This window comes from Enterobacter sp. Lyrl_3 (assembly GCF_051948675.1).
Lineage (GTDB): Bacteria > Pseudomonadota > Gammaproteobacteria > Enterobacterales > Enterobacteriaceae > Enterobacter > Enterobacter cloacae.
In genome coordinates, this window is record NZ_JAYJLI010000016.1 from 1 (window position 1) to 54,800 (window position 54,800).

60 protein-coding genes, 2 tRNA genes, 1 pseudogene and 1 riboswitch (1 of these 64 running past the window's edge) are annotated in these 54,800 nt (G+C 57.7%); of the genes and pseudogenes, 32 read left to right on the plus strand and 31 right to left on the minus strand.

Features of this window, described 5'->3' with window-relative positions:
• Positions 1-7: 7 nt before the first annotated feature.
• Complete coding sequence (rutR, locus tag VF709_RS20455) at positions 8-646, minus strand: HTH-type transcriptional regulator RutR (RefSeq protein ID WP_013097192.1); 639 nt, start codon at positions 644-646, stop codon at positions 8-10.
• A 242-nt stretch (positions 647-888) separates the two neighbouring features.
• Between rutR and rutA the strand changes: the two genes are divergently transcribed.
• Genes rutA through rutG form a run of 7 tightly spaced genes read left to right on the plus strand, consistent with a single transcriptional unit; the run spans position 889 to position 6,329 of the window.
• Positions 889-1,980, plus strand: a complete 1,092-nt coding sequence (gene rutA / locus VF709_RS20460; RefSeq protein ID WP_013097193.1) for a pyrimidine utilization protein A — start codon at positions 889-891, stop codon at positions 1,978-1,980.
• Complete coding sequence (gene rutB, locus VF709_RS20465; protein WP_013097194.1) at positions 1,980-2,669, plus strand: pyrimidine utilization protein B; 690 nt, start codon at positions 1,980-1,982, stop codon at positions 2,667-2,669. The genes rutA and rutB overlap by 1 nt, the downstream gene beginning before the upstream one ends.
• 11 nt (positions 2,670-2,680) lie before the next feature.
• Complete coding sequence (gene rutC, locus VF709_RS20470) at positions 2,681-3,067, plus strand: pyrimidine utilization protein C (RefSeq protein ID WP_013097195.1); 387 nt, start codon at positions 2,681-2,683, stop codon at positions 3,065-3,067.
• A 7-nt stretch (positions 3,068-3,074) separates the two neighbouring features.
• Entirely contained in the window at positions 3,075-3,875 is an 801-nt protein-coding gene (gene rutD, locus VF709_RS20475; protein ID WP_048972204.1) for a pyrimidine utilization protein D, read from the plus strand.
• Between the two features lie 9 nt (positions 3,876-3,884).
• A complete protein-coding gene (locus tag VF709_RS20480; protein ID WP_149896620.1) occupies positions 3,885-4,475 on the plus strand; it encodes a malonic semialdehyde reductase in 591 nt (196 codons plus the stop codon).
• A 9-nt stretch (positions 4,476-4,484) separates the two neighbouring features.
• Complete coding sequence (rutF, locus tag VF709_RS20485; RefSeq protein ID WP_013097198.1) at positions 4,485-4,979, plus strand: NADH-dependent FMN reductase RutF; 495 nt, start codon at positions 4,485-4,487, stop codon at positions 4,977-4,979.
• A gap of 21 nt (positions 4,980-5,000) precedes the next feature.
• Entirely contained in the window at positions 5,001-6,329 is a 1,329-nt protein-coding gene (gene rutG, locus VF709_RS20490; RefSeq protein ID WP_013097199.1) for a pyrimidine utilization transport protein G, read from the plus strand.
• A gap of 35 nt (positions 6,330-6,364) precedes the next feature.
• Here rutG and VF709_RS20495 read toward each other — a convergent pair whose 3' ends face one another.
• Both VF709_RS20495 and VF709_RS20500 read right to left on the minus strand, forming a co-directional pair.
• Complete coding sequence (locus tag VF709_RS20495; protein ID WP_149896619.1) at positions 6,365-7,258, minus strand: DMT family transporter; 894 nt, start codon at positions 7,256-7,258, stop codon at positions 6,365-6,367.
• 120 nt (positions 7,259-7,378) lie between these two features.
• On the minus strand, positions 7,379-7,549 hold the full coding sequence (locus VF709_RS20500) for a general stress protein (protein WP_013097201.1): 171 nt from the start codon (positions 7,547-7,549) through the stop codon (positions 7,379-7,381).
• Between the two features lie 391 nt (positions 7,550-7,940).
• Between VF709_RS20500 and wrbA the strand changes: the two genes are divergently transcribed.
• Both wrbA and VF709_RS20510 read left to right on the plus strand, forming a co-directional pair.
• On the plus strand, positions 7,941-8,537 hold the full coding sequence (wrbA, locus tag VF709_RS20505; RefSeq protein WP_013097202.1) for an NAD(P)H:quinone oxidoreductase: 597 nt from the start codon (positions 7,941-7,943) through the stop codon (positions 8,535-8,537).
• A gap of 18 nt (positions 8,538-8,555) precedes the next feature.
• Positions 8,556-8,783 carry a YccJ family protein gene (locus VF709_RS20510; protein WP_008499832.1) on the plus strand — a complete coding sequence of 76 codons (228 nt, stop codon included), beginning with the start codon at positions 8,556-8,558 and terminating at the stop codon, positions 8,781-8,783.
• A gap of 32 nt (positions 8,784-8,815) precedes the next feature.
• Here the strand turns inward: VF709_RS20510 and agp are convergent, their stop codons facing one another.
• Positions 8,816-10,057: a bifunctional glucose-1-phosphatase/inositol phosphatase gene (gene agp / locus VF709_RS20515; protein WP_013097203.1), complete on the minus strand. Its 1,242-nt coding sequence runs from the start codon at positions 10,055-10,057 to the stop codon at positions 8,816-8,818.
• Between the two features lie 152 nt (positions 10,058-10,209).
• Here agp and VF709_RS20520 point away from each other — a divergent pair, with 152 nt between their 5' ends.
• Positions 10,210-10,653, plus strand: coding sequence for a winged helix-turn-helix transcriptional regulator (locus tag VF709_RS20520; RefSeq protein ID WP_013097204.1), 444 nt, complete (start codon positions 10,210-10,212; stop codon positions 10,651-10,653).
• Positions 10,654-10,778: 125 nt separating this feature from the next.
• On the plus strand, positions 10,779-11,573 hold the full coding sequence (locus VF709_RS20525; protein WP_013097205.1) for an SDR family NAD(P)-dependent oxidoreductase: 795 nt from the start codon (positions 10,779-10,781) through the stop codon (positions 11,571-11,573).
• A 1-nt stretch (position 11,574) separates the two neighbouring features.
• Here the strand turns inward: VF709_RS20525 and VF709_RS20530 are convergent, their stop codons facing one another.
• Positions 11,575-11,934, minus strand: a complete 360-nt coding sequence (locus VF709_RS20530; RefSeq protein ID WP_013097206.1) for a winged helix-turn-helix transcriptional regulator — start codon at positions 11,932-11,934, stop codon at positions 11,575-11,577.
• A 100-nt stretch (positions 11,935-12,034) separates the two neighbouring features.
• Here VF709_RS20530 and VF709_RS20535 point away from each other — a divergent pair, with 100 nt between their 5' ends.
• Positions 12,035-12,784, plus strand: coding sequence for an SDR family oxidoreductase (locus tag VF709_RS20535; protein ID WP_013097207.1), 750 nt, complete (start codon positions 12,035-12,037; stop codon positions 12,782-12,784).
• A 1-nt stretch (position 12,785) separates the two neighbouring features.
• Here VF709_RS20535 and VF709_RS20540 read toward each other — a convergent pair whose 3' ends face one another.
• On the minus strand, positions 12,786-13,289 hold the full coding sequence (locus VF709_RS20540; protein ID WP_023620983.1) for a DedA family protein: 504 nt from the start codon (positions 13,287-13,289) through the stop codon (positions 12,786-12,788).
• A gap of 156 nt (positions 13,290-13,445) precedes the next feature.
• A riboswitch (M-box (ykoK) riboswitch) is annotated at positions 13,446-13,615 on the plus strand.
• A gap of 59 nt (positions 13,616-13,674) precedes the next feature.
• Between VF709_RS20540 and VF709_RS20545 the strand changes: the two genes are divergently transcribed.
• On the plus strand, positions 13,675-14,676 hold the full coding sequence (locus VF709_RS20545) for a magnesium transporter (RefSeq protein ID WP_040021574.1): 1,002 nt from the start codon (positions 13,675-13,677) through the stop codon (positions 14,674-14,676).
• A 42-nt stretch (positions 14,677-14,718) separates the two neighbouring features.
• On the opposite strand, the gene VF709_RS20550 is transcribed toward VF709_RS20545, so the two are convergent.
• Entirely contained in the window at positions 14,719-15,795 is a 1,077-nt protein-coding gene (locus VF709_RS20550) for a LacI family DNA-binding transcriptional regulator (protein WP_038419069.1), read from the minus strand.
• A 269-nt stretch (positions 15,796-16,064) separates the two neighbouring features.
• Between VF709_RS20550 and VF709_RS20555 the strand changes: the two genes are divergently transcribed.
• Entirely contained in the window at positions 16,065-17,330 is a 1,266-nt protein-coding gene (locus tag VF709_RS20555) for a maltoporin (RefSeq protein WP_013097211.1), read from the plus strand.
• A gap of 102 nt (positions 17,331-17,432) precedes the next feature.
• Here VF709_RS20555 and VF709_RS20560 read toward each other — a convergent pair whose 3' ends face one another.
• The 6 genes from VF709_RS20560 to VF709_RS20585 form a co-directional block, all read right to left on the minus strand.
• Positions 17,433-17,675, minus strand: coding sequence for a PTS transporter subunit EIIB (locus tag VF709_RS20560; RefSeq protein ID WP_013097212.1), 243 nt, complete (start codon positions 17,673-17,675; stop codon positions 17,433-17,435).
• A 130-nt stretch (positions 17,676-17,805) separates the two neighbouring features.
• The gene (locus VF709_RS20565; RefSeq protein ID WP_440232233.1) at positions 17,806-19,863 is read right to left on the minus strand and encodes a beta-galactosidase; all 2,058 of its coding nucleotides are present in this window, start codon (positions 19,861-19,863) and stop codon (positions 17,806-17,808) included.
• A 29-nt stretch (positions 19,864-19,892) separates the two neighbouring features.
• Complete coding sequence (locus VF709_RS20570) at positions 19,893-21,095, minus strand: glycoside hydrolase family 53 protein (RefSeq protein ID WP_062856385.1); 1,203 nt, start codon at positions 21,093-21,095, stop codon at positions 19,893-19,895.
• A gap of 2 nt (positions 21,096-21,097) precedes the next feature.
• Positions 21,098-21,949, minus strand: coding sequence for a sugar ABC transporter permease (locus VF709_RS20575; protein ID WP_057072088.1), 852 nt, complete (start codon positions 21,947-21,949; stop codon positions 21,098-21,100).
• An 11-nt stretch (positions 21,950-21,960) separates the two neighbouring features.
• Positions 21,961-23,265, minus strand: a complete 1,305-nt coding sequence (locus VF709_RS20580; RefSeq protein ID WP_095427238.1) for a carbohydrate ABC transporter permease — start codon at positions 23,263-23,265, stop codon at positions 21,961-21,963.
• 57 nt (positions 23,266-23,322) lie between these two features.
• The gene (locus VF709_RS20585) at positions 23,323-24,537 is read right to left on the minus strand and encodes an extracellular solute-binding protein (protein WP_149896617.1); all 1,215 of its coding nucleotides are present in this window, start codon (positions 24,535-24,537) and stop codon (positions 23,323-23,325) included.
• Positions 24,538-24,858: 321 nt separating this feature from the next.
• Between VF709_RS20585 and VF709_RS20590 the strand changes: the two genes are divergently transcribed.
• Positions 24,859-25,974, plus strand: coding sequence for an ABC transporter ATP-binding protein (locus VF709_RS20590; RefSeq protein WP_149896616.1), 1,116 nt, complete (start codon positions 24,859-24,861; stop codon positions 25,972-25,974).
• Here VF709_RS20590 and hpxK read toward each other — a convergent pair.
• The 8 genes from hpxK to VF709_RS20630 form a co-directional block, all read right to left on the minus strand.
• Positions 25,971-27,209, minus strand: coding sequence for an allantoate amidohydrolase (gene hpxK, locus VF709_RS20595; RefSeq protein ID WP_149896615.1), 1,239 nt, complete (start codon positions 27,207-27,209; stop codon positions 25,971-25,973). The two genes, VF709_RS20590 and hpxK, sit on opposite strands and share 4 nt — an antisense overlap.
• Complete coding sequence (locus VF709_RS20600) at positions 27,206-28,447, minus strand: pyridoxal-phosphate-dependent aminotransferase family protein (RefSeq protein WP_038419062.1); 1,242 nt, start codon at positions 28,445-28,447, stop codon at positions 27,206-27,208. Before VF709_RS20600 ends, hpxK begins: the two co-directional genes overlap by 4 nt.
• A gap of 13 nt (positions 28,448-28,460) precedes the next feature.
• Positions 28,461-29,198, minus strand: a complete 738-nt coding sequence (locus tag VF709_RS20605) for an amino acid ABC transporter ATP-binding protein (RefSeq protein ID WP_013097221.1) — start codon at positions 29,196-29,198, stop codon at positions 28,461-28,463.
• Positions 29,179-29,835 (minus strand): amino acid ABC transporter permease, encoded by a 657-nt coding sequence (locus tag VF709_RS20610; protein WP_038985602.1) that lies wholly within the window; start codon positions 29,833-29,835, stop codon positions 29,179-29,181. The genes VF709_RS20605 and VF709_RS20610 overlap by 20 nt, the downstream gene beginning before the upstream one ends.
• Complete coding sequence (locus VF709_RS20615) at positions 29,835-30,500, minus strand: amino acid ABC transporter permease (protein WP_040021584.1); 666 nt, start codon at positions 30,498-30,500, stop codon at positions 29,835-29,837. Before VF709_RS20615 ends, VF709_RS20610 begins: the two co-directional genes overlap by 1 nt.
• A 4-nt stretch (positions 30,501-30,504) precedes the next feature.
• Complete coding sequence (locus VF709_RS20620; protein ID WP_020689666.1) at positions 30,505-31,287, minus strand: transporter substrate-binding domain-containing protein; 783 nt, start codon at positions 31,285-31,287, stop codon at positions 30,505-30,507.
• 192 nt (positions 31,288-31,479) lie between these two features.
• Positions 31,480-32,319 carry a MurR/RpiR family transcriptional regulator HpxU gene (hpxU, locus tag VF709_RS20625; protein WP_440232238.1) on the minus strand — a complete coding sequence of 280 codons (840 nt, stop codon included), beginning with the start codon at positions 32,317-32,319 and terminating at the stop codon, positions 31,480-31,482.
• Entirely contained in the window at positions 32,306-32,467 is a 162-nt protein-coding gene (locus VF709_RS20630; RefSeq protein WP_187170972.1) for a hypothetical protein, read from the minus strand. Before VF709_RS20630 ends, hpxU begins: the two co-directional genes overlap by 14 nt.
• Here VF709_RS20630 and hpxW point away from each other — a divergent pair.
• From hpxW to hpxZ, 4 genes are read left to right on the plus strand one after another with little or no spacing between them, the layout of a single operon-like run.
• Positions 32,466-34,049 (plus strand): oxamate amidohydrolase, encoded by a 1,584-nt coding sequence (gene hpxW, locus VF709_RS20635; protein ID WP_149896613.1) that lies wholly within the window; start codon positions 32,466-32,468, stop codon positions 34,047-34,049. The two genes, VF709_RS20630 and hpxW, sit on opposite strands and share 2 nt — an antisense overlap.
• Before the next feature lie 10 nt (positions 34,050-34,059).
• Positions 34,060-34,248: an oxalurate catabolism protein HpxX gene (gene hpxX / locus VF709_RS20640; RefSeq protein ID WP_023620993.1), complete on the plus strand. Its 189-nt coding sequence runs from the start codon at positions 34,060-34,062 to the stop codon at positions 34,246-34,248.
• Positions 34,245-35,642, plus strand: a complete 1,398-nt coding sequence (locus tag VF709_RS20645; protein ID WP_149896612.1) for an AtzE family amidohydrolase — start codon at positions 34,245-34,247, stop codon at positions 35,640-35,642. Before hpxX ends, VF709_RS20645 begins: the two co-directional genes overlap by 4 nt.
• A complete protein-coding gene (gene hpxZ, locus VF709_RS20650; RefSeq protein ID WP_149896611.1) occupies positions 35,639-36,025 on the plus strand; it encodes an oxalurate catabolism protein HpxZ in 387 nt (128 codons plus the stop codon). The genes VF709_RS20645 and hpxZ overlap by 4 nt, the downstream gene beginning before the upstream one ends.
• Positions 36,026-36,140: 115 nt before the next feature.
• Here hpxZ and puuE read toward each other — a convergent pair whose 3' ends face one another.
• The 3 genes and pseudogenes from puuE to VF709_RS20665 form a co-directional block, all read right to left on the minus strand.
• The gene (puuE, locus tag VF709_RS20655) at positions 36,141-37,040 is read right to left on the minus strand and encodes an allantoinase PuuE (protein ID WP_227160187.1); all 900 of its coding nucleotides are present in this window, start codon (positions 37,038-37,040) and stop codon (positions 36,141-36,143) included.
• Positions 36,958-37,834 (minus strand): annotated as a pseudogene (gene hpxA, locus VF709_RS20660) (allantoin racemase). Before hpxA ends, puuE begins: the two are co-directional and overlap by 83 nt.
• Positions 37,834-38,550 carry a GntR family transcriptional regulator gene (locus tag VF709_RS20665; protein WP_013097231.1) on the minus strand — a complete coding sequence of 239 codons (717 nt, stop codon included), beginning with the start codon at positions 38,548-38,550 and terminating at the stop codon, positions 37,834-37,836. Before VF709_RS20665 ends, hpxA begins: the two are co-directional and overlap by 1 nt.
• A gap of 144 nt (positions 38,551-38,694) precedes the next feature.
• Here VF709_RS20665 and VF709_RS20670 point away from each other — a divergent pair, with 144 nt between their 5' ends.
• Positions 38,695-40,203, plus strand: a complete 1,509-nt coding sequence (locus VF709_RS20670) for an NCS1 family nucleobase:cation symporter-1 (RefSeq protein WP_045902780.1) — start codon at positions 38,695-38,697, stop codon at positions 40,201-40,203.
• Entirely contained in the window at positions 40,203-41,519 is a 1,317-nt protein-coding gene (gene guaD, locus VF709_RS20675; protein ID WP_187170971.1) for a guanine deaminase, read from the plus strand. Before VF709_RS20670 ends, guaD begins: the two co-directional genes overlap by 1 nt.
• Here the strand turns inward: guaD and uraH are convergent.
• Complete coding sequence (gene uraH, locus VF709_RS20680) at positions 41,499-41,822, minus strand: hydroxyisourate hydrolase (RefSeq protein ID WP_013097234.1); 324 nt, start codon at positions 41,820-41,822, stop codon at positions 41,499-41,501. The two genes, guaD and uraH, sit on opposite strands and share 21 nt — an antisense overlap.
• Positions 41,819-42,319, minus strand: a complete 501-nt coding sequence (gene uraD, locus VF709_RS20685) for a 2-oxo-4-hydroxy-4-carboxy-5-ureidoimidazoline decarboxylase (protein WP_047351976.1) — start codon at positions 42,317-42,319, stop codon at positions 41,819-41,821. The genes uraH and uraD overlap by 4 nt, the downstream gene beginning before the upstream one ends.
• A gap of 240 nt (positions 42,320-42,559) precedes the next feature.
• Here uraD and hpxO point away from each other — a divergent pair, with 240 nt between their 5' ends.
• From hpxO to VF709_RS20700, 3 genes are read left to right on the plus strand one after another with little or no spacing between them, the layout of a single operon-like run.
• Complete coding sequence (gene hpxO, locus VF709_RS20690; RefSeq protein WP_020689677.1) at positions 42,560-43,714, plus strand: FAD-dependent urate hydroxylase HpxO; 1,155 nt, start codon at positions 42,560-42,562, stop codon at positions 43,712-43,714.
• Between the two features lie 17 nt (positions 43,715-43,731).
• Positions 43,732-44,766, plus strand: a complete 1,035-nt coding sequence (hpxD, locus tag VF709_RS20695; protein WP_038985564.1) for a molybdenum cofactor-independent xanthine hydroxylase subunit HpxD — start codon at positions 43,732-43,734, stop codon at positions 44,764-44,766.
• Between the two features lie 12 nt (positions 44,767-44,778).
• Positions 44,779-45,729 carry a PDR/VanB family oxidoreductase gene (locus VF709_RS20700; RefSeq protein WP_149896609.1) on the plus strand — a complete coding sequence of 317 codons (951 nt, stop codon included), beginning with the start codon at positions 44,779-44,781 and terminating at the stop codon, positions 45,727-45,729.
• A 44-nt stretch (positions 45,730-45,773) separates the two neighbouring features.
• Here VF709_RS20700 and VF709_RS20705 read toward each other — a convergent pair.
• Positions 45,774-45,861: transfer RNA gene (locus tag VF709_RS20705), tRNA-Ser, on the minus strand.
• 236 nt (positions 45,862-46,097) lie between these two features.
• Between VF709_RS20705 and VF709_RS20710 the strand changes: the two genes are divergently transcribed.
• From VF709_RS20710 to VF709_RS20720, 3 genes are read left to right on the plus strand one after another with little or no spacing between them, the layout of a single operon-like run.
• Positions 46,098-47,102 (plus strand): ABC transporter substrate-binding protein, encoded by a 1,005-nt coding sequence (locus tag VF709_RS20710; protein WP_057072077.1) that lies wholly within the window; start codon positions 46,098-46,100, stop codon positions 47,100-47,102.
• Positions 47,102-48,133, plus strand: coding sequence for a FecCD family ABC transporter permease (locus tag VF709_RS20715; protein ID WP_149896608.1), 1,032 nt, complete (start codon positions 47,102-47,104; stop codon positions 48,131-48,133). The genes VF709_RS20710 and VF709_RS20715 overlap by 1 nt, the downstream gene beginning before the upstream one ends.
• Positions 48,130-48,903: an ABC transporter ATP-binding protein gene (locus VF709_RS20720; RefSeq protein ID WP_058678397.1), complete on the plus strand. Its 774-nt coding sequence runs from the start codon at positions 48,130-48,132 to the stop codon at positions 48,901-48,903. Before VF709_RS20715 ends, VF709_RS20720 begins: the two co-directional genes overlap by 4 nt.
• Before the next feature lie 49 nt (positions 48,904-48,952).
• Here VF709_RS20720 and VF709_RS20725 read toward each other — a convergent pair.
• Together VF709_RS20725 and VF709_RS20730 are read right to left on the minus strand one after the other, a co-directional pair.
• A tRNA-Ser gene (locus tag VF709_RS20725) sits at positions 48,953-49,040 on the minus strand.
• A gap of 143 nt (positions 49,041-49,183) precedes the next feature.
• A complete protein-coding gene (locus tag VF709_RS20730; protein WP_149896606.1) occupies positions 49,184-50,812 on the minus strand; it encodes an ABC transporter substrate-binding protein in 1,629 nt (542 codons plus the stop codon).
• Between the two features lie 269 nt (positions 50,813-51,081).
• On the opposite strand from VF709_RS20730, the gene yccA reads away from it, so the two are divergent.
• Positions 51,082-51,741, plus strand: coding sequence for an FtsH protease modulator YccA (yccA, locus tag VF709_RS20735; protein ID WP_013097244.1), 660 nt, complete (start codon positions 51,082-51,084; stop codon positions 51,739-51,741).
• An 87-nt stretch (positions 51,742-51,828) separates the two neighbouring features.
• Positions 51,829-52,158: a sulfurtransferase TusE gene (gene tusE / locus VF709_RS20740; protein ID WP_013097245.1), complete on the plus strand. Its 330-nt coding sequence runs from the start codon at positions 51,829-51,831 to the stop codon at positions 52,156-52,158.
• On the opposite strand, the gene yccX is transcribed toward tusE, so the two are convergent.
• Positions 52,155-52,436: an acylphosphatase gene (gene yccX, locus VF709_RS20745; protein ID WP_149896605.1), complete on the minus strand. Its 282-nt coding sequence runs from the start codon at positions 52,434-52,436 to the stop codon at positions 52,155-52,157. The genes tusE and yccX overlap by 4 nt on opposite strands.
• 92 nt (positions 52,437-52,528) lie before the next feature.
• Here yccX and rlmI point away from each other — a divergent pair, with 92 nt between their 5' ends.
• Both rlmI and hspQ read left to right on the plus strand, forming a co-directional pair.
• A complete protein-coding gene (gene rlmI, locus VF709_RS20750) occupies positions 52,529-53,719 on the plus strand; it encodes a 23S rRNA (cytosine(1962)-C(5))-methyltransferase RlmI (protein WP_013097247.1) in 1,191 nt (396 codons plus the stop codon).
• 60 nt (positions 53,720-53,779) lie between these two features.
• Positions 53,780-54,097 (plus strand): heat shock protein HspQ, encoded by a 318-nt coding sequence (hspQ, locus tag VF709_RS20755; protein ID WP_013097248.1) that lies wholly within the window; start codon positions 53,780-53,782, stop codon positions 54,095-54,097.
• Between the two features lie 33 nt (positions 54,098-54,130).
• Here the strand turns inward: hspQ and VF709_RS20760 are convergent, their stop codons facing one another.
• Entirely contained in the window at positions 54,131-54,547 is a 417-nt protein-coding gene (locus VF709_RS20760; RefSeq protein ID WP_013097249.1) for a CoA-binding protein, read from the minus strand.
• A 172-nt stretch (positions 54,548-54,719) separates the two neighbouring features.
• On the opposite strand from VF709_RS20760, the gene csgI reads away from it, so the two are divergent.
• Positions 54,720-54,800 carry the 5' end (the start) of a curli synthesis inhibitor gene (csgI, locus tag VF709_RS20765; RefSeq protein WP_023619904.1) on the plus strand. It continues 582 nt past the right edge of the window, so 81 of the gene's 663 nt are visible here — the first part of the coding sequence; its start codon is at positions 54,720-54,722; its stop codon lies off the right edge, out of view.

The window sequence follows — 54,800 nt, forward strand, 5'->3', positions numbered from 1 at the left end:
AGGGAAACTAGCGCACGCGGATCCCTTCAATAATCATTCGCTGCACGTTTTCGAGAGTGCTCTGGAAAAACGCTTCGTCCTGCAGCGTCTTTCCGGTTACCGCTTCAACCTGGGCCGCAAAGTCTGCATAGTGCTGGGTGGCGGCCCAAATCATAAAGATCAGATGCTGCGGATCGACAGGTGCCAGTTTGCCGCTGGCGACCCACCCGGCGATGATCGCGGATTTATCGTCCACCAGCTGTTTTAAATCCCCCGTCAGCTCTGCCTTCAGCAGCGGCGCGCCCTGCAGCATCTCCAGACAGAACAGCCGGGATGCCTGCGGATAATCACGGGAGACCTCCAGCTTCAGGCGAATGTACTCTTTGATCGCCACCAGCGGGGCGAACTCCTGACGAAAGGCCTTTAGCGGCGCCAGCCAGATATCCAGGATCTGCTGCATTACTGCCACATACAGCGCCTCTTTCGACGGGTAATAGTAGAGCAGATTGGTTTTGGACACCCCGGCCTGCTCCGCCACCTGTTCCAGGCGCGTGCCGTGAATGCCGAACTGTGAAAAGGTCTCCAGCGCCGCACTGAGGATGGCGTGCTTTTTGGCGCTCACCGCCTGCGAACGTTTACCTGCTGTTTTCACTGCGCCTTGTGTCATCCCGCTCTCCTTATTCTGCGTTGCCAACAGCATAGCAAAACCCCCGCCTCGCCACGACATCCTGCACTCCCATCGCGCATGAATGCCTGTTTTGTGTGCAATGTTTTTGACCAGTTAGTCCACTTTTGTCACACTCAATTCACCAACCATTGATTAACACATTAATAACAAAGCCATTTTGAAAACTGGCACTCCCTTTGCAAAACCCTGTTCACCTGCAACGTAGTGAAGAGAGGTTCGTGATGAAAATTGGCGTATTTGTACCCATCGGCAACAACGGCTGGCTTATCTCGACCACTGCTCCGCAATACATGCCGACCTTTGAGCTGAACAAAGCCATCGTGCAAAAAGCGGAGCACTACCATTTCGACTTTGCACTTTCGATGATCAAGCTGCGCGGCTTTGGCGGCAAAACCGAATTCTGGGATCACAATCTGGAGTCCTTCACCCTGATGGCGGGCCTGGCGGCGGTGACGTCACGGATTCAGATCTACGCCACCGCCGCCACGCTCACCCTGCCGCCAGCCATTGTCGCGCGGATGGCCTCCACCATCGACTCCATCTCCGGGGGACGCTTTGGCGTCAATCTGGTCACCGGCTGGCAAAAGCCGGAGTACGACCAGATGGGGCTCTGGCCGGGAGATGAGTACTTCTCGCGCCGCTATGAGTACCTTACCGAATACGTGCAGGTGCTGCGCGATCTGTGGGGTACCGGCAAGAGCGATTTCAAAGGTGACTACTTCACCATGAATGACTGTCGCGTCAGCCCGCAGCCTTCTGCGCCAATGAAGGTGATCTGCGCCGGGCAGAGCGACGCGGGAATGGCGTTCTCGGCAAAATACGCCGACTTCAATTTCTGTTTCGGTAAAGGCGTCAACACCCCCGCCGCCTTCGCTCCAACCGCCGCACGCATGAAAGAGGCCGCCGACAAAACCGGCCGTGATGTGGGCTCTTACGTGCTGTTTATGGTCATTGCCGACGAAACCGATGAGGCCGCGCGCGCCAAATGGGAGCGTTATAAGGACGGGGCCGACGACGAGGCCCTGAGTTGGCTCACCGAACAGAGCCAGAAAGATACCCGTTCCGGCGCGGACACCAACGTGCGCCAGATGGCCGACCCGACCTCTGCCGTCAATATCAACATGGGCACGCTCGTCGGCTCGTATGCCAGCGTTGCCAGAATGCTAGACGAAGTGGCCGCCGTTCCCGGCGCGGAAGGCGTTCTGCTGACCTTCGACGATTTCCTCACCGGCGTGGAGACCTTCGGCGAGCGCATTCAGCCGCTGATGCAGTGCCGCGCCCACATTCCTGCCATCACCAAGGAGGTGGCGTAATGACAACCCTTAATGCCCGTCCGGAAGCCATCACCTTTTCTGCACCGCAGAGCGCGCTGATTGTGGTGGATATGCAAAACGCCTACGCCAGCCCCGGCGGTTATCTGGATCTGGCGGGGTTTGACGTCTCCGCTACCCGGCCGGTGATTGAGAACATCAAAACCGCCGTCGCCGCCGCACGCGCCGCCGGGATGCTCATCATCTGGTTTCAGAACGGCTGGGACGATCAATACGTGGAAGCCGGTGGCCCCGGCTCGCCCAATTTTCACAAATCGAACGCCCTGAAAACCATGCGCAAACGGCCCGAACTGCAGGGCAAGCTGCTGGCTAAAGGTGGCTGGGATTATCAGCTGGTGGATGAACTGGTGCCGGAGGCAGGCGATATTGTGCTGCCCAAACCGCGCTACAGCGGCTTTTTCAACACGCCACTCGACAGCCTGCTGCGCAGCCGGGGCATTCGTCATCTGGTCTTTACCGGCATTGCCACCAATGTCTGCGTGGAGTCGACCCTGCGCGACGGCTTCTTCCTCGAGTATTTCGGCGTGGTACTGGAAGACGCCACTCATCAGGCGGGGCCGGAATTTGCCCAGAAAGCGGCGCTGTTCAATATCGAAACCTTTTTTGGCTGGGTCAGTAACGTCGCCGATTTTTGCGACGCCCTGAACCCGCCGCTCGCCCGTATCGCCTGAGGAGACATACGATGCCGAAATCCGTGATTATTCCACCGGGCACCAGCACGCCGATTGCGCCGTTTGTCCCCGGCACGCTCGCCGATGGCGTGGTGTACGTCTCCGGTACTCTGCCGTTTGATAAAGACAACAACGTGGTGTTTATCAACGACCCAAAGGCGCAAACGCGCCACGTGCTGGAGACGATCAAGACCGTGATCGAAACCGCGGGTGGCACGATGGAGGATGTGACGTTCAACAGCATCTTTATCACCGACTGGAAAAACTACGCCGCGATTAACGAGATCTATGCGGAGTTCTTCCCCGGCGATAAGCCGGCCCGCTTCTGCATTCAGTGCGGGCTGGTGAAGCCGGACGCGCTGGTTGAAATCGCCACCGTTGCGCACATTGGAAAGTGAGGCTGCCATGAAGCTCTCCGTCTCACCGCCCCCGTTTGACGGCGCGCCCGTCGTGGTGCTGATTGCCGGACTCGGCGGGGGCGGCAGCTACTGGTTACCCCAGCTAGCCGCGCTGGAACAGGAGTATCAGGTGGTCTGTTACGACCAGCGTGGCACCGGCAATAACCCTGACACCCTGCCGGAAGAGTACACCCTGGCGCAGATGGCCGGTGAGCTGGCACAGGCGCTGACCGCGGTCGGCATCACCCGCTACTGTGTGGTCGGCCATGCGCTGGGGGCGCTGATCGGCCTGCAACTGGCGCTCGACACCCCCGATGCACTCAAAGCGCTGGTGTGCGTCAACGGCTGGCTGACGCTGAATGCCCATACCCGACGCTGCTTTCAGATCCGCGAACGGCTGCTGCATGCCGGTGGCGCGCAGGCGTGGGTAGAGGCGCAGCCGCTGTTTCTCTATCCGGCAGACTGGATGGCCGCTCGCGCACCGCGTCTGGAGGCTGAAGAGGCACTGGCGCTGGCGCACTTTCAGGGCAAAAACAATCTGCTGCGCAGGCTGAACGCGCTGAAAAAGGCTGATTTTAGCCGCCATGCCGCCCGCATCGCCTGCCCGGTACACCTTATCTGTTCCGCCGATGACCTGCTGGTGCCCTCTGTCTGCTCGTCTGAGCTGCAGGCTGCGCTCCCGCACAGCCACAGCGTGGTGATGCGACAGGGCGGCCATGCCTGCAACGTCACCGAGCCGGAAACGTTTAATACCCTGCTGCTGAACGGGCTTGCCAGCCTGCTGCACAGCCATGAACCCGCTTTATAAGGAGTTTCGATGAGCGAAGCCATTACCTCTGCCGCGCTGGATTCACTGTTCACCGGCGCACGCACCCACAACGGCTGGCTGGACATACCGGTCAGCGACGAGACGCTGCGCGAGATCTACGACCTGATGAAATGGGGGCCTACCTCCGCTAACTGTTCCCCGGCCCGTATTGTGTTTGTGCGCAGCGCAGAGGGTAAAGAGAAGCTGCGCCCCGCACTCTCCAGCGGCAACCTGGAGAAAACCCTCACCGCACCGGTCACCGCGATTGTGGCGTGGGACACGGAATTCTATGAGCGTCTGCCTGAACTGTTCCCGCACGGGGATGCGAAGAGCTGGTTTACCACCAGCCCCGCGCACGCTGAAGAGACCGCCTTTCGCAACAGCTCCATGCAGGCCGCTTATCTCATCTTTGCCTGTCGCGCCCTGGGGCTGGACACCGGCCCGATGTCCGGTTTTGACCGGCAAAAAGTCGACGAAGCCTTTTTCACCGGCACGCTGCTGAAAAGCAATCTGCTGATCAATATCGGCTATGGCGATGTGGGCAAACTCTACGACCGTCTGCCGCGCCTGGCCTTTGAAGACGCCTGCGGGCTGGCGTAAGGAGCCATCATGACGACACCCGATAAACAAACCTTTCGCGATGCCATGGCCTGTGTGGGCGCGGCGGTCAATATCATCACCACCGACGGCCCTGCTGGCAGAGCGGGCTTCACCGCCAGCGCCGTATGCAGCGTCACCGACTCGCCCCCGACGCTATTGGTGTGTCTTAACCGCGGCGCGTCCGTCTGGCCGACGTTTAGCGAAAACCGCACCCTGTGCGTCAACACCCTGAGCGCCGGACAGGAGCCACTCTCCAACCTGTTTGGCGGCAAAACGCCGATGGAAGATCGCTTCGCCGCTGCCCGCTGGCAGACGGGCGAGACGGGCTGCCCGCGTCTGGAGGAGGCGCTGGCCTCGTTTGATTGCCGTATCAGCCAGGTGGTCAGCGTCGGCACCCACGACATTCTGTTTTGCGACATCGTGTCCATTATCCGCCACCCCGCCCCGCAGGGGCTGGTGTGGTTTGACCGCGGCTACCACGCGCTTATGCGACCCGCCTGTTAACCCTTCTTAAGGAAGCAGCTCATGGCAATGTTCGGATTTCCCCACTGGCAGTTGAAATCGACCTCTACAGAACCTGGCGTGGTCGCGCCGGATGAACGGCTCCCGCTCGGGCAAACCCTGGTGATGGGCGTCCAGCACGCGGTCGCCATGTTTGGCGCAACGGTGCTGATGCCGATGCTGATGGGCCTTGATCCCAATCTCTCCATTCTGATGTCGGGTATTGGCACCCTGCTGTTCTTTTTTGTCACCGGCGGGCGCGTACCCAGCTATCTGGGATCCAGCGCCGCCTTTGTCGGCGTGGTCATCGCCACCACCGGGTTTAACGGTCAGGGGATCAACCCCAACCTCAGCGTCGCCCTCGGCGGCATTATCGCCTGTGGTCTTGTCTATACCCTGATTGGCGTCGTGGTGATGAAGATCGGAACCCGGTGGATCGAGCGAATGATGCCGCCAGTGGTTACCGGCGCGGTGGTGATGGCGATTGGCCTGAACCTGGCGCCAATTGCCGTGAAGAGTGTCTCCGGCTCGCCGTTTGAGAGCTGGATGGCGGTGATCACCGTGCTGTGTATCGGTCTGGTGGCGGTATTCACCCGCGGCATGGTTCAGCGTCTGCTGATTCTGGTCGGGCTGATTGTGGCCTGTCTGATCTACGCCCTGCTGGCCAATGTCTTTGGTTTCGGCAAGCCTGTCGACTTTACCCTGCTCCATCAGGCTGCCTGGTTCGGTCTGCCGCAGATCACGTCGCCAACCTTTAACACGCAGGCGATGATGCTTATCGCCCCTGTCGCGGTGATCCTGGTGGCGGAGAACTTAGGGCACCTGAAGGCCGTGGCGGGCATGACCGGGCGCAGTATGGATCCGTATATGGGGCGCGCGTTTGTCGGGGATGGCCTGGCGACGATGCTCTCCGGGTCGGTGGGCGGCAGCGGTGTCACCACCTACGCCGAGAACATTGGCGTGATGGCGGTAACGAAAGTCTACTCCACGCTGGTGTTCGTGGCGGCGGCGGTCATGGCGATGCTGCTCGGCTTCTCACCAAAATTTGGTGCGCTGATCCACACCATTCCCTCGCCGGTCATCGGCGGCGCATCAATTGTGGTGTTCGGCTTGATTGCCGTGGCGGGAGCGCGCATCTGGGTACAGCATCGCGTCGATCTCAGCCAGAACAGTAACCTGATTATGGTGGCGGTCACGCTGGTGCTGGGTGCAGGTGATTTTGCCCTGACGCTGGGCGGGTTTACGGTTGGCGGGATTGGTACGGCGACCTTTGGGGCGATCCTGCTTAATGCCCTGCTGAGCCGCCGGAAAGGGGATGAAGCGCAAGGGGAAGCCATCACCCCCTCCACCTGATATAAAGGCCCCTTACTTGCCGGGTGACGCTGCGCTTACCCGGCAATCGCCTTACGTCGTTTTTTGAGCTTTAGCTCACTCACCAGCACCCCAACAACGATAAACGCCGCGCCGACCAGCGCCAGCAGCGGTAAGCGTTCTCCGGCAATGCGTCCAAAAATCCCCGCCCAGACCGGTTCACCGGTGTAGATCACCGTCGCCCGCGTCGGCGACACGCTGCGCTGTGCCCAGTTCATGGTCACCTGAATAATGGCGCTGAAAATACCCAGCCCCAGCGCCACCACCACCAGCCCGGTAGACATCGGCGGAACCGACTCCCCTGCCGGAACCAATGTCGCGAACGCCACCAGCGACGCTGTGGCAAGCTGTACCACCGTGACGCGCTTAACGTCGACCTTCCCGGCCCAGGCGCTAATGAGGATAATTTCCGCGGCAATCGCAATGGCTCCCACCAGGGTAATGATCTCGCCCGGCCCCAGTGCCAGCAGGTTATTTTCCGGCCCGGCCAGCAAAATCAGGCCGATAAACGCCAGCACAATACCAATGCAGGACATCACACCCGGCAGGCGTCCCAGACACAGCCATTGCAGTAACGGCACCAGCGGCACATACATGGCGGTGATAAAGGCCGATTTACTGCTGGAGATTGACTGTAACCCCCACGTCTGCAGGCTATACCCCATGGCGATCGCCACGCCAATCGCCACCCCGGCCTTGAGCTCCTGCAGGGTCAGCCCGCGCAGAGTTTTCAACGAGATCAACCCCACGGCAATCGCTGCCGTCGCAAAGCGCAGGCCGACAAAGAAGAACGGATCGCTCAGGGTGACCGCATACTGGACGGCGAGAAAGGTTCCGCCCCAGAACATGGTGATCAGAATGAGGATCGCTTCCTGAGGTTTGACGGAGAAGGTAAAACGAGAAACAGACATGAGGCACCAGAACGTAGAATGAAGGGACTAGTGTGCGATGCCTTTGATTGCAGTTCAATGTTACAGAAATAAAAAAACCGCCGGGAGAACCCGGCGGCAGAGGTCTTTCAACCCGGCGACTTACTTATTGCCGCCATGGCTGTTTTTACCCCCTTTTTTGCCAGCCTCAGATGCGCGCTGAGGGTCATTTTTGAAATTACCCCCGCTATGCTGGCCACCTTTACGGCCTGCTTCTGATGCTCTTTCACGATCTTCGGCGAAATTACCTGAACCACCACGATGGTTTGCCATCTCTAACCTCCAGTATGTGAAACATTAGACATCATATTGCATTCAGTAAAAGAGGATTCTTTCACCTCGCGGCTAAAGGACAGCGCCTTTATCTGTGCCGCGTGAAACTAAGCTTAGTGGACTGAGGGTATCCGGCAAGCTGTAGTTAATATTCTGCAACAAGATCTCAGTCTTTTGGGTGAGAAAACGCGGCGGTCATTCATAAGCCTTTCTTATCATTTCAAAAATCGTCGGCGGTAAAAATGTTTCATTTTGCTACAAGCCGCGATGGTCAGCATATTGTTATAAATCAAAGAAATGCCGTTCATTTTTGCAGTCTGGCTGTGATGTCATATCTTTAAATGAACGCAGCGATTCGCTGTCAGAAAAAACAAACGAGGAGTGATGCAAAATGGCTAAAGTTCTGGTGCTCTATTATTCCATGTATGGACACATTGAAACCATGGCTCACGCGGTAGCAGAAGGTGCAAACAAAGTGGACGGCGTGGAGGTTGTGGTAAAACGCGTACCGGAAACCATGCAGGCAGAAGCGTTCGCCAAAGCCGGAGGAAAAACCCAGAATGCGCCGGTCGCCACGCCTCAGGAACTGGCGGATTACGACGCCATTATCTTCGGCACCCCCACCCGTTTTGGCAATATGTCAGGCCAGATGCGCACCTTCCTCGATCAGACGGGCGGGCTGTGGGCCTCTGGCGCGCTGTACGGCAAACTCGCCAGCGTGTTCAGCTCCACCGGGACCGGCGGAGGCCAGGAACAGACGATTACCTCAACCTGGACTACCCTTGCTCATCATGGGATGGTGATTGTACCGATTGGCTATGGCGCGCAGGAACTGTTTGATGTCTCTCAGGTACGTGGCGGCACACCTTACGGTGCAACCACCATTGCCGGTGGCGATGGATCCCGACAGCCGAGCAATGAAGAGCTCGCTATCGCCCGCTATCAGGGTGAATACGTCGCGGGTCTGGCCAAAAAACTGAACGGCTAACTCAACAGGAGGACAAGCATGCCAACTCAAGAATCCAAAGCTCACCACGTGGGCGAATGGGCAAGTTTACGCAATACCTCTCCGGAGATCGCCGAAGCCATTTTTGAAGTCGCGAAATACGATGAAAAACTGGCAGAGCAGATTTGGGAAGAAGGCAATGATGAAGTGCTGGTACGCGCCTTCGAAAAAACGGACAAAGACTCGCTCTTCTGGGGTGAGCAAACCATCGAACGTAAAAACGTCTGAGCGTTTCCCCCCGCCTGCGCGGGGGGATTATCTTATTTCGCCGCGTCGTTCATCACCGTATTAAATTTATCGATCGGGCAAAAACCGTTCGCATCCACCGGACACCCCTTCAGTTCCAGCGTCACGCGCTGCGCCGGAGACTGCAGCGACAGCACGCTGGCGTTACGCAGCTGCTCTGAGCTCTGATACACATACTCAATTTTCATCAGCTCGCGGTTGCCGTTTTTGTCGTGCCAGCGCTGGAAGACAATTTTGCCGCCGATTGGGGTGCGCTCCTGCTGGTCATGCAGCTGGTACGGCTTGAAGTCCAGCGCCGTCAGCAGAGAGGCAATGTTGGAGTCATGCCCCACCAGCAGGGTGATTTTCGGCGCTTTTGCCTGATCGGTCACCAGGGCGTTATCGATATACTTCACCAGCGGTTTGGCGACGTTTTGCGCCACCTCGGTTGAGGTAAACAGCGAGTCCTGATATCCGTTTTTCAGCTTCGACAATACGCGCCACTGCTGGTCGGTTTTAATCTCTCCCCAGGCCACCTGGTCGGCCGGGAAGCCTTCGTAATACTGCAGCGTGAACGCATCCACCAGCGAGTTGCCCACTTTCAGCGGCCCGGAAACGCCCGGTTCTTTTTCGTAGTCGGCGCTGAAGGTATCTTTCGCGTCTGCCAGTGAACAGACTTTTTTCTCTTTGCACGACGGCGAATCGGCGTAGTTCGTCATCTGCTCCAGCAGCTTATAGCTTTCGCCAAGCTGCATTTTCTGCCGCTCGGACTCCATCGCCTTGAGCGCTTTTTCGCGGAATTCCGGCGAGTTATCGGTAATTACCGGATTAAAGGTTGGGTCCATGGTGCCCATTTTGTCCTGATGATGCACAGGAACATCGCACCCCGGGAACGCGCCGGTAATGAAGAACTGAGCGGTAGCGACGGTGCGCTGCAGGCTGTTGGCGTAAGCATAAACACTCTCCGCCGGTGGACATTCTCCCGTCTTCACCATCCCCTGCTGGGCCAGCCACTCGCGCATGTAGTGCCCCATGTAAACCTCCAGCACGCCACCTTTGGTGGTGAGCTGACCGCCCGGCACTTCCCATTCAGGCCATTGCTTTGGCGTGGACTGCTCCAGCACGCTGCCGTTATTGGCGAGCGGTGCGCGCAGGTTGTGACGGCTCATAATTAAAACTTGCTCCAGCTGATACCCTTCCGGCGTCTCTTGCGCCTGCACCCCGGAGGCTGCTGAAAAGAGACCGGCTACGGCCACCGCGAGTAGTGCTTTTCTCATCCCTAATTCCTCACTCGTTTTAAAATGTCGCGTTCAGTGTGACAGATCCGTGACAATTTTCCGGGAAGCATTTCTCAAACTGATGAATAACACGCTTACCCGGTGAGCAGATTAGTTTTATAATAAAACTACATACGCCCGGAGATTTGCCTGTGAAACGCACCCGTCTTGAAGAGAGTACCTGCCCTGTCGCCCGTTCGCTGGATATCATCGGCGACTGGTGGTCGCTGCTGATTGTTCGCGACGCATTGCGCGGGATTAAACGCTTCGGCGAGTTCCAGAAAAGCCTCGGTATCGCGAAAAACATGCTGACCGCGCGGCTAAAACTGCTGGTCGATGAAGGCATCCTCCGGCTCCAGCCCGCCTCCGACGGCAGCGCCTGGCAGGAATACGTTCTGACCGACAAGGGACGCGCACTCCAGACGGTGCTGGTTGCCCTGTCCCAGTGGGGCAATGAATTTTTGTTCGCGGAAAACGAATGCGGCACCGTTCTCGTTGATAGCGAACAGCGCAAACCGCTGCGTAAACTGCTGCTTATCGCCGATGATGGCCGCGAACTTACGCCTGAAGAGATCGTGGCTAAACTCCCCTCCTGATCGTTCCCGGCGGCAAAAGCACAAAATGACCACCAATATAGTTGCATTATAAAACCAAATAGCAGACAGTGAATTCAGTTTCATATTGAAACCAAATAACTCACTTTGCTTTGAGGTAACACACGATGACTACGCAAATCACTACCGCCCTGATTACGGGTGCCTCTTCCGGGATTGGTGCCGTCTATGCCGATCGCCTTGCCGCGCGCGGCGCTAACCTGGTCCTGGTCGCCCGCCGCGAGGATCGGCTGCAAACCCTCGCCGCCGACCTGCGCGCGCGCTATGGCGTGACCGTCGATATTCTGGTGGCCGATCTCACCGATGAAACCGGGATCCGCGCGGTAGAAGACGAACTGCGTAGCAATACCGCCATTGATGCGCTGGTTAACAACGCCGGCACCGCGCAGATGGCGCCGTTCCTCGCGGGCGATGTGGCCCAACATCAGGCCATTAACACCCTCAATACCACGGCGCTGATGCGCCTGACCTATGCGATCCTGCCGCGCCTGGCGCAGAATAACCACGGTACGCTTATCAATATCGCCTCGGTGTTGTCCCTGCACGTGCGTGCAGGCAGCGCGCTGTACAGCGCCACCAAAGCCTGGGTGCTCAGCTTTACCCGTGGGTTACAGGAGGAGTTTGCCGACAGCAATCTGCGTATTCAGGCCGTGTTACCCGCCGCAACGGCAACAGAAATCTGGCAGCATTCCGGCGTGACGGTGAACGATCTGCCCGAAGGCTCGGTGATGACCACTGACGATATGGTGGATGCTTCGCTGGCGGGTCTGGATCAGGGCGAGCTGATTACCATTCCGCCAATGCATGATGCCAGCCTGTGGGATCGCTACGAAACGGCACGTCTGGAACTGTTTAACAGCGCCCGCACCGGCATCCCGGCGCCGCGCTATGTAAAACAGTAGGCTAACGCTCAAGCTGGTCGCCGTACTCACTCATCCAGGCGGCCAGCGGCGAGAGCGCCCCTTGCAGGGTCAACCCCAGCCCCGTTATCTGGTACTCCACGCGCGGTGGGATCTCCGGGTAAACCGTGCGCGACACCAGCCCGCGCTGTTCGAACAGCCTGAGCTGCTTCGTGAGTTCTTTCTGCGTGATGGGGGCGGTAGCGCGCAGCAGATCGCCAAAGCGTACCGGCGCATTGAGGATAATCAGGCGATAAAGAACAGGGATCGCCCACTTCCCGGAAATCAGGTTCACAAACTGCGTCATCGGGCAGACATAAACCTCAGAATTTTTTTCACAACGTATATCGAGCAATTCCGCCATAGCACACCTCTTGCCGCATTAGTATCCAATTGGTACCTGGTTTCCTTTCGATACTAACGTTTCTATAGTGCTTTCTCCAGAGACATTTCAGGAGAAGAACATGGGTCGTTTAGCAGGTAAATATACGCTGATTACCGGCGGAACCAGCGGCATTGGCCTTGCCACTGCGCAGGTGTTTCTCGCCGAAGGGGCGCATGTCGCCGTCACCGGTCGTAACCCGGAAACGCTCGCCGAAGCAGAGCGCATTCTGGGCGATAAGGCCTGGGTGATCCCGACCGATGCGGGAGATATTGCTTCGCAAAAAGCGCTGGCGGAGACGCTTGCCGCCCGCTGGCCACGCCTTGACGCGGTGTTTCTCAATGCCGGCGACGTGACGCACGCGCCGCTGGAAGCGTGGCAGGAAGAGGCCTGGGATCGTCTGATGGGCATCAACCTGAAGGGACCGTTCTTTTTAATTCAGGCGCTGCTGCCGCTGCTGAATAATCCGTCCTCGGTGATCCTGTGCGGCTCCGTAAGCGCGCGCATCGGCCTGCCCACCAGCAGCGTGTATGCCGCGAGCAAGGCCGCCCTGCTGTCGCTGGCACGCACACTGTCAGCAGAGCTGTTACCGCGCGGCATTCGCGTTAACGGTCTGAGCCCCGGCCCGGTAGAAACCCCGGCCTTTACGAAAACGGGCTTAAGCGAAGAAACGCTTAACGCGATGATGGCGGAGATCATCAAGCTTGTGCCGCTGGGCAGAATGGGCTCGACGACGGAGCTGGCAAAAGCCGCGCTCTATCTGGCCTCCGACGAATCCAGTTACACGGTAGGAACGGAACTGCTGGTGGACGGCGGAATGGGAAGTTTGTAACTTAAAAGGCGCTGATGCCGGTGACAATGCCGACATACAGCGCCGCCCAGACGGCGGCAGAAAACAGGCTGACCGCGTAAACCTTCACCCGGTTGAGCCTGAGCATGCCCGCCGCCAGCGGCACGATATAGCGCAGTACCGCCAGAAAACGGGCGGTGAAGAGCACCAGCACGCCGTTTTTCTGTAGCTGATGCTGCACCCGCAAAAATGTATCGGCATGTTTTGAGGTAATGCGCGTCACCAGCCGCGTATGCCCCATCAACTGACCGATATGATAGTTCAGCAGCGAACCGAGCGTGGCCCCCATTACCACCGCCAGCCACGTCAACGCCGGATGCAGGCTCGCCTGGCTGACGGTGATCCCGGTCAGCAACATCACCGAGGCGGGCGGCAGCACGGAGGAGATCAGCACCGTGGATTTACTCAAAGCCAGCACGAAGAGTAGCGCAAAGAGATGCGTCGGATAATGCGCAAAATGATTGAGCAGATTGTCAAACCACGCCACCTTGTTCTCCTCGTGAATATTTACCTTCTTATTAAAGTCGAGCAAGTTTAAATAAAGACTCAACGCGTCATGAATAATGAATACATAAACATTCCCTAAACATTTTTTAAATTCCAGAGCGGGAAAATAAAATAAGCGTATTATCCCGCTGGTTTACAACGATCTCGTTATGGCGAGGCTCCTGTACAAATACACGTTATCGCTCTGGCAGGTTCGAGAGAACCCGCACAGGGTAAAACAGGCACTGTCGAATCAAGGCTTTGTCAGTATAACTTCCCTTACGGGATACGGTGTACAGTGCTGAACCCAGGACGTGGGGCTCTCCTCTTCGACATGCCCTGTCTTGCTCGCCCCTGAGAGATTTTTTATTCAAAGGGAATTCACTATGTCTTACGCTATTCACAACCAGAACCCGGTATTCAATGACAGCGCTATCGCGCAATATATGAATACCGATTTTATTGTCCTCGATATTTCGTTATGCGTGGCGCTGGCGCGCGAGCAGTTTTTCGAAAAATTAAAAGACGATGATATTCCGTCGCATATTTTCATTGAAGATCAGGGTCGCCTGGCAGGCATGATTGCGGTACGCAAATTACTGCAAACCACCGATACCGTACAGCCGGTAAAATCGCTGATGCTGTCGCAATTTCTGCAGGTCAAACCGGAAGATGAGCGGGCCGATGTCGCCGGACTGCTGGCCCACAGCGGTGCGGATGTGGTGCCCGTGGTCACCCACGGCAAGCTGGTTGGCTGCCTCACCGAGCGCGAAATGGCTCACCTGCTGGAAGACGATGTCACCGAAGATGCCCAGCGCCAGGGGGCCACGCTGCCGCTGGAAAAGCCCTATCTGGAGACCAGCGCCTTCAGCCTGTGGAAAAAACGCTCTGTCTGGCTGCTGCTGCTGTTTGTCGCGGAAGCCTACACCAGCTCGGTGATCCAGCACTTTGAAGAGGCGCTGGAGTCCGCCATTGCGCTGGCATTTTTTATCCCGCTGCTGATTGGCACCGGCGGGAACAGCGGAACGCAGATCACCTCCACGCTGGTGCGCGCCATGGCGCTGGGTGAAGTGCATCTGCGCGATGTTGGTCGCGTACTTTGCAAAGAGATGACCACCTCACTGATGATTGCCGTCACGCTCGGTATTGCCGGGTGCATCCGCGCATGGATGATGGGGATTGGGCTGGAAATTACCCTTATCGTCAGCCTGACGCTGGTGTGCATTACGCTGTGGAGTGCCATAGTCTCGTCCGTTATTCCCATGGTACTCAAGCGCTGCGGCATTGACCCGGCCGTCGTCTCCGCGCCGTTTATCGCGACGCTTATCGACGGTACCGGGCTGATTATCTACTTCAAAATCGCCCAGTATACGCTGGGGCTGGAGTAATCTTACGAGCACCTCTTTCCTGTGATTGAGGTGCTCACTCCGCTACACATCACCCAGTTGATGCGCAATCTCGCGCAGCTGCTGGGCCAGCGCCTGGAGGTTTTTTCCCTTCTCCCCTTTCGGCCCGGTGGACTGTCGCACCACCAGACGGGCAGGTAAAATCGAAGACATGCGCAGGGCACTCTCTTCGCCGCTGTCCAGAATGCGGCGCACCGCCTCTTTGCCCTGCAGATCTAAATCCAGTGAGACCGTCGTCAGCGCCGGGTAGAAGAACGAGCTTTCGTAGGTATCATCGTAGCCAATCACCGACTTCTCGCCCGGAATGGAAATCTGCTGCTGGTGGAAGGCGCTCAGTACGCCCAGCGCCATCTGGTCGTTGGCCACCAGTACGGCGGAAAACTGCGGCGTTTCGCGCAACATCTGCAGCGCACCGGCATACCCGCTCTGCGCATCCCAGTTGCCGCGGATCACCGAAGCGGGCTCCAGCCCGTAACCCTTCAGGGTTTCGATCCAGCTTTTTAGCCTCAACTGTGCCGACACAGAGGACTCCGGCCCCGCCAGCAGGGCGATGTCGCGATGGCCCAGCTCGTAAAGGTATTTAACGCTGGCGCGGGTCCCATCCGCCGGGTTAAACGAAACGTTAAACACAGAACTGTACGGGTCGACATCCAGGAAAAGACAGACGATATCGTCGTTGTCGGTGGCGATTTTCTGCGCCTCTTCGGCCTCCAGAGGCACGTTAATGATCACCTTGCTCACCAGCTGGGACTTCAGTTCGTTGATAGAGTCCTGAATACTTTGGTTGACGTTCTCATCTATCATTGAGATCAGTACCTGGTATCCCTCCACGTTCGCATAGCGTTTTACAGCTGCCGCCACCTGAGAAGGCGCGTGCAGAGCCAGCGAAATGGTCACCAGCCCGACGGTCTGGCTCTGCTTGCCTACCAGTTGCTGGGCCAGGCGATTCGGCACATACCGCAATAACTCTATGGATTTCTCAACCTTGTGGCGCGTGGCCTCGGATACATTGGCAGATTTATTCAGTACCCTGGACACGGTCTGATAGGAGACGCCTGCATGGCGTGCGACGTCCTCTAACGTTGCGCTTTTCGACTTCATGGTCCGGTTCCTTATGTTGTTATGCGATGATTGTAACAGGGGCGCTGTAAAAAAACGCTCACCGCCCTCACTTCGCAGACATAACACCATCAAAAAGTATTACGTTCACAATGCCATAATTTGTGGCACAGCTCATCACTCGTAACAAAATTGTCTATTTTATTTGCAGTTAATCACACATTTAGGATCGTTCAATTGCCAGCCAGAAGGTTTAGGCATTTTATGACAGCGGATTTGTGAACGTATTACAAAACAATAAGAGGGTAACAATGAACACGACGATCCGCTCTGTATCCGTTGCGCTGGCTGCCGCGTTAGCGTCTCCATCGCTGTTTGCTGCGTCTTCAGTACCGATTGATTTTCATGGCTATCTTCGCTCCGGCGTGGGCGTCTCACGGGATGGTGGGATGGAGGAGTGGCAGAAGAATAAAATAGGCCGTCTGGGTAACGAAGCCGATACCTACGGCGAGCTGGAACTGGGCTCTGAGGTCTACAAAAAGAACGACGTGAGCTTTTATCTCGACAGCATGGTGAGCATGGTGTCTGACGGCTCTAACGATAACGAAACCACCTTTGGCGACGACGCTCAGTTTGGCCTGCGTCAGCTTAACCTGCAGATCAAGGGGTTGATCCCGGGCGATCCGAATGCGGTTATCTGGGGTGGGAAGCGCTATTACCAGCGTCATGATCTGCACATCATTGACACCAAATACTGGAACATCTCGGGATCCGGTGCAGGTATTGAAAACTATACGCTCGGCCCTGGCGCGGTCTCCGTGGCCTGGATCCGCGGCGATGCCAACGACGTGGACTACCGCGTTGACGGTGATAACGACGTGAACATTAATTATATCGATCTCCGCTATGCGGGCTGGAAACCGTGGGCAGGCGCGTGGACGGAAGTGGGTATTGACTATGCCATGCCAAACCCGACCAACAAACAGAAAGAGTATGGCGGGCTGTACGAGGCCGACAACGGCGTGATGGTAACCGGAGAGATCAGCCAGGACATGCTGGGCGGCTATAACAAGCTGGTGCTGCAGTATGCCAACAAAGGTCTGGCGCAGAACATGGTTTCCCAGGGGGGCGGCTGGTACGACATGTGGAACTATGTGAACGATGCCAGCGGCTACCGCGTGATTAATACCGGCTTAATTCCCATTACCGATAAGCTCTCCTTTAACCACGTCCTGACCTGGGGCTCGGCGGATGACACCACGCAGTATACCGATAAATCGCGCCTGATTTCGCTGGTGGGCCGCGCGCAGTATCAGTTCACCGAATATGTGCGTCTGATTGGTGAAGTGGGCGGGTTCTACCAGAAAGATACCTATACCGACGGTTCAAACTACAAGCAGAGCGGTGAGAAGTACACGATCGCCTTAGGTCTGGCGGACGGACCTGATTTTATGTCACGTCCCGAGCTACGGGTGTTTGCCTCCTACCTGAATGATTCCGAACATGGGAAATCCTTCGAAGACGGCACCGCCAGTAATACCTGGAATTTCGGCGTGCAGGTTGAAGCCTGGTGGTAATATTTATTTCTAAAATGCGTTAATCGTTATTGTATCTCCAACAACTGGCAGTTTATTCGCCTGTTTCGGGATAGCCATTATTTTGGCTATCCCTTTTTTTATTTATTGATTAAAATGTTCATCTAATAACTGACGTAAGGCATCAGACTGCCTGCCAAATATGGCATGCACCTGCTGGCCAATAATAATTACCCCCAGCGCCCCTTCATTCTGTAATGCCTCTGAGTCAACTTTATTTAAATCTTTTACCGTCACGCGCAGGCGGGTAATACAGGCTTCGACGTGTTCGATATTATCGTCGCCGCCAAACGCGGGAATTAAACGCTGGGTAATTTGACTGTCCATAATACGCCTCATTATATGCAGATAAAAAAATGCCTGCTCGTGGAGCAGGCGTTCTGTGCCTTTTTGCCCGGACGGTGCGGTCTGATGCCCTCACCCCAGTCCTCTCCCACAGGGAGAGGGAGAAAATCAATTACGCTTTACGCCTGAGCACACGACAGTCCCAGGGCAGCAGAGCGGTATCGCCCGCAGCAGCGGCGTCTGTCATGCAGTCGGTATACCCCTGTGGCAGCGTGATGTACTGCTGCTGTGCCGTGTAGTTCTGCACAAACACCCAGGTGGTTTCGCCATCCGTGCGTGCCGTGGCAACCACGCCCGGCGGGAGCTCACACTCGATGGCGCGCGGTAGTGCCAGCTCGTTGATAATCCCGGCGAAGAAATCGCGCTGGAACGGCAGATCGTTACGTGAAGCGACATGCCACGCCTTGCCTTTACCGACGCGGTTGACCGTTACCGCAGGGCGACCTGCGTAGAAATCATCGCGGTAGGTCGCCAGCACCTGTGCGAACTCAGCGTGGATCAGCTCGCATAAATGTCGCACCTGATACGGCCCCTGCAAACCTGCCGCGTTGCCTGCCAGCCCCTGAATCAGGTTGCGTTCCCCCTCGCCCAGGCACTCGATCTCTTCCGCCCAGATGCCCAGAAGCTTGCGCAGCGGGCCAGGGAAACCGCCCAGATGACAGAGATCGGTCTCATCCACCACGCCGGTCCAGTAGGTCGTCACCAGATGCCCGCCATTAGCCACAAAGGCTTCTGCCCGCTCGGCAAACCCTTCGCGTACCATATAAAGCATGGGGGCCACCACCAGCGCGTAGTCGCTCAGATCGCCGTCAGCGTCAATGACATCCACCGCAATGCCTTTTTCCCAGAACGGACGATAGTGCTCGTTGACGGTTTTTTCGTACTCCATTCCCATATTGCGCGGACCTTCGGCATCATCCAGCGCCCAGCGGTTTTGCTGGTCGAAGACAATCGCCACCCGGGCCTCGGTACGGCAACCTGCGACCTCCGGCAGGCGTGCCAGCATCTCGCCCAGGCGCGTCACTTCACGCCCGACGCGGGTATCCAGATGACCCACGTGGTCGATAACCGCGCCGTGGAATTTCTCCACCGACCCGCGGCTTTTACGCCACTGGAAGTACTGCACCGAATCCGCTCCGTGCGCCACCGCCTGCATTGACGAGAGAATATGCATCCCCGGCTTTTTCAGCTTGCTGGTTGGCTGCCAGTTGGTGGTGCTCGGCGTCGACTCCATCAGCACGAAGGGCTTACCGCCCTTCAGGCTACGCATCATGTCGTGATACATGGCGGTGTAGCAGGCGAGCGCCGTTTCGTCTTTCTCCTTGTGCCACATCGGATAGCTGTCCCAGGAGATAAAGTCGATCGCCTTCGCAAGCTGCCAGTAGTCGGAGTCGTAGAAATACTCCATAAAATTGGTGGTTACCGGCAGTTCCGCATTCGCTACTTTTAGCGGGGCCACTTCATGGCGGCAGAAATCGGTCACCTGTGCGGTATTGAAGCGACGCCAGTCGAGGTTGAGGCCGTGAATCGATACTTCTCCCTGCGGCGCAGGGGACTCTATCTGCGACCAGTCGGTGTAGGTGTGGCTCCAGAAGGTGCTCCACCACGCGTGGTTCAGCACGTCCAGGGTTTTATAGCGCGCCTTCAGCCAGTCGCGAAAACGTGCCTGACACAGGTGACAGTGACATTCGCCGCCGTATTCATTAGAGATATGCCAGCCCAGCACCGCCGGATGGTGTGAATAACGCTCCGCCAGCAGGCGGTTAATGGTGAATGTCTTCTCACGGTACACTGGCGATGACATGCAGTGGTTATGCCGGCCTCCGTGCAGCGCGGGCACGCGGTTGCGCCCGACGCGCAGCACCTCAGGGTATTTTTGCGACATCCACGCCGGACGCGCGCCGCTTGGCGTAGCAAGGAAAATATGAATACCTGCCGCATACAGTTTTTCAATAATATTATCCAGCCACGCAAAATCATATTCCCCTTCACGCGGCTCCAGCTTTGCCCAGCTAAATATGCCCACCGACATCACATTACATTTTGCCTGCTGCATCATGGCAATATCTTTTTCAATAATACCGGGATAATTCTCCCATTGCTCCGGGTTATAGTCGGCGCCATGCAATAACGCCGCGACCTTTGGGCTTAAAGGCGCAAATTTATTCATATTAAAAACGTCCTGAATGAAGATAAAAATTATTTAAATACCGTTATTGATGGCAGCACTTTTCCCTGGCAATCAAATAACGCCTGATTCTCGCGGGCATTCCCCTCTTTCCATTCGTCATGGATATATTTCATGCCGGCTTTGGTCGCCCACGTGGTGCCCGGTACGGCAATCCAGGTCGGCTCCCAATAAAAGATGCCTTTGCCACGGTGGTCCGGAACATCAATAACGGACTGCATTAAATCGTGAATATAATCGTACTGGCCCTGAACGGTACCCGGATAGCCGCCGTCTTTTTCTTCTTTCGCCTGGAAGCTGTTCTCAGCGTTATCGCAGTTGTCCAGCGTATAGCCGTATGCCGCTTCCACCACAATCACGTCTTTGTTATAGCGCTTGCTGATGTCATCCATATTGGCCTTCAGCGCGCTAATCGGGCCGTTCCAGTAGGTGTACATTGACAGGCCGATGATATCGAATGGCACGTCGCGCTTCGCGATTTCGTCAAACCACCAGCGGAAGGTGTCATTTTTAGTGCCTTCGGCCAGGTGCAGCATGATTTTCACCTGCTCGCCGCCGGTCAGATTCTCTTTTAGCCCGCTAATGGCGGCGTTGAGCAGTCCGGCCAGACGGTCAAACTCGCCGCCGCCCTGCCCCCAGCTTTTGCCTTCCGGCCACAGCATGCCGCCGTTGATTTCGTTACCGATCTGCACCATGTCCGGCAGTACGCCCTCTTGCTTAAAGCGGGCGATGGTGTCGCGGGTGTAGTCATGGATCGCCGTTTTAAGCTGCGGGTAGTCCATCTTCTCCCAGGCTTTCGGCTTGAACTGTTTGCCCGGATCGGTCCAGAAATCGCTGTAGTGGAAATCGAGCAGCAGCTTCAGGCCCTGCGCCTTCACGCGCTTCGCCAGCGCAATCGTGTTTTCCAGGTTGTTACTGCCACCGCCATAGGTCTTGCCGCTCGCATCCTGTGGATCAACCCACAGGCGCAGGCGTACATAGTTCACGCCGTTGGCCTTCAGGATCGCAATCGCATCCTGCTGCTGGCCGTTCTGGTTATAGAATTTCGCGCCGTGTTGTTCGGCTTCCAGTAGGGTCGAAATATCCGCCCCCTTAATAAAATCTGCAGGCATGGCGTTAAACGGACGCGTTTTCACCGCGTCGGCAGCAAAAGCACTCGCGGCAAGGCCACATGAGAGGCAAACGGCGAGCAAAGCGGGTTTGAGTCTTTTCATGGTTATCCTTTGGTACTCCCGGAGGTCAGGCCGGAGACGAAGTATTTTTGTAACGCCAGGTAGAGGATCGCCACCGGCACCGCAATCAGGACCGCGCCTGCCGCGTAGGTGGTGTAGCTGGCACCCATTTTTTGCGCCACCAGGTTATAAAGCCCGATGGGTAAGGTGTATTTGTCCGGGGTGCGCAAAATGGTGCTGGAGAGGATGAAATCCCCCAACGGCCCGGTGAAGGAGAACAGCGCCACCACCGCCACAATCGGTTTCGAAAGCGGCATGATAATTTCGATGAAAATCCGGAAATTACTGGCCCCGTCCATGCGCGCGGATTCATCCAGATCTTTCGGGATGGCATCAAGGTAGCCTTTCATCAGGTAAGTGTTCATCGGGATCATGCCGCCCACATAGATCAGCACCAGCGCCAGATGACTATTGATAAGGCCCAGCAACTGCGACAGCACGAAGATGGCAATCAGCGCCGAGAACTGGGGGATCATCTGCAGCAGCAGGAACAGCATCAGACCGTTCTGGCGCCCCTTAAAGCGAAAGCGCGAAAACGCGTAGGCGGTAAAGCTGACGCTGATTAAGGTCAGTATCATGGTCAGGAAGCTGATTTTCATTGAATTCCAGTACCAGGTCATGTAGTTCACCTGGCCGTTGAACAGGTCGGCATAGTGCTGCACCGAGAAGTTCTCTGGAATAATCGACGAGCTCAGCAGGCTATTACCCGCGTTAAACGACGCACCGACCGTCCACACCAGCGGGTAAATGATGATTATCGAGACCAGCACGATAACCAGCCAGGAGAGCGAGAGGCGAACCCACTTCTCACGTTTAATACTTTGTGATTGAGCCATTGTTACGTTCCTTACGCCATGTCGTCATTTTTGAACGATTTCGTGGCGCGGAACTGCCACAGCGCCAGCCCGACGACAAAGATCGACAGCAGGATAGTGATGGTCGCCGCAATCGCATATTGCGAAGAGGACATCGTCAGTTTGTAGATCCACGACACCAGGATATCCGTCCCACCCGCATTCGACCCTACCACCGCCGGTCCGCCGTTATTAAACAGATAGATGATGTTGAAATTATTGAAGTTGAAGGTGTATTGAGTGATCAGAATCGGCGCAATCGAGTAAAGCACCAGCGGCAGCGTGATGGTACGCAACTTAGTCGCGCTACTGGCACCGTCCATGGTCGCCGCTTCGTACAGATCGTCCGGAATGGCCTGCAGCACGCCGGTGGTCATGGCGAAAACAAACGGGAAGCCGAGCCAGGTCTGCATCATAATCAGCGCCGTTTTGGTCCAGAACGGATCGGTCATCCACGCTTTTGGCGCGATGCCGAAGAAGGCCAGAATGGCGTTGTTGATCACCCCAAAGGAGTCATTAAACATTCCGGCAAACACCAGGATGGTGACAAAGCCCGGCACCGCCCAGGGCAGAATGAAGATGGTGCGGATCAGCGGCTTAAAGCGCAGATCTTTCTGGTTCACCAGAATGGCCAGCAGCACGCCTACTGAACATTGCAGCGTGGTAGCGAGCAGGGTCCAGACCACCGTCCACTGCAGCACGTCGAAGAAGGTCGAACGCCAGATGGAGAGCGTGAAGATATTGATGAAGTTCTTAAACCCAACCCAGTCCACCAGCTTAGCCGGCGGCGTGTGGTAGAGGTTGTAGTTGGTAAAGGCGATGGCAAAGCCGAACAGGATCGGGAAAACCACTACAAACACCAGCAGGATAAAGCCGGGCGTGATCATCAGATACGGGAAGCCGTCGCTCAGCAACATCTGGTACTGCTTGCGCACGCTGTTAAGCGTAAGTCCCGCATCGCGTTTTCTGCCATTCACCCACGCATCACGCATCGACAGGTACCAGACCATCACGCCAAACGCGGCGATCAGCACGCTGATGATCCCCTCAGCCAGCAGGAAGATGGAGTTGTCCCGCGGCACCTCCTCGCCCAGCGTCACCAGCCCCCATAGCCCTTCGCGCAGAAAATCGGCAAATACGCCGAGAAAACTGACCAGCAGTACCAGGAAGATGATCCCTTTCAGCCACTGACGATGGTAGAACTGGCCGAAGCCGGGGATGAACGCCAGCAGCAGGCCGGTCCAGGCATGGCGCCCGGCCCCGTGCGGTTTGGCAAAATTTTCCGGGATGATACTCACAGACAACTCCTTTCAAATAAACGGGAGAGAGTCCTCCCGTTTTGCGACGGCAGAAAATTACTGGTTGCTGGCCTGCATGGCTTCGATCTGCATCTGGACCTGTTTTTCTGCGCTATCCAACGCGGCTTTAGGATCCTGTTTGCCGGTCAGGCTCAACTCCAGCGCGGCGTTGGCTGGCCCCCAGACTTCACCCATTTCAGGGATGCCCGGCATGGCAGTTGCGCGCGCCGACTGTACCGCGACGGCACTCGCTTTTTCGTCGTTTTTGATAATCGGATCGTCGATCATCGCGGTAAGCGGCGGGATTTCACGCGTGGCGATGTAGCGCGTTTTCACATACTGCGGCTGGTTGATGAATTCGATAAATTTCTGCGCCAGGGCTTTGTCTTTGCTCCACGTGGAGACAACGTAGCCTTTCACGCCAAGGAAAGAACTCATAGGCTTGCCGTCGGGCAGCGTTGGCAGCGGCGCAACGCCGTAGTTGATCCCTGCTGCTTCATACGGCTGGAATGCCCACGGCCCATTGATCACGGCTGCCGCTTTCTTCTCGGTGAACAGGGAGTCAATGGCGTTCAGACCGTTGTCACCGACTATCCCGGCCGGGAAGACCCCGTCGGCGTAGAATTTTTTAAGGTACGTCACGGCCTCTACCGCGCCCGGCTTGTTCAGGCCAACGTCGCTGGCGTTATAGCCGCCCTTGTCGTTATGACCGAAGATGTAGCCGCCCATCGGGGAAATTGCCCCCCAGCTGTAGTAAATCTGGTCGAACTTGGCGAGCAGGCCGTACTGGTTTTTCGCGCGCTGCTGTTTCGAAAAGTCATACCAGTCCTGCAGCGAATTGAGGGGCTTGTCGATGAGGTCTTTGTTGTAGATCAGCACCAGCGTCTCGACCGCTTTCGGTACGCCGTAGAGGGCATTATCCATTTTGAAGGCATTAATTGAGGCCGGGGTGTACTGTTCGGTCTGCTTAGCCTCCAGATTCAGGGGGGTCAGCAACCCTTGCACTACGGCACCGCCCAGCTGATCGTTAGGGATCACCAGCACGTCCGGGCCAATGCCCGCCGGGCCGTCCAGACGCAGTTTTTCCAGCTGCTGGGCGAAAGGGGTTTCCTGGACGTTGACCTTAACGTCGTACTGTTTTTCAAAGTCAGCCACCGCCTCTTTTATACCGGATGACTTCTTGATGTCTTCCCAGACGTTAAGCTGCGTGGTGGCATGTACCTGCACCGAGAGCGTAGAGAGGATCAGAGCGGCAAGTAGGTTCTTTTTCATTACAAACCTCATGTGAAGGTATAACAATTTTATGGTTGTTATGACATTTAACGCCTTATCTGCCTCATCTAAAATTCAGCAAAATCAGATGCTGCACGTATGACATCAAATATCTTTGGTTTGGTATACGCTACCCTTCACATCATGATAACTCTACAAAAAACTGTAAGTTGTGTGATCGTCATAACATTAATGGAAAATCTGTATAGGGCGCATGAATACTGGAAGTTATAGTCAATACAGACAAATTGCACCGTCCAGCTATGTTGAACCTGATTGTTATACGTAAAACATAGATAGCGGTTTACTCGGGGAACACTGATGTCAAACATACAGTTAAGGAATGTCACCAAGCGCTTTGGCGACACCGTCACCTTGCACAACGTGAATCTTGAAATTGAAGACGGGGAATTCGCCGTCTTTGTTGGCCCTTCCGGCTGCGGTAAATCGACCATGCTGCGCATGATTGCCGGTCTGGAGGAGATTAGCGAAGGTGAAGTCTTAATCGGTAATGAGGTCATGAATGACGTCGCGCCTTCCCACCGCGGCGTGGCCATGGTGTTTCAGTCCTACGCGCTCTATCCGCACATGACGGTCGCCGAAAACATGGGCTACGGGCTGAAAGTGAATAAGGTCCCAAAAGAACAGATCCGTCACCAGGTGGAGATGGTGGCAAAAACGCTGCAGCTCTCCCACCTGCTGGACCGCAAACCTAAACAGCTTTCGGGCGGGCAGCGCCAGCGCGTGGCAATAGGCCGCGCCATCGTGCGTAACCCGCGCGTCTTTATGTTTGATGAACCGCTCTCTAACCTGGACGCCGAACTTCGCGTCGAGATGCGTCTGCACCTTGCCCGCCTGCATCAGGAGCTGAAAACCACCATGGTGTATGTCACGCACGACCAGATCGAAGCGATGACCCTGGCCGACAAGATCGTGGTCATGAACTATGGCAAGGTTGAGCAGATGGGCGCCCCGATGGATCTCTATTACAAACCGGCAAATAAGTTTGTCGCCGGGTTTATCGGTTCTCCGAAGATGAACTTTCTGCCGGCGACCGTTGAAGCCTGGCAGCCAGGTAAGCTTACCGTCAGGCTATCGCAACAGAAGTCGCTCACGCTCGCGATAACCACCACACCGCTGCAGCCGGGAAGTCAGGTCACGCTGGGCATCCGCCCGGAACATTTAACCACCGACCTTCACCGCGGCACGCGGCTGGAATTTAACTGTGAAGTGGTGGAGCGACTGGGAAACAATACTTACCTGTTTGGGCAATGCTATGGCCATGACAACGTAAAGATCTTGCTGCCGGGCGACGTGAAGTTCGCGCCCTGGCAGAAGATAGACGTGGCGTTTGACGACCATCACTGCATGGTTTTTGACGACCATGATGTACGGGTTAGCGCTGATATCGAAGATGCGGTGCGTTCGGTGGCTTAACGCGCGCCACCGTCAGCCAGCGCTCTCACCGCCCGCCCAAACGCCTCAATCGCCAGCGCAACATCCTCAGCCATCACCGACTCCGCCGGATGGTGGCTGATGCCCCCCTTGCAGCGCACAAACAACATCCCCACCGGCCAGCGTTCTGCCAGCGCAATGGTGTCGTGCCCGGCACCGCTCGGCAGCGATAGCGTACGGCCCTGAACCGATGTCACGGCCTCCCCTAACAGCGATTGCAGTCTGGCATCGCAGGGCGTGGCGGCGATCCGGTAAAACTCCTCGGCGTTGAAACGGAGCCCACGCCGGGCTGCGATCTCTTCCGCCTGAATGAGCAGTGCAGTGAGCAATGCGTCCAGCGGGGCATCCTGCGGGCCGCGAATATCCAGCGATAGCGCCACCTCGCCGGGAATCACATTGACCGCGCCGGGCAGGCAGCGTAACGCCCCCACCGTGGCAACCAGATTGCCGCCGCGCTGTCGGGTGGTGTTTTCAACCTGCACCATCCATTCGGCAGCTGCGGCCAGGGCATCTTTACGGTGAGCCATCGGCACGGTACCGGCATGCCCGGCTTCGCCGGTAAAGAGACAGTTCAGACGCCGCGCGCCGTTAATGGCTTCTACCACCCCCAGTGCCAGCCCCTCCTGCTCCAGGCACGGCCCCTGTTCAATATGCAGCTCCAGACAGGCGCTGAAATCGTTCTGATGCCGCGCGGCAAGCGCTACCCGTGCGGGATCCAGCCCCGCCTGCACCATCGCCTGCGCCACGCTTATGCCACTGGCATCACAGGTATCAAGCCAATTCTCCGGCCAGGTGCCCGTCAGACCGCGACTGCCTAACAGCGTGATGCCGAAGCGGGTCCCCTCTTCGTCGCAGAAGCCAACAATCTCGATGGCCTGCGCCAGGCGCACGCCCTGCTGATGCAGGCTGTCCACCACCTCAATGGCGGTGAGCACGCCGAGCATGCCGTCGTAGCGCCCGGCATTGCGCACGGTATCCAGATGCGAGCCAAGCAGTATCGCCGGTGCGCCCTCCAGCTGCGCCTCATAGCGCCCGCAAATATTCCCGACGCTGTCCTGCCAGACGGTCATGCCCGCCTGGCTCATCCACTGCCCGACCAGCTGGTTGGCCTGCAGATGCTGCGTGGAAAGATAAACCCGCGTCAGGCCGTCCGGGGTTTCGCTGATGGCGGCCAGCGCATCGGCACGGGCCATTGCCCGCTCTGCCGCCGGGCTCATTGTGACGTCTCGCGGCGATAATGATCCCACGCGGCCTGCATCGCCGCCCCCTGGGGGGTGGTAAATTTCAGGTAGTTCAGCACCGACTCCAGCGCGCTCAGGGTGGTCATTACGCAGTCTTTACGGGCGTTATAACCCATGGTGCCAATGCGCCATACCTTGCCGTGCAGCGGGCCAAACGAGGTGCCAATTTCGATACCGAAATCTTCCAGCATCAGCTTACGCACCTGATCGCCGTTAACGCCCTGCGGGATCACCACGCCCAGCACGTTGTTCATCTTGTGCTTCAGATCGCCAAAGGTCTCCAGCCCCATCGCCTGAATGCCTTTCAGCAGCGCATCGCCGTGCAGCTTGTGCCGGGCGATGCCGTTGTCCAGCCCTTCCTGGAGGATCAGCCGCGCGCATTCGCGGGCTCCAAACAGCGCGGTGGTGGCTTCAGTGTGATGGTTCAGCCGCTCCGGCCCCCAGTAATCCATCACCATGCCGAGATCGAAATAGTTGGAGTAGATCATCTCCTCGTCGCCGTCGCGATGGGCGTCGGTGCGGATCCCCTCCTCGACGCATTTGCGGCGGCGGATCGCCTCTTCCATGCGTGGGCTCAGGGTGATCGGTGACGTGCCGGACGGGCCGCCGAGACATTTCTGCATGCCAGCGGAGACGGCATCCAGCCCCCAGGCATCGGTTTCCAGCGCGTTCCCCCCCAGCGACGCGGTGGCGTCGGTGTAAAACAGCACGTCATAACGGCGGCAAATCGCGCCGAGCTCGGCCAGCGGCTGCAGCATGGTGGTGGAGGTATCCCCCTGCACGGTCAGCAGCAGACGGGGACGAATACGTTTGATGGCATCCTCCACCTGATCCGGGGTAAACACCTCGCCCCACGGCACCTCGATGGTATGCACTTCCGCCCGGCAGCGGCGGGCGATTTCGCACAGCAGATGGCCGAAGCGGCCAAACACCGGCACCAGCACTTTATCGCCCGGGCGAATGGCCGACACCAGAATCGCCTCAATGCCCGCGCGCGAGGTGCCGTCCACCAGCATCGTCCAGCGGTTTTCGGTGCGGAACACCCCGCGATAGAGCGCCATTACTTCGTTCATGTAGTGGGTCATCGCCGGGTCGTACTGACCAATCAGCTGGCTCGACATGGCGCGCAGCACGCGCGGATCGGCGTTGATCGGCCCCGGCCCCATCAGCAGACGCTGCGGCGGATTAAGTTGCGGAAATTGAGCGATATCCATTGTTAAGTCCTTATCAGTTGAGGCCGCGCACGGAGGAGATGAACTGCTTCAGTTCGGTTGTCTGCGGGTTAGCGAAAAGCGTTTTGCTGTCGCCCTGCTCCCAGACTTTCCCCTGGTGCATAAACACCACGCGGTCGCCCACTTCGCGGGCAAAATTCATTTCATGGGTCACGAGAATAAGGGTCATCCCTTCTGCTGCCAGCTGCTCCAGCACCTTAAGCACTTCGCCCACCAGTTCCGGGTCGAGCGCGGAGGTGATCTCGTCACACAGTAAGACTTTTGGCGACATCGCCAGCGCACGGGCAATTGCCACGCGCTGCTGCTGGCCGCCGGAGAGACTCGACGGGTAGTAATCCAGACGATCGCCGAGGCCGACTTTCTCCAGCATCTGCTGCGCCAGCGCCCGGCATTCGGCGGCACTTTTCTTCAGCACCCGACGCGGGGCGAGCATTACGTTTTCCAGCGCCGTCATGTGCGGGAACAGGTTGAAGTTCTGGAACACCATCCCGACCGAGCGGCTGATTTCACGCGCCTGGGAATCCCGGTCGGTGATGGTCATGCCGCCAAGCTTGATGCTGCCGTCCTGATACCCTTCCAGACCGTTGATGCAGCGCAGCAGGGTGCTTTTGCCGGATCCGCTGCGCCCGATAATCGAAATCACCTGGCCCATGTCGATATCGAGATCGACCCCCTTCAGGACATGGTTATCGCCGTAGTACTTCTGCACCTGATTAATGGTGATGAGAGGCATTGAATTTAGTCTCCAGATAACGGCTGTAACGCGACAGCGGATAACACAGAATGAAGTAGCCCAGCGCCACCAGCGCAAAGACCTTAAACGGTTGATAAGTGACATTGGTGAGCATCGTCCCGGCTTTGGTCAGCTCGATAAAGCCGATGATTGACGCCAGCGCCGTGCCCTTAATCACCTGGACGGCAAAACCGACCGTCGGCGCAATCGCAATCCGCAACGCCTGCGGCGCGACCACCCGATAAAGCGTCTGGCCAAAGGTCAGCCCCAGACAGCGCGACGCTTCCCACTGCCCTTTGGGCAGCGCGCGAATGCTGCCAAACCAGATATCAAGCAAAAACGCGCTGGTGTAGAACGTGAGGGCCAGCGATGCGGCGGTCCATGGCGAGACATCAATGCCGAACAGCGCCACGCCGAAGAACGCCAGAAATAGCTGCATCAGCAGCGGTGTACCCTGAAACAGTTCGATATAGCCGCGGATCAGGCGCATGATCAGTCGTCCGCCAGTGAGACGCAGCAGCAGCAGCGGCAGGGTCACCACCGCGCCGCCGACAAACGCCACCAGCGACAGCAGTATCGTCCAGCGCCCGGCCAGCAGCAGGTTGCGAATAATGTCCCAGTCGGTAAAGGTGGTCATCATGCCTGCACCCCCAGCCATTTGCGTCCTGCCGCCATCATCAGCTGACGCAGGGTAATCGACAGCGCTAAGTAAATCCCGGTTGTCACCAGATAAACCTCAAAGCTCAGAAACGTTCTGGACTGGATCAGGTTGGCGGCAAAGGTCAGCTCTTCATACGAGACCTGCGACACCACCGACGAGCCGAGCATCACGATAATGCACTGGCTCACCAGCGCCGGATAAATACGCTGTAGCGCAGGCGGTAACACCACGCGAATGAAGGTCTGGGTGCGGGTCAGCCCCAGCACGCGTCCGGCCTCCCACTGCCCTTTGGGTGTCACCTGAATGCCCGCCCGGACAATCTCCGTGCTGTACGCGCCCAGATTGATCACCATCGCCAGCAGTGCCGCCTCACCCGCCGTCATCTTCAGCCCCATATTGGGCAGGCCAAAGACGATAAAAAACAGCTGCACCACAAACGGCGTGTTACGGATAATCTCCACGTAACCGCCCCAGATCCGGCTAAACCACGTCGCCCGCCCGCTGCGAATAGCCGCCCCGAAAATACCAATCGTCAGACCGCCCAGGGTCGCCATCACCGTCAACTGGATGGTGACCCACAGCCCGGCCAGCAGCGCCGGCCAGTGCGGCCAGAGCTCAGAGAAATGGAGTTGCTCTGTCATTGCCTTACACGCCAAGGCTTGCCGGCAGCGGCGCCTTGAGCCACTGCTCAGAGAAGCCGTTCAGGGTGCCGTCTTTAATACCCTGTTCAATCAGCGCATCCACTTTCGCCTTCAGCGCTGGTTCATTTTTCTTCAGCCCGATAAAGCACGGTGAATCTTTCAGCATAAAGCTCGGCACCGGAGCTTTCTCCGCGTTCTGGCGCGAGATGGCTGCCACCACGAGGTTGCCGGTGGCCACATACTGTACCTGTCCGGACAGATACGCCGACAGCGTGGTGTTGTTGTCCTCATAGCGTTTTACGTCTGCGTCTTTCGGCGCCAGGCTGGTCAGCACCATGTCCTCGACCGCGCCACGCGTCACGCCGATGGTTTTACCGCTCAGGGCGGCGGCATCTTTCAGCTCTGCGCCTTTCGGGCCAAACACCCCGAGGAAGAACGGCGCATAGGCGCGGCTGAAATCGATCACCTTTTCACGTTCCGCATTCTTACCGAGGCTTGAAATGACAAGGTCAACTTTGTCGGTTTGCAGATACGGCACGCGGTTGGCGCTGGTCACCGGGACCAGTTGCAGCTTGACCTTCATCTGTTTGGCCAGATAACGCGCCATATCGATGTCATAGCCCTGCGGCTGCAGATCGGTTCCGACCGAGCCAAACGGCGGGAAATCCTGCGGCACGGCAATGCGAATGGTGCCGCGTTTCTCGATATCCTGAAGCTGGTCCGCCTTTGCCGACAGGTTAGTGAGCAGACAGACGGCCCCGGCCAGTGCAATCAACAATTTTTTCATGGTGCTTCCCCGTAACGTTAAAATGAAACAAAAGATTCTTTGAATTGGATTTTGCAACTAATGTGCCAGATAAAGCGAAACGCGGGATTTTATTGTAAAGCCTGATAAAACAAAGGCGGGGCGAAAAAGCTGTCTCTTTTTCGCCCCGCCTCACTGCACCATTTCAATGCAAAGCACCACACCGATGCCCCATTATCGTTGTTCGAGCTCGTCCAGGTGCTGATACAGGGTGGCGATCTCATGAATGCGCGGACGACCTTTATCGAGGATTTCATGCAGAAAGGCGTTTGCCAGCAGGTTGATCAGGCTATTGACCGAGGCGTAGCTGTCATAGGCTGAGACGCTGTCCAGCGGAGCACAGAGCTGCCAGCTCGCCAGCGGAAACAGGCTGTGCGCCTGCGGCTCGCACATCAGCAGCACCGGGATACCCCCGGCCTGAAGCTGCAGCAGCAGCGGGCGGATAATGCGCGGGCGGCGACGAAAGGCCATCATCACCACCAAATCGTCAGGGGTGAGATCCACCAGCTCTTCGCTCAGGCTCTGCCCGGGCTGCGGCAACACCAGCACCTGCCCGCGTGCCTGCAACAGCTGCTGACGCAGATGCAGCGCCGCCGGATAGGCGTTACGCATCCCGATAATGACAATGCGCCTCGCCTTAACCATGCACGCCATCGCGTCGGCAAACTGCCGGGCATCCAGGGCATTCACCCACTGAGTCAGATTAGCCATCTCCTGCTTATAGTGACGCGCCAGCAGCGTATTGCCCTGCACCGCGTCGCGGTTGTCAGTCAGCGGCATACCGCTCTGGCGCAGGGTACGCAACTCATCGCGCATGTCTTTATACTTCTCATAGCCCAGACGCTTAAACAGGCGGCTCACCGTGGCTTTCGACACCCCACTCAGCTGTGCCAGCTCGGCGCTGTTGTAGCTGATCAGGTCGTCGAAGTGATCGAAAATAAAATCCGCCACCCGCTGCTCCTGCGGCGACAGTGACGCGTATTGTGCTTTCAGTCGTTCATCAAGCTGTTCCATAACGCCTCTGTAACGTTTGTTTCATCTCTTGCTCTCTATTCATTAAGCATGCCAGCTTATCAGCCGGGATGACATGAAACTTTTCTTTCATACCTGGAACAGCTTTTGCAGCGCCTTGTGACTTTTCAGGGTTATGAGGACTGTTCATGCAAAGTAATGTCTCCGTACACGGAATGGCGGTTGCCCCCCATCATCTTGCCAGCCAGAGCGCGCTGTCTGTGCTGCGCGATGGCGGTAGCGCGATTGAAGCGATGGTCGCGGCAGCGGCCACCATTGCCGTGGTCTATCCCCATATGAATGGCCTGGGCGGCGATGGCTTCTGGCTTATCGTGCCCCCCGGCGGCGAACCGATTGCCATCGATGCCAGCGGCGCGGCGGGATCGCTGGCGACGCTTGCCGCCTATGGCGATCTGGCGCACATCCCCCACCGCGGCCCCCGTGCGGCACTGACCGTGGCGGGTACCGTCAGTGGCTGGGCGGAGGCGCTTAAGGTCTCACACGCGCTGACGGGCAACGCCCTGCCGCTGACGCGCCTGCTGGCAGATGCCATTGACTATGCCCGCAATGGCACGCCGGTCACGGCCTCGCAGGCCACTGCCACCGCCAGTAAATTCGACGAACTGAAAGACCTGCCCGGCTTCGCAGAAACCTGGCTGGTAGACGGCAAACCACCGGAGGTCGGCAGCCGGTTTTATCAACCGGCGCTGGCCTCCACGCTGACGCAACTTGCCGAAGAGGGTCTGGAGAGTTTTTATCGCGGTCCGCTGGCGGCGCGTCTGGCCCGTGGGATGGAGACGCTCGGCCTGCCCATTACGCTGGCGGATTTGAACGCGCATGTCGCCCGGCGCACCACGCCGCTGAAATTAGCGCATCAGCAGGGTGAGGTCTGGAACCTCGCCCCACCGACGCAGGGGCTGGTCTCGCTGGCGATCCTCGGCATCACCGACCGTCTGGCGATGGCCGATGCCGACGACGCCGGGACGGTGCACCGCATTGTGGAAGCCACCAAACTGGCCTTTGGCCTGCGCGATGCCCACATCACCGACCCGCGCGAGCTGAAAACCGATATCCAGAGCCTGCTGGATCCTGCGGCGCTTCAGGCGCTCGCCGACCGGGTTGACGATAACCATGCCGCGCCGTGGGGCACCGGCAAAGGCCCTGGCGATACGGTGTGGATGGGGGTGATGGATAACAGCGGCCTGGCCGTGTCGTTTATCCAGAGCATTTATCACGAGTTCGGCAGCGGCGTAGTGCTCCCGGATACGGGTATCGTCTGGCAGAACCGGGGGGCGTCGTTCAGCCTCGATCCCGCACATCTTCTGGCTCTCGCGCCGGGCAAACAGCCGTTCCATACCCTGAACCCGGCCGCGGCGCGTCTGAACGACGGACGGGTGATGGTCTACGGCTCCATGGGCGGTGACGGCCAGCCGCAAACTCAGGCCACGCTCTTTACCCGCTATGTGGTGCAGGGTCTGCCGCTGCAGGAGAGCATCTCCCGTGCGCGCTGGCTGCTGGGGCGCACCTGGGGACAAAGCTCAGACACCTTAAAAGTGGAAGGCCGGTTTTCCCCTGAAACGATCGCACGCCTGCAGACGCTGGGTCACGAGGTGGAGATCTTCCCGGACTTTAGCGAAGCCATGGGCCACGCGGGCGCGATTGTCCGCCACCCGAACGGGCTGTTTGAAGGCGCGTTCGACCCGCGCAGCAACGGCGGCGCCGCCGGATACTGAGGAGAAAACCATGACAACACAACAACCTGACTGGCATGCCTACCTGGCGCAGATGGAGGCCGTGCTGGGCATTGAGCTGGATGACGCCCGCCGCGCGGAGCTTCAGCAGCAGTTTAGCCGCATTGCCGCCATGGCCGCCCCGCTGATGGCGCTGCCGCTTGATGACCGTCTGGAGATCGCAGGAGTATACAAAGCATGAGGCTACACGAGATGAGTATCAGCGCGATCCAGCAGGCGCTGAGTGCAGGCGAGTTAAGTGCCCGCGAAATCGCCCGTCAGACGCTGGAAGATATTGCGCGCATCAACCCGCAGATCAACGCCTGGACGGCGGTTACCGAAGCGCGGATGCTGGCCGAGGCAGAAAATATCGACACCCTGCGCCGGGAAAAGCGCCCCCTGCCGCCGCTGGCGGGCGTGCCTTACGCGGTAAAAAACCTGTTTGATGTGGCCGGGCACACCACCCTCGCCGGAGCCGAGCTGTTCAGCAAGCGTTCCGCTGCCAGCGCAGACAGCTTTGCGGTTCGCCAGCTACGCAGCGCGGGAGGACTGTTGTCCGGGATGGTCAATATGGATGCCTATGCCTACGGCTTTACCACGGAAAACAGCCACTACGGCGCCACGCGTAATCCGCACGATCTGACGCGCATTGCAGGCGGCTCCTCCGGTGGCTCTGCCGCCGCCGTCGCCGCCGGGCTGGTCCATTTTTCACTGGGTACCGACACCAACGGGTCGATTCGCGTCCCGGCGTCCCTGTGCGGAATTTACGGCTTAAAACCAACCTTTGGCCGCCTGTCACGCTCCGGCAGCCACCCGTTTGTCGCCAGTCTCGATCATATCGGGCCGTTTGCCCGCCGGGTGTGCGATCTGGCGTCCGTGTACGATGCGCTACAGGGACGAGACACCAGCGACCCTTTTCAGGCAGAGTCCTCCCGCGAGCAGACCCGGCCTTTGCTCGATCGCGGTCTGGATGGTTTGCGCTGTGCCGTCCTCGGGGGCTATTTCAGCACGTGGTGTAACGACGACGCCCGGGAAGCCGTCGCGCGCGCGGCACGTGCTCTTGACGTCCAGGAGGAGCTGCAGTTCCCTGAAGCCGCGCTGTCCCGCTCTGCCGCGTTTATCATCAGCGCCTCCGAAGGGGGGAACCAGTACCTGCCGTCACTTCGCCGTGAACCGGAGCGTTTTGAACCACACTCCCGCGAACGCCTGCTGGCTGGGGCAATGATCCCTTCCGCCTGGTATATTCAGGCCCAGCGTTTTCGCGCCCACGCCCGACAGGCCTGTAAAGCGCTGTTTGAGCAGGCCGACGTGCTGATCGCCCCGGCAACGCCGCGCAGCGCCACGACGATTGGCGAGCAGACCATGGAGATTAACGGCGAGCCACTGCCGGTGCGCGCCAGCATGGGGATGCTGACGCAGCCGATCTCATTTCTGGGTTTGCCCGTCACCACCGTTCCGCTACGCACCGCCCAGGGGACACCGATTGGTCTGCAGCTCATCGCAGCGCCGTTTAATGAACAAGCCTGCCTGCGCGTGGCGCGCGTGCTGGAGGAGAGTGGAATCACCGATGCCCGCCCGGCGGAGTTTGCAGCATGATGAATCACGATGACATTAACCTCCCGTGGGTGGTTGCAGAGGTGACGGCCGCGTTTTATCGCTATGAAGATGCGCTGGTGAGCAACAACATTGCGGTGCTGGATGAGTTGTTCTGGCACGACAAAAACACGGTGCGACTGGGCGCGGGGGAAAACCTTTACGGCATTGATGAAATCCGCGCCTTTCGGGCGGCGCGCCCCTCCGCCGGGCTGCAGCGGACGTTGCGCAATACCGTGATCACCACCTTCGGAGAAGATTACGCGGTGTGCAGCACCGAATTTACCCGCGAGGGCACAGAACGCATTGGCCGCCAGCAGCAGACGTGGGTGCGGTTTGCTTACGGGTGGCGCATTGTTGCGGCGCAGGTGAGTGTGATGTCGTGACGCTGAAAAACCTGCCTGGTGGCGCTGCGCTTACCGGGCCTGCAATGTCCCGTATACCCTGCGGGTGCTGTAGGCCGGGTAAGGCGCAGCCGACACCCGGCACAATACGACACCGCTATTTCTGAAACGGATGCACGTCCCGCCAGTGGTCAGCAATCTGCTGGCGGGTACAAACCCAGACCCGCTCATGCTGCTGCACATAATCCAGGAACCGCTGCAGCGCGCGAAAACGGCCCGGACGCCCCAGCAGGCGGCAGTGCATGCCGATGGACATCATCTTCGGTGCGCTTTCACCCTCTTCATACAGCACGTCAAAGCTGTCTTTCAGATAAGTATAAAACTGCTCGGCGGTATTAAACCCCTGGGCGGTGGCGAAGCGCATGTCGTTCGCGTCCAGCGTGTAGGGCACGATCAGGTGCGGTTTACGGCTGCCATCGCTGCAGGCCACTTCCGTCCAGAAGGGCAAGTCGTCGCCATAGTAGTCGCTGTCGTAGTCAAAACCGCCGTGCTCGACCACCAGCTGGCGCGTGTTGGGGCTGTCGCGCCCGGTGTACCAGCCCGTAGGCGGCTTGCCAAACAGATCGGTCAGCACGTGCACCGCTTTGTGCAGATGTTCCCGCTCCTGGTTGATATCCATGTTCTGATAGTGGATCCAGCGCCAGCCGTGGCTGACCACGTCGTAATCCGCCGCCTTAATCGCCGCGACAATCTCCGGGTGACGCGCCAGCGCCATCGCCACGCCAAAGACCGTCAGCGGCAGGCCGCGTTTCTGAAATTCATGATGAATTCGCCAGAACCCGGCGCGGCTGCCGTATTCGTACAGGGAGTCCATGGACATGTGTTTGTCGGGATAGCTGGCCGCTCCAATGATGTCCGAGAGAAACTGTTCTGACCCGGCATCGCCATGCAGGACGTGGTTTTCTGCCCCCTCTTCATAATTGAGCACAAACTGCACGGCGATGCGTGCCTGATTCGGCCACTGCGCATGCGGCGGGTTGCCTGCGTAGCCACGCAGATCCCGCGGATAACCCTCTTCAAAAAGCCCCATTGCTACCCCCCCAAAAATTAAAATGGATTCAATGCCTGAAAATGTCCGCTTAACGGTTTGTTCTCCGGGAAGGCCAGATCCCCGTGCTTGCTGGTTGACAGCCCCAGCGCCACCAGCGATTCCACCATCTTCACCGCCGCACTGACGCCGTCGATCACCGGCACGCGCAGCTCGCGCGTCAGCTCCTGGGCGAGCGTTGCCATCCCGCCACAGCCCAGCACGATGGCGCCGCAGCCATCCTCTTTCAGGGCCTGTATACAGCGCGCGCGCACCTTCTCCTGCGCCAGGCCGCTGCCGTCTTCCAGCGCCAGCACCGGGAGATCAATCGCGTGCAGGGCCGCGCAATGATCCTGAAAGCCATACTGCTGCAGCAGATGACGCGCGATAATCAGCGTGCGCGGCAGCGTGGTGACGATGGAAAAGCGCGTCGCCACCAGCGTGGCCATGTGCATCGCGGCTTCGGCAATGCCGACAACCGGCCCTTGCGCCAGCTCGCGCGCGGCCAGCAGCCCCGGGTCGCCAAAGCAGGCAATCACGTGCCCTTCCACCCCCTGCTCTCTGCCTTTTTTGACTTGCTCAAGGACACCCACGGCGGCAATGGCTTCATCAAAATGACCTTCGATTGAGGGCACACCCGCACTGGGGCAGACCGCGAGGATCTCCGTGCCCGGTGCAGCCACCGCGCGGGCGGCCGCGCCGATGGTTTCCGTCATCGCGAGGCTGGTATTGGGATTAATGACTTGTATACGGACAGACGACATTACGACTCCTTGTGGCTGGCGAACAGCCGGGCAAAATCGGGCAGGCATTCACCTGCCCGTTCGAAACAGAGGCTGGCGACGATATGTTCGAAATGGTGCATTAAGGCATCACTCAGGGGTTGCAGCGCTTTCTGACGCAGCAGCTCCACAAGCTGTTCGTGATCATTGCAGCGACACCCCTGACGCCACGGCGCGCCCCAGGTGGCAATCACCAACGAGGAGCGCTGGCTCAGGCGGGTCACCATCTCCGTCAGGACCTGATTGCCGGAGATGGCCTGCAGTTGAATATGGAAATTTGCGGAGTGGCGGATCGCCGCCGGGCCGTCGTAAGCCTCATGCGCCTGCTGCTCCTGACGGATGATTGACGCCAGCGCGGCCAGATGCGGCGGCTGACAGTGCGCCAGCACGTCCGGTAGATTGGCGACCTCCAGTAGCGCGCGGGTGCGAAAGATCTGCCGGGCCTCTTCGACCGTCGGGCTGGCAACGTGTGCACCACGTTTGGGCGTTAAGGTGACCATTTGCACAGCGGCGAGTCGCTGCAGCACCTTACGGATGCCCGTACGACTCACGCCAAAAACCTCCGCCAGCGCCTCTTCCGGCAATTTGCTTCCCGGCAGCAGTTGATGTTCGACAATCGCGGTCATCAGCGCCTGAAAGATGGATTCGTCTTTGTCTTGCAGGTCTGGCGCGGCGTGCAGACTGTTCACGTTGTTCATTAACCACTCCACTTTTTACTTTTCGCTATCGAATCGTATACATAAAAATAAAATATTGCATACAAGATTTATTATTTTGGCCTGGATCCTGCAACACCGTCTGCACTCCCACTCAACGGGTTTTCATTCACAGGAGCAGGTTTCATGCCAAACAGACAAAATACGCAACACGGTACGGCCGCTGATTCCGGTGCGGTATACAGCCCACGGCTTTGCAATGAGGATCTGGCACCGACGCGTGACCAGAACTGGAGCTGGTACAACATCTTTTCTTTCTGGATGTCCGACGTCCACAGCATGGGGGGATACGTGGTCGCCGCGAGCTTCTTTACGCTCGGGCTGGCAAGCTGGCAGGTGTTGCTCTGCCTGCTGGTGGGAATTTGCATTGTGCAGCTGTGTGCCAACCTGGTGGCGAAACCGAGCCAGATGGCGGGCGTGCCGTATGCGGTGATCAGCCGTCAGGCCTTTGGCGTGTTCGGGGCAAACATTCCGGCGGTGATCCGCGGGCTTATCGCCTTTGCCTGGTACGGCATTCAGACCTATCTGGCCGCTAACGCCCTGATGCTGGTGGCGCTGAAGTTCTGGCCGTCGCTCTCGTCGCTCACCACCGGCGCGTTCCTCGGGCTGTCGCACCTGGGCTGGGTCTGCTTTGCCATTATGTGGGTATTGCAGGCAATGGTCTTCTGGCACGGCATGAATGCCATCAAGCGCTTTATCGACATCGCCGGCCCGGCGGTCTATGTGGTGATGCTGGCGCTGGCAGGATGGATTGTATACAAGACCGGATTCGACGGGATCTCCTTTACCCTCGCCAGCAAATCCCTGAGCGCGGGCGAGCAGACCTGGCAGATGATCACCGCCACGGCGCTGGTGGTTTCCTACTTCTCAGGCCCGTTGCTCAACTTTGGTGATTTCTCCCGCTACGGCAAAAGCATGGGGGAAATCCGCCGCGGCAACCGCTGGGGCCTGCCGTTTAACTTCCTGCTGTTCTCCATCGTGACTGTGGTGATTGTCTCCGGTACCCAGTCGCTGTTTGGCCGCATGATCACCGACCCGATTGAAACCGTCAGCCGCGTGGGCAACGATCTGGCGGTGGCGATTGGTCTGTTGACCATGATCACCGCCACCATCGGGATTAACATCGTGGCCAACTTCGTCTCCCCGGCATTTGATTTCTCTAACTGTTCCCCGCAGAAAATCAGCTTCCGCACCGGGGGAATGATTGCCGCCGTCGGCTCGATCCTGTTAACCCCGTGGAACCTGTTTAACTCCCCGGAGCTTATTCATTACACCCTGGATGTGCTGGGGGCGTTTATCGGTCCGCTGTTCGGTATCCTGATTGCCGATTTCTACCTGATTAAGCGTGGCAAGGTATCCGTGGACGACCTGTTCGATGACACGCCAGAAGGGAAATACTGGTACCGCAACGGCTTTAACCCGAAAGCCATCGGCGCGCTGATCCCCTCGGTTGCCGTCGGGCTGGTGATAAGCTTCATCCCGGCGCTGCATGAGGTGGCAAACTTTAGCTGGTTCATTGGCGTATTCCTTGGCGGGGTAACCTACCGCTGGCTGGCGCGTGAAGAGCGCGAAGGGGCGTCCGCCGCTCACTTCACGGCACACGAGGCCACGCAAACAATCAGACAGGAGCCGTGATGGATTACCAGACTGCGATACGCGGTGCATTTTTCGATATCGCCCGGGTCTGCGACAGCGCAGACCTGATTGCCGACCATGCGCGCTACCAGGAGGACGGCCTGCTGTTTATTTACCACGGGAAAATCGTGGCGCTCATGGCCTGGCAGGAGGGAGAGCAATATCTTGACCCGCACAAGGGTTACACCGACCTGCGCGGCAAACTGCTGCTGCCCGGCTTTATCGATACCCACGTTCATTACCCGCAGACCGAGATGATCGGCGCCTTCGGCGAGCAGCTGCTGGAGTGGCTGACCACCTATACGTTTCCGGTGGAGAGCCAGTTTGCCGACGAGAGCTACGCAAAAGAGATCGCAGAATTTTTCATAAATCAGCTGGTGAGCCACGGCACTACCACCGCACTGGTGTTTTGCACACTGCATCCGCAATCGGTGGATGCGCTGTTTACCGAAGCATCGCGCCTGAACATGCGCCTTATCGCCGGGAAGGTGATGATGGACCGGCACACCCCGGACTACCTGACCGAAACGGCACAACAGAGCTACCAGCAGACGCGGGATCTAATCCAGCGCTGGCACCACCATGGACGGCTGGGGTATGCCATTACGCCACGCTTTGCGCCCACCTCATCACCGGAACTGCTGGCAGCGGTGCGTTTACTCAGAGAGGAGTTTCCGGACACCTGGCTGCAAACCCATCTGAGCGAAAACCCGAACGAAGTGGCCTGGGTTAATGACCTGTGGCCGGAGCATGAACGTTATCTGGATGTCTATCACCACTACGGCCTCACCGGCGAGCGCAGCATGTTTGCTCACGGGATCCATCTGCACCACAGCGAGTGGCAGTGCCTGCACGACACCGGATCGGCGGTGGCGTTTTGCCCTACTTCCAATCTGTTTCTTGGCAGTGGGCTGTTTCGGTTACCCGCCTGCTGGCAGCACAAGGTGCGAATGGGTATCGGCACCGACGTCGGCGCGGGTACCACCTTCAGCATGCTGCGCACGCTGGGGGAAGCTTACAAGGTGGGTCAGTTGCAGAGCTATCGCCTGCGCGCCAGCGAGGCCTTTTATCATGCCACGCTGGGTGGCGCGCATGCCCTGCGTCTGGATGACAAAATTGGCAACTTCGCACCAGGCAAAGAGGCCGATTTTATCGTGATCGACCCGGCCGTCACCCCGCTGCAGCGCCTGCGTAGCGGGCGCTGCAAGGAAATCTACGAGCAGCTGTTTGTGCTGATGACCCTGGGCGACGAGCGTAATATCAGCCAAACCTGGGTCAACGGCGAGCCAGTGTGGTCAGCTGCCGCGGTAGGTTGACCAGCCACCAGGGGCAATCACAAACGGCAGATGGAAGTGCTCATCTGCCGTTTCGCCGATTAGAAAATCAATCTGAGCGCAGGGATAGAGCGTGTCGCGCCCCGTTTCGCTAAACCAGGCGCCAGTCTCGGCCACCAGCCGATAGCGGCCCGCAGGCAGGACGGGAACAAATTCGGTGATGCGGCCCTGCGCGTTGGTCACGCCAGTTGCGATGATCTCCGCGTCCTGTTCAAGACGTACCGTCACCCCCTGCGCGGGTTTGCCCGTCGAGATATCCAGAATATGTGTACTGAGTGTGCTCATGCGCCAATGACTCCTTCCAGTCGTAATAAGGTAATTTCCCGCAGCTGATCCAGTGCGGCCTGCACCTCCTGCGCATCGCTGTTTTCCAGCCGCGCGTTCAGGGCCTGGAGGATCTCCTCCCCGCTGCGGCCTTTGGCGCGGATCAGAAAGACGCGCCCGAAACGGCTTTCGTAGCGGGCATTGCCTGCCCGTAACGCCTCAGCAAGCTGCGCATCATCATGATTCACCGCTCCCTGCTCCCGACGCGACAGCGCCGCCTCCGCCTGCGTGCCCATGGGCTTCTCACCGATGCGCGGATGCGCGCTCAGGGCCCGCGTGAGCGCGTGTTCATCCCAGCTTTTCGTCAGCGCCTGGGCCGCATCAAACAGAGCATCCCGGCTCGGATAAGGCCGCCCGGCGACCAGCGCCTCGGCCCAGCCGGGAATGGCCACGCAAGGGTGTAATAGCGTAAGCACCTCTTCGTGACCCCGGTGATTAAAATCGTCCAGCGTTATCATGGTTCCTCCCGTGTCATCATTGTCCCTGAACATTGCACAAAACACGCCACTCTTGCCTGAGGCCTGAAACAGTTGATTCCTGATCCCTAAACCGGAAATTATTGATTCATAAAAAGGCATTCCCACCGCGATAACGCACCTTAGCAGTGCAAACATCCCTCCCACAACGCCCTTTACCCCACTCTGCAGCCTGGTACGCAAATTGCTGATGTTAATGACACCCGGCAAAAGGAGAGAAGCATGAAAGCAATCGTCATTGGTGCGGGCATTGGTGGCCTGAGCGCCGCTGTCGCGCTGGAAAAGGCGGGCATCGACTGTACCGTGTTTGAAGCAGTAAAAGAGATCAAACCCGTTGGCGCGGCCATCTCCATCTGGCCCAACGGGGTGAAATGCATGCAGCACCTCGGCATGGGCGACATTATTGAGACATACGGCGGGCCGATGCGCTTTATGGCCTACAAGGATCACCGGCGCGGCGACACGTTGACCCGCTTTAGCCTGGCCCCGCTGGTGGAGCGCACCGGGGGACGCCCCTGCCCCGTCTCGCGCGCTGAACTACAGCGCGAGATGCTGGACTTCTGGGGTCGCGAGCGGGTGCAGTTCGGCAAGCGCGTCGAACACGTCCGGGAAGATGATGCTGGCGTCAGCGTAACATTTACCGACGGCAGCACGGCGACGGGCGATTTTCTGATTGCCGCCGATGGCAGCCATTCGGCGGTGCGCCCGTACGTGCTGGGGTATACCCCCGAGCGCCGCTACGCCGGTTACGTTAACTGGAACGGACTGGTGAAGATTGATGAAGAGATTGCCCCCGCCCACCAGTGGACCACGTTCGTGGGAGAAGGCAAGCGTGTGTCGCTGATGCCCGTCTCCGGTGGCCGCTTCTATTTCTTTTTTGATGTCCCGCTTCCCCTCGGTCTGGCGGAAGATCGCACAACCCTCAGAGCCGATCTCACGGGTTACTTCCGCGGCTGGGCGCCGCCGGTGCAGAAGCTGATCGCCGCGCTGGATCCGGATACCACCAACCGCATTGAAATCCACGACATTGAGCCGTTCGACAGCCTGGTACGCGGCCACGTGGCGCTGCTCGGCGATGCGGCGCACAGCACCACGCCGGATATCGGCCAGGGCGGCTGCGCAGCGCTGGAGGATGCGGTGGTGCTGGGTGATTGTCTGCGCGAAAACCACAACATTACTCTGGCGCTGCGGCAGTACGAAGCCCTGCGCTGCGACCGGGTACGCGACCTGGTGCTGAAGGCTCGCAAGCGCTGTGACGTCACGCACGGTAAAGATATGGCGTTAACCAGAGCCTGGTATCAGGAGCTGAGAGAGGAGACCGGGGAGCGCATTATCAACGGTCTGTGCGACACCATTCAGGGCGGACCATTAGGCTGAACGTAAGAGGAATACACATGAATAAAGCACCTGTACCACCCGCCCATTGCACGTTTGAGCCAGAGGACTGGCTGCGTCTGGCAAAGTGCTGGCATCCGGTTGCGCGCGCCTGCGACATTGGCGCGGCGCCGGTGAAGGCGACACTGCTGGACGAAGCGCTGGTTATCTACCGCGTGAACGGCCAGGTCGTGGTCGCCCGCGACGTTTGTCCACATCGCGGCGTGCCGCTGACGCTGGGCTTTCATGATGAGCACGGGATTATCTGCCCCTACCATGGCCTGCGCTTCGGGGAAGATGGCCGCTGCAACCGTATTCCCTCCAGCCCCGACCAGCCGGTACCGGCGAAGCTGAACCTGATTAACTACGCCGTGGAGGAGCGCTTTGGCTTGATCTGGACGTGTCTGGCGTTTGACCCGGATAACCCGATGCCGCTGCCCACCATGCCGCACTGGGATGACGACGGCTTTCAGCAGATCAACTGTCCGGCGTTTGAGGTGAATGGCTTCGCTGGCCGCCAGGTGGAAGGATTTCTGGATGTGGCGCATTTTGCGTGGATCCACACCAGCACCTTTGCGGATCCGGATAACCAGCTCGTCCCGACCTATCAGCCACAGGAAACACCGTTTGGTTTTGTAGCGGACTACTGGAGTTCGGTGAGCAATTATCCCGCCAGCGCTGACGTGCAGGCGCCGGAAGGCTTCCAGTGGCTGCGCCATTTTGAAATGCACCTGCCCTTTACCGCCACCCTGACGATCCATTTTCCGGGTGAATCCCGGCTGGTGATCATGAACGCCGCGTCGCCGGTCTCGTCACGCGTCACCCGCATGTTTGCCCCGATTGCGCGCAACTTTGATCTGCATATCCCGGTGGAAGAGGTGCATGCCTTTAACCTGCGGATTTTTGAGGAAGACCGCCTGATGGTCGAGACCCAGCGCCCGGAAAGTTTGCCGTTGGATCTGACCCTTGAAGCCCATATTCCCGCGGATAAAAGCTCGATTGCCTATCGCCGGGGGCTGAAAAAGATGGGTTTTGGCGCGTTTTTCCTGGTCTGATGGAGGGCTGTCATGAGTGATATTTTAAGCGTTATCGTCGACGGGCTGTGGCGGCAGGGGAACAAAAGCCTCGCCGTCAGGCTGGTGCCGGAAAACGGTGAAGCGCTGCCAGAGTGGCAGCCCGGTGCGCATATCGACGTGCATCTGCCCTGCGGGGTTATACGTCAGTATTCCCTGACCGGCCCATGCGGGAGTGAAGGCTATCTGATCTGCGTGGGCCGGGAAACCGCCTCGCGCGGCGGGTCGCGCTATATTCATGAGACGCTGCGTCCCGGTCAGACGCTGCTGATCTCCGCGCCGCGCAATCTGTTTGCCCTGCAGGAGGCCGAACGGGTGTTGCTGCTGGCTGCGGGGATCGGGATTACGCCACTGTATGCCATGGCCCTGCAGCTGGAAGCAGCCGGAACCCCGTTCACTCTGCACTATTATGTCAGACACGCTGAAAGCGCGGCTTTCGCCCGCGAGCTGGCGCAGTTTGAGCATGGTAAGTGCGTTATCCATACCACCAGCCCGCGCACGTTGCTGGCAGAGCATATCCCGATGGCCGCGGCGGGTCTTCACGCCTGGGTCTGTGGCCCGGCCGGGTTTATGGAAAAAGTACGTGAGGTGGCGACGGCGAAAGGCTGGGATGGCGCCACGATCCACAGCGAGGCGTTTCAACCCGCAGCGCCTGATACCGGCGCTGAAAGTGGCGAGATCTTCACGGTTAAACTGGCCTCCACCGGAGAGCGCTGGCCTGTGCCCGCTGATAAAACTATTGCCCAGGTGCTGCAGGAAAACGGTGTGGCCGTTCCACTCTCCTGCGAGATGGGGATCTGCGGTGCGTGTCTGACACCGGTGATTGACGGCGTGGCGGATCACCGGGATAGCGTACAGTCAGAAGCAGAGAAAAACGCCCCCAACCCGCATGTGGCGCTGTGTTGCTCAAGAAGTCATTCCGCTGAGCTGGTGATTGGGCTGTAAAACGAAAAAACCCTGCGATAGTGCTATCGCAGGGTTTTCGAATTTGGCGGAAGCGTAGAGATTCGAACTCTAGAACCCTTTCGGGTCGCCGGTTTTCAAGACCGGTGCCTTCAACCGCTCGGCCACGCTTCCAAAGTGAGGCGCACTATAAACATCTCTGAGCATGATGTAAAGCGTGAAATTGCATAAAGTTACACTTGCTCACCATCACCCCGCCCTCTGGCGTCATGACTCACTTCGGCGACGTTAATCTGGATGTGAAGTTTCCCTCTCATTACAGGCACCGGCAAATGTCCGGCAGGCAGCGTGTTGCGCTCAATCACAAAATATGCATTATGTTATAACATAACAATTTGGGATTGATTTTTATGCTTCTGAAAAAAGGGTTATTACTGACAGTACTGCTGGCCATGGCACCAGCCACGTTTGCAGCAACAACTTACCCGCTGACGATTGAAAATTGCGGCGTCAGGCAGACCTTTACGCAAGCGCCACAGCGCGTCGTTACCGTGGGTCAGCATGAAACGGAATTGCTGCTCGCGCTGGGGCTGGAAAAATCTGTCGCCGCAACCTCAGTCTGGTTCGGCAAACTCCCGGATTCGCTGGCTGATGCCGGAAAAAAACTCCCCCGGCTTGCGGATAACTCCCCCTCTTTTGAAGCCGTGGTGGGACAAAAACCGGAACTCGTCCTCGCTCAGTATCACTGGCATATTGGCCCGCAGGGCGAGGTGGGAACACGCGAGCAGTTTGCATCCCTGGGGATCAAGACGTGGATCTCTCCTGCCGACTGCACGGACAAAACGGTGACGGCAACCTCAAACGCTGACGGAGCACGGAGCACGCCGTTTTCACTGGCAGAAATAAAACACGAAGTCACAGACCTGGCCGCCATCTTTGATGTTCCCACGCGCGGCGAACAGCTCAATCGTGACCTGACAGAACGGATTCAGAAAGCGCAGGCGCGCATCTCAGCAAAACCCCTGAAGGTTGTCTTCTGGTTTTCAAGCAGCCGCCTGAATGGCGATCCCTGGGTGGCAGGGAATTACGGCGCACCTGGCTGGATAAGCCGCACGCTGGGGTTAAAGAACGTTATTGACTCGCATGATGAATGGCCCGCTGTCACCTGGGAACATATTGCCCAAATGCAGCCAGACGTTATCGTCATCGCTCAGATGTCACGCAGGCTCTACCCTGCCGATGACGCCGCGGTAAAAGAGGCCTTTTTACGACGCGATCCGGTGACAAGAAACATTCCGGCGGTCAGGAATAATCAGATTATTGTGGTGCCCGCAATGTCGTTAAACCCTTCTTTGCGTAACGTCGACGCGGTTGAGCTTATCAGCGATCGGCTGGCTTCATTCCAGGACGAATAATGAGTCATGTATCTTCTCCCAGCCGCCAGCAGGGGTTAATGGCGTCAGGCGCCGTGGCATTGCCGCTGATGCTGGTCTTTGCCGCAAGTATCGGCGATATGCCGGTATCGTATGCCGTTACCGGAAAAGCGATCCTCAATGGTCTTGGGCTGACTGCATACGTTCTGCCGCAACCCGAGGAAGGCATCGTCTGGCAGTACCGCATGAGCCGCGCATTAATGGCAGCATGCAGCGGCGGCGGCCTGGCGCTGTGCGGGCTGGTGCTCCAGTCAATACTGCGTAACCCCCTGGCGGAGCCCTATCTGCTGGGCATCTCCGCAGGCGCTTCGCTGGGGGCCGTCTGCGTGATGCTGCTCGGTATCGGGGGGAGCGTGATTGGCGTGAGCAGCGGTGCGTTTGTTGGCGCCTGCGCCGCTTTTGCGCTCATCATGTTGATTACAAACGGCATGAGCGCAAGCCCGTCACGCATTTTGCTGGCAGGCATTGCGGGCACACAGCTCTTCAACGCCATGACTGCGTATATCGTCAGCACCTCCGCCAATGCCGAGCAGTCGCGTAGTGTTATGTTCTGGTTAATGGGCAGCCTGAGCGGTGTGCGCTGGCCGGACGCGCTGCTGGCGCTGGTCGTTACGTTGACGGGCCTGCTGATGGTATGCCTCTTTTCGCGGGCGCTGGACACCTTTACCTTCGGAGACGAGGTCTCTACCACCCTCGGGATTCCGGTGACCGCTGTACGAATTATCCTGTTGCTGACCTGCGCGTTCGTCACCGCAACCCTGGTCAGTGCCATAGGCGCAGTGGGATTTGTGGGGCTGGTCATTCCCCATGTGACGCGCATGCTCAGCGGTCCGGGCCATCGCCGCACGATCCCGCTGACGTTTCTTATCGGCGCGCACTTTATGATCCTGGCCGATGTCGTGTCACGCACGCTGATTGTGCACCAGGTGCTTCCCATCGGCGTGGTGACGGCACTGGTGGGCGCACCTGTCTTTGTGGCGCTGCTTTATCAAAACCGGAAGGAGCATCCATGAATATTTCCGTCTCCGGGTTAAGTGTGACCCGACAAGCACAGACGGTGCTTGAGGATATCGATCTCGACCTGTCATCCGGGCAGATTGTCGGCCTGTTAGGGCCAAACGGCTCGGGCAAATCAACGCTGCTACGCTGTCTTGCCGGGCTGTTTCCACACCACAGTGAACGCGTCGCGCTTAATGGCACGTCGCTTAGCGTGATGCCGTTAAAAACGCGCGCGCGGCAGTTAGCCTTCGTCCCGCAACATGCCGACATTGAGGGAGAACTGACCGTCGAGGAAATCGTGCGGCTGGGACGTACGCCTTACCGGAAGGCGTTTCAGAGAAGCACTCGCGATGATGATATGGCGGTGGAAGAGGCGATTAGCCTCATGCGGCTATGCGGATTACGCCAGCGGCGGTGGCAGCAACTGTCTGGTGGGGAGCGTCAGCGAACCCAGATAGCACGAGCGCTGGCACAGCAGCCCCGGGTGTTGCTGCTTGATGAGCCGACAAACCACCTGGACATTCAGCACCAGCTGGAGCTGATGCGGCTTATATCGCAACTGCCTCTTACGGTGGTGGTGGCGCTGCACGATCTCAATCTGGCGGCCAACTACTGCCAGCGGCTGATCCTGCTGAAGGCCGGGCGTATCGCGGCCACGGGCGCGCCTGCGGAAGTGCTCACCCCTGAAAATATAGAGCAAACCTGGTGCGTCAAAGCGAGCGTCTACAGGGCAGACGCCGGGATGACGATCGGCTACAACATGGGCGGCATGGCGGAGGTGTAGAGCCAAAGCAAAAAACCCTGCGATATTACTATCGCAGGGTTTTCGAATTTGGCGGAAGCGTAGAGATTCGAACTCTAGAACCCTTTCGGATCGCCGGTTTTCAAGACCGGTGCCTTCAACCGCTCGGCCACGCTTCCTAAGTGAGGCGAACTATAAACACCTCACCGCAGGCTGTAAAGAGCACGCGCATTCGTTCGCTTTAAAAATAGCCAAATTACGTTTAATCGGTTGAATAGACAACATATTGGCCATTTTGCCAGCACAATCTCCAGCGATTGTCTTAGTGTTTTTTGATGTACATATCTTTCGTATAGTAGTACCCGAGCTTATCCGGCGTGAATCCCCCCACCCACGGCTTCACCAGGTGCGTACGAACGTAGTGATAGACAGGGATCGCCGGCACATCACGCCCCAGCAAATCCTCTGCCTGTTGATAAAACTTACCGCGCTCTTGTGCCGTTTTCGACTTCGCCGCATTCACCAGCGCTTGATCGTACTCAGGATTGCTGTACTGCGTGGTGTTTTGGCTATCCCCGGTACGGAAGTTATTCAGGAATGTGGAGGCGTCATCGTAATCGGCAATCCAGGCGTAGCGCACCGCGTCAAAGTTATGGGTGTGCATGGTATCGAGCATGGTTTTCCACTCCTGGTTCTGCAGCTTCGCCTCGACGCCGAGATTTTTCTTCCACATTGAGCTGGCAGCAATCGCGATACGCTGGTGCGTTTCAGAGGTGTTATACAGCAGATTAAAACTCAGTGGATGGCTGGCGTTATACCCGGCCTCTTCGAGCAGTTTTTTCGCCTCGGCAATTCGTTTGTCCCGCGGCCAGCTGGCGTAATCCGGGTTCTGTAACTTAACGCCACCAATGTCCGGCTGGCTGATAAGCCACGCCGGACGCTGTCCCTGCCCCATCACTTTATCTGCGATGATGTCTTTATCGAGCGCCATATTGAGCGCCTTACGCACGCGCGCATCGTTGAACGGCGGACGGGCGGTGTTGAATTCGTAATAGTAGGTGGCAAGCTGCGGAGAGACATCCAGCTGGCTGCCCAGCGTTTTCTTAAGCTGGGCAAACTGGTTGACTGGCACCGTGTAGACAATATCGATTTCTCCCGCTTTATAGCGGTTCACATCAGCCGCCTCGGAGGTGATAGGCAGATATGTCACCTTGTTGATCACAGTATGGGCATTATCCCAGTAGCGCGGGTTACGCTCCGCCACAATGCGTTCGTTAACTACCCATGAGGACAGCTTATAGGCACCGCTGCTGACGATGTGCTCGGGCTTGGTCCACTTATCGCCGAAACGCCCCACCAGGACTTTATCTATCGGCACCAGAGACGGGTGTGCCAGCATCGCCAGGAAAGCAGCATTAGGCTGAGAAAGCGTGACCTCCAGCGTGGTGTCATTGATGGCTTTCACGCCCAGCGTATCGGGCGCTTTTTTGCCTTCGGCAATTTCATTACCGTTGACAATAAGCATGCTTCCGGGATAGCTGGCATAAGGTGAGGCGGTTTTTGGGTCAACCAGTCGCTGCCAGCTCCAGACGATATCTTCCGCGGTGATGGCGGTACCGTCGCTCCAGGTGATGCCCGGACGCAGATGGAACGTCCAGACGGTGTTGTCCTTGTTCTCCCATTTTTCCGCCAGCCGTGGCTGGATTTCACCCGCCGGGGAGACACTGACCAGCCCGTCGAATAAATCGCTGATAATATTGAATTCGACGTCGCTTTCGACTTTATGCGGGTCGAGCGAAGCGGGTTCACTTCCGTTATTCCTGACCAGTTCCTGCTTATCGGCCAGCTGCGTTCCTGCCGGCACGTTAGCCGCCAAGGATGCCGTGCTGGCACACAGGATCCCGGCCGCCAGTAAAGAGAGTGTAAAGTGAGTGCGTGTTTGTGGTTTCATTTCCTTCGCCTTATTGTCTGTTTTGTGACGATCCGGAAATAACTCTTAGCGGCCTTATGGTAATAAGGCAATATTTTTCAGTAACCTATAAGAGCTTGATCTGATTAATTGTGCCAAACCGCTGTTCATACTGATGAAACGTCTTTCTGCAGAATAAATAACCAGCTCCGGCGCTAACCTGCTGAGTAAAGATGGGTAAAACCACTTTGAGACTGGCGCGCCGTTTCCTATTCTTTCCGTTAATTACATCTGTCATAAGAGAGTGACTCATGGATCGTATAATTACTTCCTCACGCGACCGCACATCGCTACTCAGCACCCACAAGGTGCTGCGCAATACGTACTTTATGCTCAGCCTGACGCTGGCGTTTTCGGCGATCACCGCCACCGCCAGCACCGTGCTGATGCTGCCGTCTCCGGGGCTGATCCTGACGCTGGTGGGGATGTACGGTCTGATGTTCCTGACCTACAAAACCGCTGACAAACCGGTCGGTATTCTCTCCGCGTTCGCCTTTACTGGCTTCCTGGGTTATATCCTGGGGCCAATCCTGAACGCGTACCTGTCTGCCGGCATGGGTGATGTGATCGGTATGGCGCTGGGCGGCACCGCGCTGGTGTTCTTCTGCTGCTCCGCCTACGTGCTGACCACCCGCAAGGACATGTCCTTCCTCGGCGGTATGCTGATGGCAGGTATCGTGGTGGTGCTGATTGGTATGGTGGCTAACATCTTCCTGCAGCTCCCTGCCCTGCACCTGGCGATTAGCGCGGTGTTTATCCTGCTGTCATCCGGCGCGATCCTGTATGAAACCAGCAACATCATTCACGGCGGTGAGACCAACTACATCCGCGCCACCGTGAGCCTGTATGTGTCGCTGTACAACATCTTCGTCAGCCTGCTGAGCATCCTGGGCTTCGCCAGCCGGGATTAAGCCAGAGTGTTGTGTACCGAGCCCCGCTTATGCGGGGCTTTGTTTTTTGGTACACTGCGGCGGTTTTTGACTGATGCGTGAATAACTATGTTGAGCTTTGAAGGTAAAGAGATCGAAACCGATAACGACGGTTATCTGAAAGACAGCCACCAGTGGAGCGAGGCGCTGGCGGAAGTGATTGCAGAAAAAGAGGCGATCGCGCTCTCCCCTGAGCACTGGGAAGTGGTGCGCTTTGTGCGCGAGTTCTATCTCGAATTCAATACCTCTCCGGCTATCCGGATGCTGGTTAAAGCCATGGCCAATAAATTCGGTGAAGAGAAAGGCAATAGCCGCTATCTGTATCGTCTGTTCCCGAAAGGCCCGGCCAAACAGGCCACCAAAATTGCCGGCCTGCCTAAACCGGTGAAATGCATTTAGTAGAGAATACCGAAGTTCATGTATTCCCGGCCGGGTTGATGCGGTTCGGTTAAGACCTTATCAACCCGGGCACTGCGCGGCCCACCCGCTTTCAGCCACGCCAGCAGTTTTTCAACCTGCTCTGCTTCGCCACAGGCGACCACCTCAACGCTGCCATCATCCATGTTTCGCGCATATCCCGTTAGCCCAAGCTGAACGGCCTCGCGCTGCGTGCTGTAGCGGAAGCCCACGCCCTGAACAACGCCGTGAACCCAGGCGATAGTGCAGACTTTTGACATCTTCCTTCTCCTTATCCGTCTGGCGCGTTGCATTTCCCCGGCGAACTCGGGAAAATGGCGGCCATTTTCTTGAATCGACAGAATAGCAAATTATGAGTGTACGTTTAGTGTTAGCCAAAGGGCGCGAGAAGTCATTACTGCGCCGTCATCCCTGGGTCTTTTCCGGCGCGGTTGCCCGTATGGAAGGTAAAGCCAGCCTCGGTGAAACCATTGATATTGTTGACCATCAGGGGAAATGGTTAGCACGAGGCGCTTACTCGCCAGCCTCCCAGATCCGCGCGCGCGTCTGGACCTTCGACAAAGATGAAACCATCGATATCGACTTCTTCGTGCGTCGTTTGCAGCAGGCGCAGCAGTGGCGCGACTGGCTGGCCAAACGCGATGGTCTGGACAGCTACCGCCTGATTGCCGGAGAGTCCGACGGTCTGCCGGGCGTGACCATTGACCGCTTCGGTAACTTCCTGGTCCTGCAGTTACTGAGCGCTGGGGCGGAATACCAGCGCGCCGCGCTGATAAGCGCCCTGCAGTCTCTGTTCCCGGAGTGCGCCATCTATGACCGCAGCGATGTGGCTGTGCGTAAAAAAGAGGGAATGGAACTGACCCAGGGTCCGGTGACCGGCGAACTGCCGCCTGCCCTGCTGCCTATCGAAGAACACGGCATGAAGCTGCTGGTGGATATTCAGGGTGGTCATAAAACGGGCTATTACCTCGACCAGCGTGACAGCCGTCTGGCCACGCGTCAGTACGTTGCCGACAAACGCGTGCTCAACTGCTTCTCTTACACCGGCGGCTTTGCGGTATCGGCTTTAATGGGCGGCTGCGCGCAGGTGGTGAGCGTGGATACGTCTCAGGAAGCGCTGGATGTGGCAAAACAGAACGTCGAGCTGAACAAGCTGGATCTGAGCAAAGCCGAATTCATTCGCGACGACGTCTTCAAACTGCTGCGTAAATATCGCGATCAGGGTGAGAAGTTTGACGTTATCGTGATGGATCCGCCTAAGTTTGTGGAGAACAAAAGCCAGCTGATGGGTGCCTGCCGCGGCTATAAAGATATCAACATGCTGGCCATTCAGCTGTTGAACCCAGGCGGCGTGCTGCTCACCTTCTCCTGCTCTGGACTGATGACCACAGATTTATTTCAGAAAATCATCGCCGATGCCGCAATAGATGCTGGTCGTGATGTACAATTTATAGAGCAGTTCCGTCAGGCAGCCGATCACCCGGTGATCGCTACCTACCCGGAAGGGCTGTATCTGAAAGGGTTTGCCTGTCGCGTCATGTAACTTGAAAAGAGAAATATTGCCCGCACATAGAGTGTAAGTAGTGTTTCCCGGGAGGTGACTATGATTGCCAGCAAATTCGGTATCGGCCAGCAGGTCCGCCACACTTTGCTCGGGTATTTGGGTGTGGTCGTGGATATCGACCCGGAGTATTCCCTTGATGAACCGTCGGCGGATGAGCTGGCGGTGAACGCAGAGCTTCGCGCCGCACCCTGGTACCATGTGGTGATGGAAGGTGATGATGGACAACCCGTCCATACTTATCTTGCTGAGGCGCAGCTAAGCAGTGAATTGCAGGATGAGCATCCGGAGCAACCCACGATGGATGAACTGGCTCAGACTATCCGCAAACAGTTACAGGCTCCGCGCCTGCGGAACTAAGCGTGTAAAAAAAGCCCGATAACGGGCTTTTTTTTATGACTTTGTCAGCCCCAGCCGGGGGATTTCAATCGCCGGACAGCGGTCCATCACCACCTTCAGCCCCGCCTCGCGCGCCAGCACCGCAGCCTGTTCGTTAATAACGCCTAACTGCATCCACAGCGTTTTCGCACCGATGGCAATGGCCTCCTGCGCCACGCCCCATGCAGCCTCGGAATTACGGAACACATCCACCATATCAACCTTTTCCGGTACGTCGTTTAGCGTGGCGTATCCTTGCTGGCCCAGCAAGGTCTTACCGGCCACTTTTGGTGACACAGGGATGACGTGGTAGCCCTGATCGAGAAGGTACTTCATTACCCGATAGCTTGGACGATCCGGTTTATCGCTCGCCCCCACCAGCGCAATGGTGCGTGTGGACGTCAAAATCTCGGCAATATCATTCTCTTTCATGCTTTTCCTCCTGGCTTTTTAACAAGTGTATGTCAAAGCGCACATCTCAACCATCCATCCCATACAGATGTATGAGAGCAAAAGGCCAGAATATGTCTATATGTTAGTAAACATGATTATCGACAAATTTAGATACATTATCGCGGTAAGCGTACGTTAAACAGGAGCCCCTATGAAAGCCGGCCTTGCCACTGCTGTGATTGCGTTAGTGATGCCGGTTTGCGTTTTTGCAACCACGCTTCGGCTTTCTTCC

Excerpts from the sequence above, each read along its gene's own strand:
- VF709_RS20630 (WP_187170972.1), bottom strand. The coding sequence starts at position 32,467 with ATGAACAGTCCTCATAACCCTGAAAAGTCACAAGGCGCTGCAAAAGCT.
- VF709_RS20615 (WP_040021584.1), bottom strand. The coding sequence starts at position 30,500 with ATGACAGAGCAACTCCATTTCTCTGAGCTCTGGCCGCACTGGCCGGCG.
- yccA (WP_013097244.1), top strand. The coding sequence starts at position 51,082 with ATGGATCGTATAATTACTTCCTCACGCGACCGCACATCGCTACTCAGC.
- VF709_RS20500 (WP_013097201.1), bottom strand. The coding sequence starts at position 7,549 with ATGGCAAACCATCGTGGTGGTTCAGGTAATTTCGCCGAAGATCGTGAA.
- rutC (WP_013097195.1), top strand. The coding sequence starts at position 2,681 with ATGCCGAAATCCGTGATTATTCCACCGGGCACCAGCACGCCGATTGCG.
- VF709_RS20700 (WP_149896609.1), top strand. The coding sequence starts at position 44,779 with ATGAGTGATATTTTAAGCGTTATCGTCGACGGGCTGTGGCGGCAGGGG.
- rutR (WP_013097192.1), bottom strand. The coding sequence starts at position 646 with ATGACACAAGGCGCAGTGAAAACAGCAGGTAAACGTTCGCAGGCGGTG.
- hspQ (WP_013097248.1), top strand. The coding sequence starts at position 53,780 with ATGATTGCCAGCAAATTCGGTATCGGCCAGCAGGTCCGCCACACTTTG.
- VF709_RS20530 (WP_013097206.1), bottom strand. The coding sequence starts at position 11,934 with ATGGCGGAATTGCTCGATATACGTTGTGAAAAAAATTCTGAGGTTTAT.
- VF709_RS20590 (WP_149896616.1), top strand. The coding sequence starts at position 24,859 with ATGTCAAACATACAGTTAAGGAATGTCACCAAGCGCTTTGGCGACACC.
- VF709_RS20710 (WP_057072077.1), top strand. The coding sequence starts at position 46,098 with ATGCTTCTGAAAAAAGGGTTATTACTGACAGTACTGCTGGCCATGGCA.
- hpxK (WP_149896615.1), bottom strand. The coding sequence starts at position 27,209 with ATGAGCCCGGCGGCAGAGCGGGCAATGGCCCGTGCCGATGCGCTGGCC.
- VF709_RS20730 (WP_149896606.1), bottom strand. The coding sequence starts at position 50,812 with ATGAAACCACAAACACGCACTCACTTTACACTCTCTTTACTGGCGGCC.
- VF709_RS20535 (WP_013097207.1), top strand. The coding sequence starts at position 12,035 with ATGGGTCGTTTAGCAGGTAAATATACGCTGATTACCGGCGGAACCAGC.
- VF709_RS20600 (WP_038419062.1), bottom strand. The coding sequence starts at position 28,447 with ATGGATATCGCTCAATTTCCGCAACTTAATCCGCCGCAGCGTCTGCTG.
- uraD (WP_047351976.1), bottom strand. The coding sequence starts at position 42,319 with ATGATAACGCTGGACGATTTTAATCACCGGGGTCACGAAGAGGTGCTT.
- VF709_RS20605 (WP_013097221.1), bottom strand. The coding sequence starts at position 29,198 with ATGCCTCTCATCACCATTAATCAGGTGCAGAAGTACTACGGCGATAAC.
- hpxW (WP_149896613.1), top strand. The coding sequence starts at position 32,466 with ATGCAAAGTAATGTCTCCGTACACGGAATGGCGGTTGCCCCCCATCAT.
- VF709_RS20560 (WP_013097212.1), bottom strand. The coding sequence starts at position 17,675 with ATGGACAGTCAAATTACCCAGCGTTTAATTCCCGCGTTTGGCGGCGAC.
- wrbA (WP_013097202.1), top strand. The coding sequence starts at position 7,941 with ATGGCTAAAGTTCTGGTGCTCTATTATTCCATGTATGGACACATTGAA.
- VF709_RS20550 (WP_038419069.1), bottom strand. The coding sequence starts at position 15,795 with ATGAAGTCGAAAAGCGCAACGTTAGAGGACGTCGCACGCCATGCAGGC.
- tusE (WP_013097245.1), top strand. The coding sequence starts at position 51,829 with ATGTTGAGCTTTGAAGGTAAAGAGATCGAAACCGATAACGACGGTTAT.
- VF709_RS20555 (WP_013097211.1), top strand. The coding sequence starts at position 16,065 with ATGAACACGACGATCCGCTCTGTATCCGTTGCGCTGGCTGCCGCGTTA.
- VF709_RS20510 (WP_008499832.1), top strand. The coding sequence starts at position 8,556 with ATGCCAACTCAAGAATCCAAAGCTCACCACGTGGGCGAATGGGCAAGT.
- hpxU (WP_440232238.1), bottom strand. The coding sequence starts at position 32,319 with ATGGAACAGCTTGATGAACGACTGAAAGCACAATACGCGTCACTGTCG.
- VF709_RS20665 (WP_013097231.1), bottom strand. The coding sequence starts at position 38,550 with ATGAACAACGTGAACAGTCTGCACGCCGCGCCAGACCTGCAAGACAAA.
- VF709_RS20645 (WP_149896612.1), top strand. The coding sequence starts at position 34,245 with ATGAGGCTACACGAGATGAGTATCAGCGCGATCCAGCAGGCGCTGAGT.
- hpxO (WP_020689677.1), top strand. The coding sequence starts at position 42,560 with ATGAAAGCAATCGTCATTGGTGCGGGCATTGGTGGCCTGAGCGCCGCT.
- rlmI (WP_013097247.1), top strand. The coding sequence starts at position 52,529 with ATGAGTGTACGTTTAGTGTTAGCCAAAGGGCGCGAGAAGTCATTACTG.
- VF709_RS20715 (WP_149896608.1), top strand. The coding sequence starts at position 47,102 with ATGAGTCATGTATCTTCTCCCAGCCGCCAGCAGGGGTTAATGGCGTCA.
- guaD (WP_187170971.1), top strand. The coding sequence starts at position 40,203 with ATGGATTACCAGACTGCGATACGCGGTGCATTTTTCGATATCGCCCGG.
- agp (WP_013097203.1), bottom strand. The coding sequence starts at position 10,057 with ATGAGAAAAGCACTACTCGCGGTGGCCGTAGCCGGTCTCTTTTCAGCA.
- yccX (WP_149896605.1), bottom strand. The coding sequence starts at position 52,436 with ATGTCAAAAGTCTGCACTATCGCCTGGGTTCACGGCGTTGTTCAGGGC.
- VF709_RS20620 (WP_020689666.1), bottom strand. The coding sequence starts at position 31,287 with ATGAAAAAATTGTTGATTGCACTGGCCGGGGCCGTCTGTCTGCTCACT.
- rutB (WP_013097194.1), top strand. The coding sequence starts at position 1,980 with ATGACAACCCTTAATGCCCGTCCGGAAGCCATCACCTTTTCTGCACCG.
- rutG (WP_013097199.1), top strand. The coding sequence starts at position 5,001 with ATGGCAATGTTCGGATTTCCCCACTGGCAGTTGAAATCGACCTCTACA.
- VF709_RS20545 (WP_040021574.1), top strand. The coding sequence starts at position 13,675 with ATGTCTTACGCTATTCACAACCAGAACCCGGTATTCAATGACAGCGCT.
- VF709_RS20760 (WP_013097249.1), bottom strand. The coding sequence starts at position 54,547 with ATGAAAGAGAATGATATTGCCGAGATTTTGACGTCCACACGCACCATT.
- VF709_RS20670 (WP_045902780.1), top strand. The coding sequence starts at position 38,695 with ATGCCAAACAGACAAAATACGCAACACGGTACGGCCGCTGATTCCGGT.
- VF709_RS20565 (WP_440232233.1), bottom strand. The coding sequence starts at position 19,863 with ATGAATAAATTTGCGCCTTTAAGCCCAAAGGTCGCGGCGTTATTGCAT.
- VF709_RS20525 (WP_013097205.1), top strand. The coding sequence starts at position 10,779 with ATGACTACGCAAATCACTACCGCCCTGATTACGGGTGCCTCTTCCGGG.
- hpxX (WP_023620993.1), top strand. The coding sequence starts at position 34,060 with ATGACAACACAACAACCTGACTGGCATGCCTACCTGGCGCAGATGGAG.
- VF709_RS20610 (WP_038985602.1), bottom strand. The coding sequence starts at position 29,835 with ATGACCACCTTTACCGACTGGGACATTATTCGCAACCTGCTGCTGGCC.
- hpxZ (WP_149896611.1), top strand. The coding sequence starts at position 35,639 with ATGATGAATCACGATGACATTAACCTCCCGTGGGTGGTTGCAGAGGTG.
- rutD (WP_048972204.1), top strand. The coding sequence starts at position 3,075 with ATGAAGCTCTCCGTCTCACCGCCCCCGTTTGACGGCGCGCCCGTCGTG.
- rutA (WP_013097193.1), top strand. The coding sequence starts at position 889 with ATGAAAATTGGCGTATTTGTACCCATCGGCAACAACGGCTGGCTTATC.
- VF709_RS20495 (WP_149896619.1), bottom strand. The coding sequence starts at position 7,258 with ATGTCTGTTTCTCGTTTTACCTTCTCCGTCAAACCTCAGGAAGCGATC.
- VF709_RS20570 (WP_062856385.1), bottom strand. The coding sequence starts at position 21,095 with ATGAAAAGACTCAAACCCGCTTTGCTCGCCGTTTGCCTCTCATGTGGC.
- VF709_RS20575 (WP_057072088.1), bottom strand. The coding sequence starts at position 21,949 with ATGGCTCAATCACAAAGTATTAAACGTGAGAAGTGGGTTCGCCTCTCG.
- uraH (WP_013097234.1), bottom strand. The coding sequence starts at position 41,822 with ATGAGCACACTCAGTACACATATTCTGGATATCTCGACGGGCAAACCC.
- hpxD (WP_038985564.1), top strand. The coding sequence starts at position 43,732 with ATGAATAAAGCACCTGTACCACCCGCCCATTGCACGTTTGAGCCAGAG.
- rutF (WP_013097198.1), top strand. The coding sequence starts at position 4,485 with ATGACGACACCCGATAAACAAACCTTTCGCGATGCCATGGCCTGTGTG.
- VF709_RS20720 (WP_058678397.1), top strand. The coding sequence starts at position 48,130 with ATGAATATTTCCGTCTCCGGGTTAAGTGTGACCCGACAAGCACAGACG.
- VF709_RS20585 (WP_149896617.1), bottom strand. The coding sequence starts at position 24,537 with ATGAAAAAGAACCTACTTGCCGCTCTGATCCTCTCTACGCTCTCGGTG.
- VF709_RS20480 (WP_149896620.1), top strand. The coding sequence starts at position 3,885 with ATGAGCGAAGCCATTACCTCTGCCGCGCTGGATTCACTGTTCACCGGC.